The organism is Campylobacter sp. IFREMER_LSEM_CL908 (assembly GCF_025771545.1).
Taxonomy (GTDB): Bacteria; Campylobacterota; Campylobacteria; order Campylobacterales; family Campylobacteraceae; genus Campylobacter_D; species Campylobacter_D lari_D.
Genome location: NZ_JAKMQK010000014.1, coordinates 1 through 57,284, shown reverse-complemented (window position 1 = coordinate 57,284; position 57,284 = coordinate 1). Strand labels below are relative to the sequence as shown.

55 protein-coding genes, 1 other RNA gene and 1 pseudogene are annotated in these 57,284 nt (G+C 29.6%); 42 read left to right on the top strand and 15 right to left on the bottom strand.

The genetic code is table 11. The features are described from left to right. The 10 genes from L8U04_RS06880 to L8U04_RS06835 form a co-directional block, all read left to right on the top strand. A partial coding sequence (locus L8U04_RS06880; RefSeq protein WP_263709715.1) for an AsmA-like C-terminal domain-containing protein occupies nucleotides 1-2,294 on the top strand: 2,294 nt, incomplete at its 5' end. 18 nt (nucleotides 2,295-2,312) lie between these two features. Then, on the top strand, nucleotides 2,313-3,209 hold the full coding sequence (locus L8U04_RS06875; RefSeq protein WP_263662470.1) for a malate dehydrogenase: 897 nt from the start codon (nucleotides 2,313-2,315) through the stop codon (nucleotides 3,207-3,209). Nucleotides 3,210-3,382: 173 nt separating this feature from the next. Then, a complete protein-coding gene (locus L8U04_RS06870; protein ID WP_133318853.1) occupies nucleotides 3,383-3,697 on the top strand; it encodes a 4Fe-4S binding protein in 315 nt (104 codons plus the stop codon). Between the two features lie 9 nt (nucleotides 3,698-3,706). Next, nucleotides 3,707-4,831: a 2-oxoglutarate synthase subunit alpha gene (locus L8U04_RS06865; protein ID WP_263709713.1), complete on the top strand. Its 1,125-nt coding sequence runs from the start codon at nucleotides 3,707-3,709 to the stop codon at nucleotides 4,829-4,831. A 1-nt stretch (nucleotide 4,832) separates the two neighbouring features. Continuing rightward, nucleotides 4,833-5,678, top strand: coding sequence for a 2-oxoglutarate ferredoxin oxidoreductase subunit beta (locus L8U04_RS06860; protein WP_263709711.1), 846 nt, complete (start codon nucleotides 4,833-4,835; stop codon nucleotides 5,676-5,678). Beyond that, a complete protein-coding gene (locus L8U04_RS06855; protein WP_263660781.1) occupies nucleotides 5,675-6,232 on the top strand; it encodes a 2-oxoacid:acceptor oxidoreductase family protein in 558 nt (185 codons plus the stop codon). The genes L8U04_RS06860 and L8U04_RS06855 overlap by 4 nt, the downstream gene beginning before the upstream one ends. Nucleotides 6,233-6,315: 83 nt before the next feature. After that, a complete protein-coding gene (locus tag L8U04_RS06850; protein ID WP_263709709.1) occupies nucleotides 6,316-8,025 on the top strand; it encodes an acetolactate synthase large subunit in 1,710 nt (569 codons plus the stop codon). Continuing rightward, nucleotides 8,022-8,489: an acetolactate synthase small subunit gene (gene ilvN / locus L8U04_RS06845; RefSeq protein ID WP_039626144.1), complete on the top strand. Its 468-nt coding sequence runs from the start codon at nucleotides 8,022-8,024 to the stop codon at nucleotides 8,487-8,489. The genes L8U04_RS06850 and ilvN overlap by 4 nt, the downstream gene beginning before the upstream one ends. Continuing rightward, nucleotides 8,486-9,445 carry a UDP-3-O-(3-hydroxymyristoyl)glucosamine N-acyltransferase gene (gene lpxD / locus L8U04_RS06840; protein WP_263660779.1) on the top strand — a complete coding sequence of 320 codons (960 nt, stop codon included), beginning with the start codon at nucleotides 8,486-8,488 and terminating at the stop codon, nucleotides 9,443-9,445. Before ilvN ends, lpxD begins: the two co-directional genes overlap by 4 nt. After that, entirely contained in the window at nucleotides 9,438-9,662 is a 225-nt protein-coding gene (locus tag L8U04_RS06835; RefSeq protein ID WP_263659874.1) for a hypothetical protein, read from the top strand. The genes lpxD and L8U04_RS06835 overlap by 8 nt, the downstream gene beginning before the upstream one ends. 1 nt (nucleotide 9,663) lies before the next feature. Here L8U04_RS06835 and ccsA read toward each other — a convergent pair whose 3' ends face one another. The 8 genes from ccsA to L8U04_RS06795 all read right to left on the bottom strand — a co-directional run bounded on the left by ccsA (nucleotide 9,664) and on the right by L8U04_RS06795 (nucleotide 20,523). Further along, nucleotides 9,664-12,363 carry a cytochrome c biogenesis protein gene (gene ccsA, locus L8U04_RS06830; RefSeq protein ID WP_263709705.1) on the bottom strand — a complete coding sequence of 900 codons (2,700 nt, stop codon included), beginning with the start codon at nucleotides 12,361-12,363 and terminating at the stop codon, nucleotides 9,664-9,666. Nucleotides 12,364-12,372: 9 nt separating this feature from the next. Continuing rightward, the gene (locus L8U04_RS06825) at nucleotides 12,373-12,972 is read right to left on the bottom strand and encodes a SoxW family protein (RefSeq protein WP_263709702.1); all 600 of its coding nucleotides are present in this window, start codon (nucleotides 12,970-12,972) and stop codon (nucleotides 12,373-12,375) included. Nucleotides 12,973-13,028: 56 nt separating this feature from the next. Further along, nucleotides 13,029-15,047 carry a rhodanese-like domain-containing protein gene (locus tag L8U04_RS06820; protein WP_412175297.1) on the bottom strand — a complete coding sequence of 673 codons (2,019 nt, stop codon included), beginning with the start codon at nucleotides 15,045-15,047 and terminating at the stop codon, nucleotides 13,029-13,031. A gap of 95 nt (nucleotides 15,048-15,142) precedes the next feature. Beyond that, entirely contained in the window at nucleotides 15,143-17,080 is a 1,938-nt protein-coding gene (locus L8U04_RS06815) for a cytochrome c family protein (RefSeq protein ID WP_263709698.1), read from the bottom strand. 182 nt (nucleotides 17,081-17,262) lie between these two features. After that, a complete protein-coding gene (locus tag L8U04_RS06810; RefSeq protein WP_220566402.1) occupies nucleotides 17,263-17,898 on the bottom strand; it encodes a helix-turn-helix transcriptional regulator in 636 nt (211 codons plus the stop codon). Between the two features lie 105 nt (nucleotides 17,899-18,003). Next, a complete protein-coding gene (gene ftnA / locus L8U04_RS06805; RefSeq protein ID WP_220566403.1) occupies nucleotides 18,004-18,498 on the bottom strand; it encodes a non-heme ferritin in 495 nt (164 codons plus the stop codon). A gap of 73 nt (nucleotides 18,499-18,571) precedes the next feature. Next, complete coding sequence (locus L8U04_RS06800) at nucleotides 18,572-19,735, bottom strand: sensor histidine kinase (RefSeq protein ID WP_263709695.1); 1,164 nt, start codon at nucleotides 19,733-19,735, stop codon at nucleotides 18,572-18,574. A gap of 128 nt (nucleotides 19,736-19,863) precedes the next feature. Continuing rightward, the gene (locus L8U04_RS06795; protein ID WP_043019788.1) at nucleotides 19,864-20,523 is read right to left on the bottom strand and encodes a response regulator transcription factor; all 660 of its coding nucleotides are present in this window, start codon (nucleotides 20,521-20,523) and stop codon (nucleotides 19,864-19,866) included. 87 nt (nucleotides 20,524-20,610) lie between these two features. Between L8U04_RS06795 and L8U04_RS06790 the strand changes: the two genes are divergently transcribed. The 15 genes and pseudogenes from L8U04_RS06790 to msrA all read left to right on the top strand — a co-directional run bounded on the left by L8U04_RS06790 (nucleotide 20,611) and on the right by msrA (nucleotide 35,401). Further along, nucleotides 20,611-21,594 carry a substrate-binding domain-containing protein gene (locus tag L8U04_RS06790; protein ID WP_263709694.1) on the top strand — a complete coding sequence of 328 codons (984 nt, stop codon included), beginning with the start codon at nucleotides 20,611-20,613 and terminating at the stop codon, nucleotides 21,592-21,594. A 16-nt stretch (nucleotides 21,595-21,610) separates the two neighbouring features. Beyond that, on the top strand, nucleotides 21,611-22,525 hold the full coding sequence (pstC, locus tag L8U04_RS06785; RefSeq protein WP_047208303.1) for a phosphate ABC transporter permease subunit PstC: 915 nt from the start codon (nucleotides 21,611-21,613) through the stop codon (nucleotides 22,523-22,525). Continuing rightward, a complete protein-coding gene (pstA, locus tag L8U04_RS06780) occupies nucleotides 22,522-23,610 on the top strand; it encodes a phosphate ABC transporter permease PstA (RefSeq protein WP_133318866.1) in 1,089 nt (362 codons plus the stop codon). Before pstC ends, pstA begins: the two co-directional genes overlap by 4 nt. Continuing rightward, nucleotides 23,607-24,347: a phosphate ABC transporter ATP-binding protein PstB gene (gene pstB, locus L8U04_RS06775; RefSeq protein WP_087700725.1), complete on the top strand. Its 741-nt coding sequence runs from the start codon at nucleotides 23,607-23,609 to the stop codon at nucleotides 24,345-24,347. Before pstA ends, pstB begins: the two co-directional genes overlap by 4 nt. 59 nt (nucleotides 24,348-24,406) lie before the next feature. Then, nucleotides 24,407-25,617, top strand: a pseudogene (locus tag L8U04_RS06770) (DUF2920 family protein). Nucleotides 25,618-25,688: 71 nt separating this feature from the next. After that, a complete protein-coding gene (locus tag L8U04_RS06765) occupies nucleotides 25,689-27,005 on the top strand; it encodes an MATE family efflux transporter (protein WP_263709693.1) in 1,317 nt (438 codons plus the stop codon). Continuing rightward, the gene (locus tag L8U04_RS06760; RefSeq protein WP_263709691.1) at nucleotides 26,981-27,646 is read left to right on the top strand and encodes a M48 family metallopeptidase; all 666 of its coding nucleotides are present in this window, start codon (nucleotides 26,981-26,983) and stop codon (nucleotides 27,644-27,646) included. The genes L8U04_RS06765 and L8U04_RS06760 overlap by 25 nt, the downstream gene beginning before the upstream one ends. Before the next feature lie 76 nt (nucleotides 27,647-27,722). Beyond that, on the top strand, nucleotides 27,723-29,237 hold the full coding sequence (locus L8U04_RS06755) for a hypothetical protein (RefSeq protein WP_263709689.1): 1,515 nt from the start codon (nucleotides 27,723-27,725) through the stop codon (nucleotides 29,235-29,237). Next, entirely contained in the window at nucleotides 29,218-31,416 is a 2,199-nt protein-coding gene (gene hypF, locus L8U04_RS06750) for a carbamoyltransferase HypF (RefSeq protein WP_263709688.1), read from the top strand. Before L8U04_RS06755 ends, hypF begins: the two co-directional genes overlap by 20 nt. 63 nt (nucleotides 31,417-31,479) lie before the next feature. Further along, on the top strand, nucleotides 31,480-32,214 hold the full coding sequence (gene hypB, locus L8U04_RS06745; RefSeq protein ID WP_039628341.1) for a hydrogenase nickel incorporation protein HypB: 735 nt from the start codon (nucleotides 31,480-31,482) through the stop codon (nucleotides 32,212-32,214). Continuing rightward, complete coding sequence (locus L8U04_RS06740) at nucleotides 32,214-32,495, top strand: HypC/HybG/HupF family hydrogenase formation chaperone (protein ID WP_012661500.1); 282 nt, start codon at nucleotides 32,214-32,216, stop codon at nucleotides 32,493-32,495. The genes hypB and L8U04_RS06740 overlap by 1 nt, the downstream gene beginning before the upstream one ends. Continuing rightward, nucleotides 32,482-33,573, top strand: a complete 1,092-nt coding sequence (hypD, locus tag L8U04_RS06735; RefSeq protein WP_220567192.1) for a hydrogenase formation protein HypD — start codon at nucleotides 32,482-32,484, stop codon at nucleotides 33,571-33,573. The genes L8U04_RS06740 and hypD overlap by 14 nt, the downstream gene beginning before the upstream one ends. Nucleotide 33,574: 1 nt before the next feature. After that, entirely contained in the window at nucleotides 33,575-34,546 is a 972-nt protein-coding gene (gene hypE / locus L8U04_RS06730; RefSeq protein ID WP_220567193.1) for a hydrogenase expression/formation protein HypE, read from the top strand. After that, a complete protein-coding gene (locus L8U04_RS06725; RefSeq protein WP_133318875.1) occupies nucleotides 34,546-34,911 on the top strand; it encodes a hydrogenase maturation nickel metallochaperone HypA in 366 nt (121 codons plus the stop codon). Before hypE ends, L8U04_RS06725 begins: the two co-directional genes overlap by 1 nt. Further along, a complete protein-coding gene (msrA, locus tag L8U04_RS06720) occupies nucleotides 34,901-35,401 on the top strand; it encodes a peptide-methionine (S)-S-oxide reductase MsrA (RefSeq protein ID WP_263709684.1) in 501 nt (166 codons plus the stop codon). The genes L8U04_RS06725 and msrA overlap by 11 nt, the downstream gene beginning before the upstream one ends. Before the next feature lie 58 nt (nucleotides 35,402-35,459). Here the strand turns inward: msrA and tpx are convergent, their stop codons facing one another. The 5 genes from tpx to L8U04_RS06695 form a co-directional block, all read right to left on the bottom strand. Then, on the bottom strand, nucleotides 35,460-35,984 hold the full coding sequence (gene tpx / locus L8U04_RS06715) for a thiol peroxidase (protein ID WP_258107330.1): 525 nt from the start codon (nucleotides 35,982-35,984) through the stop codon (nucleotides 35,460-35,462). A gap of 61 nt (nucleotides 35,985-36,045) precedes the next feature. Beyond that, entirely contained in the window at nucleotides 36,046-38,067 is a 2,022-nt protein-coding gene (locus tag L8U04_RS06710; protein ID WP_263670245.1) for an ATP-dependent helicase, read from the bottom strand. A gap of 7 nt (nucleotides 38,068-38,074) precedes the next feature. Next, nucleotides 38,075-39,316 carry an ArsS family sensor histidine kinase gene (locus L8U04_RS06705; protein ID WP_263670243.1) on the bottom strand — a complete coding sequence of 414 codons (1,242 nt, stop codon included), beginning with the start codon at nucleotides 39,314-39,316 and terminating at the stop codon, nucleotides 38,075-38,077. Continuing rightward, nucleotides 39,313-39,987, bottom strand: coding sequence for a response regulator transcription factor (locus tag L8U04_RS06700; protein ID WP_039626094.1), 675 nt, complete (start codon nucleotides 39,985-39,987; stop codon nucleotides 39,313-39,315). The genes L8U04_RS06705 and L8U04_RS06700 overlap by 4 nt, the downstream gene beginning before the upstream one ends. 12 nt (nucleotides 39,988-39,999) lie before the next feature. Continuing rightward, nucleotides 40,000-41,415 carry a DegQ family serine endoprotease gene (locus L8U04_RS06695; protein ID WP_133318880.1) on the bottom strand — a complete coding sequence of 472 codons (1,416 nt, stop codon included), beginning with the start codon at nucleotides 41,413-41,415 and terminating at the stop codon, nucleotides 40,000-40,002. Nucleotides 41,416-41,567: 152 nt separating this feature from the next. Here L8U04_RS06695 and L8U04_RS06690 point away from each other — a divergent pair, with 152 nt between their 5' ends. The 17 genes from L8U04_RS06690 to L8U04_RS06610 all read left to right on the top strand — a co-directional run bounded on the left by L8U04_RS06690 (nucleotide 41,568) and on the right by L8U04_RS06610 (nucleotide 56,537). Next, complete coding sequence (locus tag L8U04_RS06690; protein ID WP_263659850.1) at nucleotides 41,568-42,440, top strand: J domain-containing protein; 873 nt, start codon at nucleotides 41,568-41,570, stop codon at nucleotides 42,438-42,440. Nucleotides 42,441-42,452: 12 nt separating this feature from the next. After that, nucleotides 42,453-42,827: a heat shock protein transcriptional repressor HspR gene (locus L8U04_RS06685; RefSeq protein ID WP_039668403.1), complete on the top strand. Its 375-nt coding sequence runs from the start codon at nucleotides 42,453-42,455 to the stop codon at nucleotides 42,825-42,827. 25 nt (nucleotides 42,828-42,852) lie between these two features. Further along, the gene (locus L8U04_RS06680) at nucleotides 42,853-44,478 is read left to right on the top strand and encodes a cation:proton antiporter (RefSeq protein ID WP_133318882.1); all 1,626 of its coding nucleotides are present in this window, start codon (nucleotides 42,853-42,855) and stop codon (nucleotides 44,476-44,478) included. Then, nucleotides 44,475-44,807, top strand: a complete 333-nt coding sequence (locus tag L8U04_RS06675; protein ID WP_258107332.1) for a hypothetical protein — start codon at nucleotides 44,475-44,477, stop codon at nucleotides 44,805-44,807. The genes L8U04_RS06680 and L8U04_RS06675 overlap by 4 nt, the downstream gene beginning before the upstream one ends. Beyond that, the gene (locus L8U04_RS06670) at nucleotides 44,804-45,430 is read left to right on the top strand and encodes an HAD family hydrolase (RefSeq protein ID WP_263659848.1); all 627 of its coding nucleotides are present in this window, start codon (nucleotides 44,804-44,806) and stop codon (nucleotides 45,428-45,430) included. The genes L8U04_RS06675 and L8U04_RS06670 overlap by 4 nt, the downstream gene beginning before the upstream one ends. A 2-nt stretch (nucleotides 45,431-45,432) precedes the next feature. Beyond that, entirely contained in the window at nucleotides 45,433-45,696 is a 264-nt protein-coding gene (locus tag L8U04_RS06665; RefSeq protein ID WP_258107334.1) for a DUF2018 family protein, read from the top strand. A gap of 29 nt (nucleotides 45,697-45,725) precedes the next feature. Further along, on the top strand, nucleotides 45,726-46,133 hold the full coding sequence (locus tag L8U04_RS06660; RefSeq protein ID WP_263709717.1) for an exporting protein: 408 nt from the start codon (nucleotides 45,726-45,728) through the stop codon (nucleotides 46,131-46,133). 47 nt (nucleotides 46,134-46,180) lie between these two features. Further along, complete coding sequence (locus L8U04_RS06655; protein ID WP_258107335.1) at nucleotides 46,181-47,074, top strand: polyprenyl synthetase family protein; 894 nt, start codon at nucleotides 46,181-46,183, stop codon at nucleotides 47,072-47,074. Beyond that, nucleotides 47,074-48,381: a glutamyl-tRNA reductase gene (gene hemA, locus L8U04_RS06650; protein WP_263709680.1), complete on the top strand. Its 1,308-nt coding sequence runs from the start codon at nucleotides 47,074-47,076 to the stop codon at nucleotides 48,379-48,381. Before L8U04_RS06655 ends, hemA begins: the two co-directional genes overlap by 1 nt. Further along, nucleotides 48,368-50,068 carry a proline--tRNA ligase gene (locus tag L8U04_RS06645; protein WP_263670256.1) on the top strand — a complete coding sequence of 567 codons (1,701 nt, stop codon included), beginning with the start codon at nucleotides 48,368-48,370 and terminating at the stop codon, nucleotides 50,066-50,068. The genes hemA and L8U04_RS06645 overlap by 14 nt, the downstream gene beginning before the upstream one ends. Then, nucleotides 50,065-50,460 (top strand): FxsA family protein, encoded by a 396-nt coding sequence (locus L8U04_RS06640; protein ID WP_133318888.1) that lies wholly within the window; start codon nucleotides 50,065-50,067, stop codon nucleotides 50,458-50,460. Before L8U04_RS06645 ends, L8U04_RS06640 begins: the two co-directional genes overlap by 4 nt. Continuing rightward, nucleotides 50,451-51,377, top strand: a complete 927-nt coding sequence (hemC, locus tag L8U04_RS06635) for a hydroxymethylbilane synthase (RefSeq protein WP_263709678.1) — start codon at nucleotides 50,451-50,453, stop codon at nucleotides 51,375-51,377. Before L8U04_RS06640 ends, hemC begins: the two co-directional genes overlap by 10 nt. Next, nucleotides 51,378-53,171, top strand: a complete 1,794-nt coding sequence (locus L8U04_RS06630) for a menaquinone biosynthesis decarboxylase (protein WP_263709677.1) — start codon at nucleotides 51,378-51,380, stop codon at nucleotides 53,169-53,171. A gap of 119 nt (nucleotides 53,172-53,290) precedes the next feature. Beyond that, entirely contained in the window at nucleotides 53,291-53,632 is a 342-nt protein-coding gene (locus L8U04_RS06625; protein WP_133318891.1) for a FlaG family protein, read from the top strand. 2 nt (nucleotides 53,633-53,634) lie between these two features. After that, nucleotides 53,635-55,935: a flagellar filament capping protein FliD gene (gene fliD, locus L8U04_RS06620; RefSeq protein ID WP_263709675.1), complete on the top strand. Its 2,301-nt coding sequence runs from the start codon at nucleotides 53,635-53,637 to the stop codon at nucleotides 55,933-55,935. An 18-nt stretch (nucleotides 55,936-55,953) separates the two neighbouring features. Next, nucleotides 55,954-56,325 carry a flagellar export chaperone FliS gene (gene fliS, locus L8U04_RS06615; protein WP_133318893.1) on the top strand — a complete coding sequence of 124 codons (372 nt, stop codon included), beginning with the start codon at nucleotides 55,954-55,956 and terminating at the stop codon, nucleotides 56,323-56,325. Beyond that, on the top strand, nucleotides 56,322-56,537 hold the full coding sequence (locus L8U04_RS06610) for a hypothetical protein (protein WP_263659841.1): 216 nt from the start codon (nucleotides 56,322-56,324) through the stop codon (nucleotides 56,535-56,537). Before fliS ends, L8U04_RS06610 begins: the two co-directional genes overlap by 4 nt. On the opposite strand, the gene rnpB is transcribed toward L8U04_RS06610, so the two are convergent. Further along, an RNA gene (rnpB, locus tag L8U04_RS06605) (RNase P RNA component class A) lies at nucleotides 56,532-56,853 on the bottom strand. The genes L8U04_RS06610 and rnpB overlap by 6 nt on opposite strands. A gap of 26 nt (nucleotides 56,854-56,879) precedes the next feature. Further along, nucleotides 56,880-57,284, bottom strand: a 405-nt coding sequence (locus L8U04_RS06600; RefSeq protein ID WP_263709673.1) for a hypothetical protein, incomplete at its 5' end; no start/stop codon positions are given.

The following is a 57,284-nucleotide window of genomic DNA, read 5'->3' as shown; positions in this document are numbered from 1 at the left end:
TAAAATATATTTATTGGTTTTTTCAAGAAATCAATATAGATGAAATTTTTGTTAATAACTATCCCGTAGAATTAATTTATAAAAATAATCTATTTTTTGTAAACAGTAAAAATCTTTTAGTAAAAGTCAATTTGAAAATTAGTGATAAAAATATACAAGCTAATATTGATAATTTTCTTTTAAAAGATCATAACCTTAGTGTAGTTGGCTCTTTACTTATCAATCCTAAGACAAAATTTTATACTTTTAAAGGAGAAATTGATAGTGATTTTTTAAAAAGTGATGTCAAATTCTCACTTAAAAGAGAAGAGATTGCTTATGAATTAGAAAATATAAGCTCAAATAATATTTCAAAAATTTTTGATATTTTAGTGGAAAATGGAGTGCATTTGCCTTCTAATCTTGCTCTTTGGGTGGGCGGTAAGGTAAAGGCTGATTTTTATTTTATAGAGAAATTAAATGGCTTTGCAGATTTTGGAAAACATAGATATTATTTGAATGATATTAGTGCTAAAGGTTATGTAAATAATTTGAAAGTGGTTTTAGATAAAGGTATAGATCCTATCATTAGTCCTTTTGTAAGGCTTGAATTTAATAAACAAAAACTAGAATTTATCTATGATAAATTATATTTTAACAATTACAATCTTAATCAAAGTCAAATTTATATAGACAATATGCTAAATGAAAAAGCAGGAATTTATATACGCATAAAAAGTGACAATGCTAGAGCTGATTATAGAGTGAATAAAATTTTGCGTTTATATGATATAAAATTACCATTTTTACAAAACAATGGTATTGCAAAGACTGATTTAGTTTTGAAAATTCCTTTTGAACATCCTGAAAGAATTTCATATAAAGGAAATTTTGATATTGTAAATTCTAATATAAATATAAGTGACTTTAAAATCATACAAGCAAATATTGATTTACAAAAAGATAAATTAGAGATTAAAAATGCAAGTGTACAAAGTGAATTAATCAGCGGTGATTTTAATGCAAGTATTGATTTAAAGCAAAAAAAAGGTAATTTTAAGACCTTTATAACAAATTTAAAATTACCACAAGATAGCTTAAAAATGAAAAATAAATTTCTTGATTTAGATCTTAACTATGATAAAAATATCAGTTTATATAATAAAGAGCTTACTACGACTTTAAATTTTGACCAAGGTATGTCTGTTTATGTTGCTAAGCTTGCAAAGTATAAGACTTATTCTAAATTAATGCAAAAAAATAATGTGCATGATGGAGAGTTGTCATTAGATACTTTAAATTTTAAAGATTTTGATGTAGATATAAATAATACCACTTTTGAATCATTTTTACTCTATAAGGATAATAATCCTTATGAGTATGATAGTTTTAGTATAAAAATAAAAGGAGAAGATTTTAATTTAACTAGCGCAAGTGGTAGTGTTTTTGCACAAAAAGACAATGATGATATTAACATTACTTTAAATAATGTTAATTTATTATTTTCAGAACAAGATACAGAAAACACACTAGATAATCTTGAAAATTCAAATTATAATATCAGTGCTAAAAATATAGATTTGATCTTAAAAGATTTTAACAAAACTTTAGATTTTGATCAATTTAATGCTAAAATCAAAAAAGACTATATAAAAGCTTGGGCTAATAGAAATGAGTCTAAATTTGAGCTTTTGCTTAAAGAAAATCAAATGCAAATTAGAGCTTTAAAAATGGATGATGATTTTCTAAATACTTTTATGCGTCAAAATGTTTTTGAAAAAGGCGAGTTTAATCTTTATGTAGATGGTAATAGTACTGATTTTTTTAAAGGCAAATTTTTATTTAAAGATACTTATTTAAAAGATTTAAAATTTCATCAGCAACTCTTAAGTTTTATTGATACCATACCTAGTTTGATTTTATTTAAAGCCCCAACTTTTAATGAAAAAGGTTTTAGTGTAGAAAATGCTGGTATAAGTTTTAATCGCAAAAAAGATCTTTTTGAAATAGATGCGCTAAATTTTAATGGTGATAGTGCAGATATTTTAGGTCAAGCTAAAATCAATTTAAGAAGTAGTCAAGTGGATGGTTTATTAGAGCTTAGAACGCTAAAATCAGCTAGTTCGGTTATTTCTAAAGTTCCAATTATCAATCAAATTATATTAGGCAAAGACAGGCAAATTAGCACACAAATTAAACTAGGTGGAACAATTGATAATCCCGAGTTTAAAACTCAACTTATCGCACAAAGTTTGCAACTTCCTTATCATTTGATAAAAAATATTTTTGAATTACCGACAAATTTAGTTAAATAATACCACAAAGGAGCTAAGATGAAAATTACCATCATAGGAGCAGGAAATGTCGGTGCAAGCATTGCTTATGCTTTAATTTTAAGAGAATTAATAGATGAGATTATATTGATTGATATTAATAAAGACTTGCTTTTTGCTAGAGAATTAGAACTAAGTCAAAGTATAGCCGCTTTTAATTTTGATATTAAAATAACTTGTACGGATGATTATACATACTCAAAAGATTCTCAAGTGGTTATTTTTAGTGCAGGTGTAGCTAGAAAAGAAGGTCAGAGTAGAGATGAGCTTTTTGCTATTAATTCTAAAATTATGCTTGAGTGTGCAAAAAATATTAAAAAATTTAACAACGATCCTTTGTTTATCATAGTAAGCAATCCTGTAGATTTTTTACTCAACGCTCTTTATGAAAGCAAATTATTTTCATTAAAAAAAATCATTGCTATGGCAGGTGTTTTAGATAATGCTAGATTTAAATACGAAGTGAGCAAAAAATTAGATATAAAAACTTCTTATATAGATACTAAGCTTATAGGTTTTCACAATGATAGTATGGTTTTGGTAAAATCTCAAAGTAAAGTGCAAAATAAAGCTTTAAGTGAAGTCTTAAATAAGCAAGATATTGTTCAAATTGAACAAGAGGTTAAAACCGGTGGTGCTAAAATTATAAAATATTTAAAAACTTCAGCCTATTTAGCTCCTGCTAGTGCTTGCGTGAGAATGATAGAGGCTTTAAAAAGTGGAGAATTTTTACCAGTATGTGTGATTTTAGATGGAGAATATGGCATAAGAGAAAAAGCTTTTGGAGTTATGGCAAGGATTAGTCTTGATGGGGTGCTTGAAACTTTAGAATTAAAATTAGACAATCAAGAACAAATTACATTGGAAAATTCTTTTATTCAGTATAATTATAAATAATTTTTTAGGAGTTTTTTACTCCTAATGTTACTTTGTGTTATAAAATCTTATTAGTTTTATTTTATCTTTTAAATAATATTTAATCATGCTATAAATTCGCTATAATAAAAAGTTTGTTTTAAAAATAATTTTTAATAAAAAATCATTAGAAAATTACAAAAAACTAGAAAGGAATATTAATGATTGCTCCAGAGAATACACCAGTTTGGGTTGATGAAGCAAGATGTAAGGCTTGTAATATCTGTGTTAGCTATTGTCCAGCCGGAGTTTTAGCAATGAGAGATGAAATCAGTGCAGTTTTAGGACAGATGATAGAAGTGGTTCATCCTGATTCTTGTATAGGCTGTAGTGAATGTGAAAGTCACTGTCCTGATTTTGCGATTTTTGTTGCCAAAAGAGATGAATTTAAATTTGCAAAGCTTACACCAGAAGCTAAAGAAAGAGCACAAGCTGTCAAAGAAAATAAATACAAAAAACTAAATGCATAGGAAAACAAAATGAGAGAAGTTATATCAACAGGTAATGTTTTAGTAGCCAAAGCTGCGATTGATTGTGGCTGTAAATTTTTTGGTGGTTATCCAATTACCCCAAGTTCTGAAATAGCACATGAACTAAGCCATATGTTACCAAAAAATGATGGTACTTTTATACAGATGGAAGATGAAATTTCGGGTATTAGTGTGGCTTTGGGTGCTTCTATGAGTGGAGTAAAATCCATGACAGCAAGTAGCGGACCGGGAATTTCTTTAAAAGCTGAACAAATTGGTTTGGGCTTTATAGCTGAAATTCCACTAGTAATTGTAAATGTTATGAGAGGTGGTCCTTCAACTGGTCTTCCAACAAGGGTTGCGCAAGGTGATTTATTTCAAGCAAAAGCTCCAACGCATGGAGATTATGCAAGTATAGCTTTAGCTCCTGCTTCATTAGAGGAAGCTTACACTGAAACTATTAGAGCTTTTAATTTAGCTGAAAAATACATGACTCCAGTATTTTTGCTTTTAGATGAAACCATAGGACACATGAATGGTAAGGCAAAATTACCTGATTTAGAAGAATTAGAAATTATCAACCGAAAAAAATTTACGGGTGATAAAAAAGATTACAAACCTTATGCAGCAGGTGAAAATGAAGCTGCCATACTAAATCCTTTCTTTGAAGGTTATCGTTATCATATCACAGGACTTCATCATGGAGACATAGGCTTTCCAACAGAAGATGGAGCAATAGTAGATAAAAATATCAAAAGATTATTTGGTAAGATTAAAAATAATACCGATGAAATTTGTACTTATGAAGAGTTTATGTGTGATGATGCGCAGTTTTTAATCATCGCCTATGGTAGCGTTGCAAGATCTGCCAAAGAAGCTATTTTAAGACTTAGAGAAGAGGGTTTAAAAGTAGGGCTTTTTAGACCTATTACCCTTTATCCAGTAGCTGAGAAAAAAATAGCTCAAGTAGTATCTAAATTTGAAAAAGTTATGGTAAGTGAGCTTAATATGGGGCAATATTTAGAAGAAATTCAAAGAGTAAGTAAAAGAGATGATTTTATTAGCTTGCACCGTGCAAATGGTCGCCCTATAACCCCAAGTGAAATTATTGCTAAAGTAAAGGAGAATATATAAAATGGCTTTTAATTATGATGAATATTTAAGAGTAGATAAACTTCCAACACAATGGTGCTGGGGTTGTGGGGATGGTGTTGTTTTAAAAGCTATTATTAGAGCTATTCAAAAACTTAGCTGGAATATGGATGATGTTTGTTTAGTTTCTGGTATAGGTTGTAGTGGTAGAATGAGTTCTTATGTAAATTGCAATACAGTCCATACTACTCATGGTCGAGCTATTGCTTATGCAACAGGGATTAAACTAGCAAACCCTAAAAAACATGTAATCGTAGTAAGCGGAGATGGCGATACTTTAGCAATTGGTGGAAATCATACCATCCATGGATGTAGAAGAAATATAGATTTAACTCATATTTTAATCAATAATTTTATTTATGGTCTTACAAATTCACAAACTTCACCAACTACCCCACAAGGCTTTTACACTGTTACAGCTCAAGCAGGTAATATAGACCCAAATTTTGATGCTTGTGAGCTTACTAAAGCCGCTGGGGCTTCTTTTGTAGCAAGAACAAATGTTATAGAGGCAAATAAGCTTGAAAATATCATTTTTAAAGCTTTATCTCACAAAGGTTATAGTTTTGTAGATGTATTTTCAAACTGCCATATTAACCTAGGTAGAAAAAACAAAATGGGCGAAGCTGTAAGCATGCTTGATTGGATTAAAAATCGTTGTGTTGAAAAGTCTAAATTTGAACAATTAGACTATGAACAAAGAGCGGATAAATTCCCTACAGGAATTTTACACCAAGATGAAAGCAAAGCAGAATATTGTGAAGCTTATGAGGAAGTTAGAAGAGCCTTGAGAGAAAAAAGAATGGTTGATTTGGGAGTATTAAAATGAAATATCAATTAAGATTTTGTGGTGAAGGTGGACAAGGGGTTATCACTGCAGGTGAAATTCTAGCTAAAGCCGCCATTAAAGAAGGGCGTAATGCTTTTAAAGCTTCTACTTATACTTCTCAAGTTAGAGGTGGGCCAACTAAGGTTGATATTATCGTTGATGAAAATGAAATCTTTTTTCCTTATGCAGTAGAAGGTGAAGTTAGTTTTATGCTTTCAACTGCTGATAAAGGTTACCATAGTTTCAAAGATGGTGTTTGTGATGGTGGTGTTATAGTTATAGAGCCAAATTTAGTTCATCCAAGTAAAGAAGATTATACAAGATGGAAAATCTTTGAAATTCCTATTATTACTATAGCTAAAGAAGAAGTAGGGAATGTAGCTACTCAATCAGTCGTTGCTTTAGCTATAGCTGCTTATATGAGTAAATGTATTGATATTGATGCATTAAAACAAACTATGCTTGATATGGTACCTGCAAAAACTAAAGAGGCAAATGCAAAAGCTTTTGATTTAGGTATAGAATACGCTAAAAAAGCACAAGTAGTTTCTTGATTTTCAAGAAACTCTTTCTTGTAAAATAATATTTATTAAATTATCGTTATAATATTTTCCATTTTAAGCAAAAAGGTAAAATAATGAAAGAGCTAAATGGCTCGCAAATGATTTGTGAAGCATTAAAAGAAGAAAATGTTAAAGTAGTTTTTGGTTATCCTGGTGGTGCGGCTTTAAATATTTATGATGAAATTTACAAACAAACTCATTTTAAACACATTTTAGTCAGACACGAGCAAGCGGCCTTACATAGCGCTGATGCTTATGCTAGAATGAGTGGTAAAGTTGGTGTGGCAGTAGTTACAAGTGGACCTGGTTTTACTAATACAGTTACAGGTTTAGCTACCGCTTATAGTGATTCTATACCTTTGGTTTTAATTTCAGCTCAAGTTGCAAATTCTTTAATAGGAACAGATGCTTTTCAAGAAATCGATGCTATAGGTATTTCAAGACCTTGTGTAAAGCATAATTATTTAGTAAAAAATATCGAAGAATTACCTAAAATTTTAAAAGAAGCTTTTTATATTGCTACAACAGGTAGAAAAGGGCCTGTGCATATTGATATACCTAAAGATGTTACTGCTGCTATGGGTGTATGGCATTATCCTAAAGAAATTTCTATGAAAACTTACAAGCCAACCTATAAAGGAAATATCAAGCAAATTAAAAAATTAGTAAGTTTGATTAAAAATGCTCAAAAACCTTTATTTTACCTAGGTGGAGGTTGCATAGCTTCTAATGCTAGTGACGAATTAAGAAACTTGATTCATTTTTGCCAAATTCCTGCAGTTGAAACTTTGATGGCTCTAGGGATTTTAAGAAGTGATGATGAGCTTAATTTAAAAATGGCAGGTATGCATGGAAGCTATTGTGCAAATATCGCTTTAAGTGAGTGTGATTTGCTTATTGCTGTGGGTGCTAGGTTTGATGATAGGATTACTGGTAAAACAAGTGAGTTTGCTAAGGGTGCAAAAATCGTTCATATTGATATAGATCCAAGCTCTATTTCTAAAATCATCGAAGCGCATTTTCCTATAGTTGGGGATATTAAAAGTGTTATTTTAGATACCTTAGAAGAATTAAAAAAAGAAAGTTTTGACAACACAAAATACCAAGAATGGTTTAAAACTTTACAAAACTATCAACAATTATATCCTTTAATCTATGAAGATAATGATGAGGTTTTAAAACCTCAATGGGTTATAGAAGAATGCGCTAGATTAGCTCCTGATGCAAGGATAATTACTGATGTGGGACAGCATCAAATGTGGGTAGCGCAATTTTATCCTTTTAATTATGCAAGACAACTTGCAACAAGCGGTGGGCAAGGAACTATGGGGTATTCTTTACCGGCTGCACTTGGGGCTAAATTAGCTGCAGATGAAGAAGTTGTAATAAATTTTGTAGGCGATGGTTCTTTTTTAATGAATATACAAGAGCTAATGACAGCAAGTGCTTATGGAATTAAAGTGATTAATATCATTTTAAATAATTCTTTTTTAGGCATGGTAAGACAATGGCAAAGTATGTTTTATAAAGAAAGATTTTCTAATACAGATCTAACAAGTCAACCTGATTTTGTTACTATTGCTAAAGGTTTTCATTGTGAGGGTTATAATGTTTTTAATAAAGAAGAATTTCAAAAAGCTTTTAAAGCAGCCTTAGAATCTAAAAAAACTTGTGTTTTAAATGTAGCTATAGATCGTTATGAAGATGTATTACCTATGGTACCTGCGGGCGGAGCTATTTATAATATGATTTTACCTAGCTATAAAAACAAGGATAAAAAATGAAAAGAAGAGTAATTTCTGTCATTGTATTAAATGAGCATGGGGTATTATCACGCGTTGTCGGGCTTTTTTCAGGACGCGGTTATAATATAGAATCTCTTACGGTTGCTCCGCTTGATGATAAAGAATTCTCAAGGATAAATATCGTTACTTTAGGCGATGAAAAAGTTTTTGAGCAAATCATAAAGCAACTTCATAAACTCATACCTACTTATAAGGTAATTGATTCTAGTGATTTTATAGAAAAAGAAACAGCTTTGGTAAAGATTGCTTTAAATGAAAATTTTGCAGGCTTAGATGCTATATTAAAAGCTTATAATGGCAGTGTAACTTATAGTGATGATGAGTTTATTATAGTAATGGCAAGTGATGATGCAAAAAATATTGATAACTTTTTAAAAACTATGAAAAAGTATAATCCTATTAGTGTAGTTAGAAGTGGTTCTATTTTAATGGAGGTAAAATGAAAATTAGTGAAATTGCTAAATTTTTAGGCATAGAATATTACGGAGATGATATAGAAATTACAGCTTTAAATTCATTAAATAATGCAAGTTTTACTGAACTTAGTTATTGCGATGGAGAAAAAAACTCTAAAAAAATTGCAAGCAGTGGAGCTGGGGCTATATTAGTCTCAAAAGAATTTGAAAATTTAGTTTCAAAAGATTGTGTTAAATTAGTTGTTGATAATCCACATTTATCTTTTGCGCTTTTAAGTAAGCTTTTTGCTAAACCTTTAATTTCTAGTGAAAAGAAAAATTCTAAAATCGCTAAAAGTGCCAAGATTATGCCAAATGTTTATATTGGAGAAAATGTCCAAATAGCTGATCATGTAGTGATAATGGCAGGAGCTTATATAGGCGATAATGTAAGTATAGGTGAATATACTACAATCCATCCAAATGTTGTGATTTATAATGACACTAAAATAGGTAAAAAATGCCATTTGCTAGCAAATTGTGTTATAGGTAGTGATGGTTTTGGCTATGCGCATACAAAAAATGGCGAGCATTATAAGATTTATCACAATGGAAATGTTATTTTAGAAGATTTTGTGGAAGTTGGAGCTTGCACGACTATTGATAGAGCAGTTTTTGAAAGTACTATCATAAAGCAAGGCACAAAGATTGATAATCTTGTTCAAGTAGGGCATAATTGTGAAGTAGGGGAGAATTGTCTTATAGTAGCTCAAAGTGGAATTTCAGGTTCAAGTATTTTGGGTAAAAATGTTACTATGGGTGGACAAAGTGCTACAAGTGGGCATTTAGAAATAGGAGATTTTGCTACCATAGCCGCAAGAGGTGGGGTCACTAAAAATTTAGAAGGTGCTAGGGTTTATGGTGGTTTTCCTATTATGCTTCAAAAAGATTGGTTAAAATTTCAAGCAAAAATTATCACAGCTTTTAGGGATAAACATGAGTAAAAAAATATTTAAAACTATAGAATTACATGGTAGTAAAAGTGGAGAAATAAGCCTTTGTAATCTTTCTAATCCTTATGGTATAGGAAGTAATGATGTCTTAAGTATAGGTGTGGCTTTGAAAAAAGAAAATGGAATAGATTGGAAAATTCATATTCCATATGAAAATTTAAAAGATCTTATCCATGCACTTCAAGAAATAGAAAAAAGCAAAGCCTAGTTTAAAAACTAGGCGTATTTAAATCCCTTTTTCTTCCTGCGCTAATAATTAAAATAAAATTAAGCATAATCAAAACATACACAAAAGTTGGTATAGGAAAAGCATCGCCATTTGCATAAGAATGAAGCCCAGAAAGGTAAAAATTTACTCCAAAATAAGTCATTAGTATGCTATAAAAGGCTAAAACACTAGCACTTGCAAAAACAAAAATAAAATAAGTTTTAAAAATAAATCTTAAGTGCAATACCATAGTATAAACTACAATAGAAATCAAAGCCCAAGTTTCTTTTGGATCCCAACCCCAATATCTTCCCCAACTTTCATTAGCCCAAACTCCGCCTAAAAAATTTCCTATTGTAAGCATTGCAAGTCCTATTATCATAGACATTTCATTAATGCAGTGTAATTTAATGATGTTTAAATCTATATTTTTATTTTTACCCCTTAAAGCAAAAAGAATTAAACTCAAAATCCCTATAATAAAACAAAGTGCTAAAAATCCATAACTTGCTGTTATAATAGAAACATGAATATTAAGCCAATATGATTTTAAAACAGGTACTAAATTCCCAATTTGAGGATCCATAAAGCCAAGATGAGCTACAAAAAGTGAAATGCCTGCTAAAAAACTCGCACCACATAAAGCCAAGAGTGATTTTCTAAAAAATATCACAGCACTCATCACACAAGCAAAAGCTATATAAATCATGCTTTCATAAGCATTACTCCAAGGAGCATGCCCACCTACATACCAACGAATGATTAAAGCTAGTGCATGTATGATTACACATATACTTAAAATGATGTAAAAAAATCTATATACAAAGGTAGATAAAGAAATATTTTTTAATATAGTATAAAAACTTAAAAAGAAAAACACTAACGCAAAGCTAATATAAACAAAAGTTAGATTATCAAAGATATTGTAATGATTAAGCAGTATTTCAAGATCTAATCTTTCTTTTGGCGGTAAAACACTACTTCCATAGTGATTTTGAAAATCTTTTAAAGATTGCAAAAATTCATTTGCATCTTGCCATTGATTATTTTCAACACCATTGCGAACTTGTAAAAAATAGCTAACTAAAAGCATTTGTAAACGCTCTACATCTTCTTTTGCAAAAGGTAAAATTTGCACCGGAGAATACCACTTTAAACTTTGCTCATTAATATCAGGAAAAATAGTTAAAGCTTGACCGCTATAAATATAATATGCATGATTTATTTTTTCATCTAAGGCTAGCAAATCTTTATCAAAGCTAGTTCTTAATGAAGGCTTTTTGCGGTTAACTTCCTCAACATAATTACTAAGTTTATATACCCCATTATCAAACACATCATCAAATGCTATGTATTTTTCATTTATATCTGCACCTATTAATTCTCTTAGTTTGCTTGTTTTGGTAGCTATCATTTTGATTTTTCTAAATTCTTTAGGATAAATCATCATTGCTAGAAAAATTTGATCATAGTGAAGATTTAAAAAATTTTCTTTTTGAATGATTTTATAAATAAATTCCATTGCCAAAGTATCTAAAGGTTTGATTCTACCATTATGATCTTGCACAAGTAATCTTGCAAAATTTAAAGAATGCTCATAGGAATTTTTTTGTAAATTTGAGATTAAATTTAAAATTTCATTTTTATTTTCTTGTGCAAAAAGCGGAGTTTGTAAATTTGCAAAAAGCAAAATAAACAATATAAAACTTTGACCTTTTTTTAAATAAATGCTTAAACGATGAAATCTTGAGTTTTTATCAAATAAAACCCATAAAAATCCCAAAATCAATAAAGTATAACCTATATAAGTAGGGATTTTACCAGGATCTTTATTGACTGAAAGTATAGTGCCTTGCTCATCTTGATCATAAGAACTTTGAAAAAATCTATACCCGCCATAATCAAGAACATTATTCATAAAAATATCATAATCTAGATTAATATTATTTTGCTTATCTATGATTTGAATTTTTGAAGTGTAAGAAGATGGACTCATAGAGCCTAAATAACGCTCTAGTATAAAATCTTTTAAGTGTAATGCAAAAGGAAGCTTAATTTCTCTTGGTCCCCAATTGATAGTAAAATTTTTTCCCTGTAAGTTAAAATGCACTGCTTGTTTGTTTGTAAAATTTGGATTTAAAATTATTTGCGTATTTGCTTTTTGATAATTAATATTTAATTTTAAGCTAGCAGGTGTAATAGAGTCTTTTTGTGGAGTGTATTTGATGGAGCTTATGATTAATTTTTTGCCATTTAAGTCAATAGTTTTTTCAAAATGCTTTTGAGTTAGCGGGGTAAAGCTAATAGGAAATTCAAAACTGGCATTAGTATCAAAATCAGTAATTTTTATAAATTCTTCTCTAGTAACTATGGTACTCGAGCTTTGATTTTCTCTTATATGCATTCCACCTTCTAAGCCAAAATATCTAGTAAGTCCAGCACCGATTAAAATCACTATAAAAGATAAATGCAAAAGCAAGATAGAGTATTTTTTCTTTTGAAAAAGCTTGTTATAAAATATCACTCCGATTAAATTTAAACCTAGTAATAAATGCAACATATCAAACCAAGCATTATTATAAATTAAAGCTTTAGCTGCACTAATACCAAAATCATTTTCTATAAAGGTTGCCACAGCACAAGCTATGGCATATATACTCATTAGTAAAAAACTCATTGCAAAAGAAAAAAAATACTGCATTTTTAACCTTTAAATATTATTTTCTTTATAAAAATGTATGAGTTTTTGTGCTATGGTTGCTTCGTCTAAATTTTGATTTTCTTTTTGATTTAAAAACTCCATTGTAGCACTTAGTCTTTTTGCGCTAATAAAACCAGGATAATTTAGCAAAGTTTGGCTGTTTTTGTTTAAAATTACAATAGTAGGGGTGGCTACTATATCATAAATACTAGAAAGTTCAGCTGTACTTAAGTCACTTTTATGGTTTTTATAAAATGTATGAATTTTTTTATAGCTTATATTTATATAATATGAGCTGTATTTGTCTTTTATAAGTTCTTGTATTTTTTTATCATTTTTAATTTCTTCTTTTAATTTATCACAATAAAGGCAGTGATTTGCGCTGAAAATGATTAAAATGTTTTTATCATCACTTTTTATATTTGCATTATCTTTAAATAAATGAGCTATTTCTTCATAAGATTTTTTATCTAAATCATTTGCTTTTTGTAAATTTTCTTTAGAAAATTGTGTACCGCTTGAGATTAAATTAAAATCAAGTTTTTCTTCATTAGAACAAGCTATAAAAAAAATACTTAAAAAACTAAGTGAGAGTATTGTTTTAAACATTTAAAATCCTTGAAAAAATTAGAAAAAGTCCTTATTCGCTATTATAGCGAATAAGGTTATAAGATAGTGTTAAAGAAAGTATAAAGCATTAAAAATAAAAATACCAAACCAGTGATTAGCATTGCAAATCCTGCAAGTTTAGCTAGCCATTGATATGCTTTGAAGTTACTTTTATTTTCATATAAAGTGCTTAATTTTCCACTTTCTTTTAAGCGTTTATACCATACATTTCTTTCTTGTTTAATCTCTTCTTCGCTAATACTTCCTGAAAAAATCACCATATCCATAGGGAAGCGATCTGCTCTAAAATGCGTATTAAAGAAGTGAATTGCAAAAATAAATCCTGTAGCAAGTAAAGCTTCATCAGAGTGAAGTAGGGTTGCTAAGTTGATTGCTTCACCTGGTAAAAATTTACCAAAGAAAGCAGGAAACCATAAAATAAGCCCTGAAATACCAATGATAAACATACCCCAAAATACTGCTAGATAGTCAAATTTTTCCCAATAAGTCCAGCGGTCAAATTGCGGTCTTGGTCCAAAACCAAAGAACCATTTAAAATGATCTTTCATATCTTTAAAATCTTGCCAATTTGGCATTAAAGAATCAGGCCCAAAAGTAGCTTTTAAAACTTTCATAAAGCTTATTTTGCCAGTTATTGGATCCCTTGCTACATCACGGCGTTTCCAATTTACGATGATGATTTCTCCAATGTGAGAGAAAAATACTGCAAACATTACTATGGCTGAAATATGATGTATAGTTGCAGCGTTAATGATATCTCCACCCATTAAATCAATCATAGGTTTAGCCCATGCTGAATCATAGAATTTTTGCGGTAAGCCTGAGAATGCAAGACCCAAAAAGCTAGCTGCCATAAAAAAATGCTGAATTCTATGGAAAGTGCTAAATCTTCTTACTCTTACTTTATCTTCATGTGCCGCTTTTCTTGCTTCTTTCCATTCTTTAGGATATTTTATACGCATAGTAATTAAACGCAAGCACCAAAGTATAGTATGGGCTCCAAAGAAAACAAATACAGAAATGACCAAAATAGTCATGAATATATAAGCACCATGTAATCCAGGATATTTTTCACCATCGCTATGATCAGCATGTGCCATCCAATTTACGAAATTTTCATTTGCATTTGGATGGCATGATTTACAAGTTTGAACACGGTTAATTGGCGAGAGGGTTGAGCTTCTTTCACTTGATTTTAAAATATTGTGTTTGCCATGACAATCAGAACAAGTAGCAACACTTGGAGTTTCACCCGGTGTACTTAATATCATGCCTTTACCATGGAAAGTCATATGAAAAGTTGCACTTTTTTGTTTATGGCATTGTGCGCATTTTTGATCGACTAATTGTTTTTGTGAATAAATTCCTGAATGTTTTGGGGTAATATGAATAGAGTGACAAGTCGCACAAGATGGTTTTTCTTTTTTCTTTTGCATATCTTGAGCGGGTAAGAACTTTTCTACTCCATGAGCGCTTTTTGCTAAAGCATTGCTTGCTTTTTCATGACAAGTTGCACATTTTTGATTGATTAAGTTTTTATTTGCTGCAATATCAGCTCTAATGCCTTTACCTTTTTGAGCATGACAATCACGACAAGATGGGGTATTGCTAAATTTAAATCTTGAGTGGATAGTGTCTTTAAATTCGATAATTTCTTTAGCTTTTTCCCATTTAACTGTGTCTATTTTTTCAACTTTTCTACCTGAAGTTACCCATGATTCTATACCATCAAGCATTACAACAGAGTTTTTATAGCCAAGTTCTATAGCAACTGCAGCTGCTTGAGAAGCTTCAAATCTAAAACGATTTAAACCATAAAATACTAAATTTGCATTTTTATCATTAGGTAATAAATTTTGCCAATTTTCCACATAGGTTGATATGGAATTAGGTATATAACCATTAGCTTGTCTATCTTGCTCTGAATTGACATCAAAAAAATAAGTATTGTTTTGATCTAGCATTTCTTGAGCTTGTGCTAAGCTAATGCTTTTTACACCTTCTATTGAGCCTATTTCTCCATTAGCCTCAGCAAAAATAAATCCTGATGGCATAAAAAGAGTAAAAAGCACAATAAAAAGTCGAGTAATTAAATTTTTCAAGACTAGCTCCTTATTTTAAGGAAGAATTTTTCATTCTTCCTTTGTTTTTATTTACCATTTAGGATATTTTGTGCTTCTTGGATATAAATTAAAGCTTCTTCTATGATTTTCTTAGAATAAGCAGGTCCATGAACACCCCAAGAACCATCTTTTTCTAGTCTATCAGCTATGGCTTGAGCTTGATTAGTTAGGCTTAATACTTTTGATTTTTGCTCTATTGAAAGTTTATTTTTTTCAGCAAAAGTTTTATCAATATTTGCTATGCCTTTTCTAATTTTCTCATAGCCTTCTTTAACAGGGTTTTGCCACTGCATTACTTTATCATAAATCATTTCTTGATTGCTAAAGTGAAGTTTTTCAGGTAAGGTTGATTGCACAGGACTATGACAACCACTTGCACCAGGACCCATTAGGTTAATATCACTAAAACTAGTTCTACCACAACTCCACATTAAATCAAGGAAAAATCTACCTTCATCATCTCTAGCTATGGTCCAGCCACCAACTTTAGGCGATCTTTCTTTGCCTTCTGGTGGATTAAGTGTTTTTGCGGTTTTATCTACTTTGATATTCCAAATATGTGAAGCTCTAACATTATCAAATCCACCTTTATCAGGGTTTTGAACTGCTCCAAAGTTTTCACAACTCATCATGTTTGGCATGTGACAAGCTGTACAGTTATCTTTTGCGTGAATTCCACCTTTTTTGAAAAAGCTTGCTTGAGTTTCATGACAATCTTTGCAAGTTTTTTTAAGTTTTGTTTTAGTATAACCGCTTTTCCAATCATTAAAAGTTACTTCATGCGGATCATGACAAGTATTACATCTCATACCCTTATCGTAGTGTGCTGAAGAATACATTTGAGCACCTTCTGTTCCACACGCAGGGCAACTTGATTTAAAATATGCGTTGAAAGGTTTTCTAGGATTGATTTTAGCATCGGTTTCATTATATGAAAATCTTTGATGACATCTTTCACAATTTGATGGCATGCCTGCACCTCTTGCTCCATAAAGATGTGCTCCAGCCCCATGGCATTCCTCGCAAGTAATACCTTTTGAGATGGTATGTTTTTGAAGTTCTTTTGGATTACCCAGTGCTTTGTAAAATTCTTCCTTGCTTTTAAAGTCAAATTTAAAAGTATGACAGGTTTCACAATACGCAGTAGCAGGTTGGAAAACCGCTTTTTCTTTATAAGTTGCAGCATAAGAGTTTGTTCCCCATACTTGAGAGCCATTTCCTCTAAAATCTTCCATTTTAGTAGGAAAACCAGGTGCAAATGCAGCTATTTTTTGTGCCATTTCAGGAGTTAAAAACTCACTCCAAAGTCTTGAAAATTGATTGCCTCCAGCGGTTAATTTACCACTTAAATCACTCAAATTTCCATCTTCAACATGGTAAGTTCCACGCACAAGCCATCTATCTATAAAACCATATTTTGTTCTTGGTGTTCCAATGAGAGCATAAACATCATTTGGATAAATTCCATCGGGTAAAATAGTAGCTTGAGAGTTATACATAGGTTTTTTCAAACCTTCAGCTCCACCAACTTCTTCCATTTCATGTGGAAAACGCACGGTTTTTGCATGACGAGAGCGCTCCCAAGAAGCATATTGAGCAGGGTGACACTCACCGCATTTTTTTGGACCCACAAATTTGTTTGGAAAATCCAAAAAAGATTCATAAGGCAAACGATAGGTAATAGAGGCTTGCTTTAAATCATGCTCGGCAGCAAATTTAGCTCCATTTTGATTTACAACCCAATTTTCAGTTCTATCACTATGGGTAAATTTACCCACTAAACGCCCTTCTTTTTCATATTTAAAAATAGGGTGATTTTTATAAAGATAATCAAAAAATGCATCTTCTTGAGCCACATAACCATCAAGGGTTCTAGGCTCTGAAGAAGCAAAAGCTTGTGTAGTCAAACTAATGCCCAATGCTAAACAAGCATAAGTGGCGACTTTAGCTAGTTTATGTTTCATAACTTCCCTTTCATGTAGTTTTGTTAAAAGATAAAAACACTCTTATTTATTATCTATTAACTTTTAAAACATAATTTTGACTATTTTTTAATAAAAATTAACTTAAAAATATAATTTATTAACTTTTTATTAATTTAAATAATAAAAATTATCATATAGAAAAAGAAGTTACTTGCTAAATATTAAATTCTACTAATAGTCCCTACTACCTTACCTACAATTAAAAAGTCTCCATTTTGATAATGAACATCCGCATAACTTAGGTTAAAAGAGTGTAAATAAACTCCGCCTTTATTGCTTTTAAAAATTTGTTTGATAAATAAACCATCTCTGGTATTTACTGCAAAAACTCCACCTTCTTTAAAGCTTTTGCTTTTATCTACTAAACACAAAGAATCATCTTTGATTTCAGGCTCCATGCTATCGCCTATACATGGGATGATATCACAATCTTTAGAGCCAAAAAAATCACTTAGTTTTTCATCTATAATCACTTCTGAAAAACTTACATTATCATTTAAAGCTCCACCTCCCATAGAAGCATTAACATCATAATATTTTAAGACATTATAGTTTAGATCATGCGTTAGAGTATTACTCTCAAGGGAATCTTCATAAAAAAACGCATTGATATTAATATTTCTCTCATTTAAAAAATGAAGTATTTGTTTATAAGGTATGGAATTTCTAAATTTCATACTATAAAAGGTATCAGGATTGATATTTAGCATTTTGGCTACATCAGAATCTTTGGCATTTTTTATGCCTTCTTTTTGGAGTATAAATTTAAGTTTATCAGTAATTTCATTCATTTGCATAAAAATCCTTTTAAATAAAAAGTATTTTAGCAAATTTACTTTTATTTTGCAAGAATTCTTTTAAATTAAAAGATATTTAGCTTCCAAATTTATGGAAGCTAAAAATTATTTATTAGTCAGACTTTTGATGTATTGATCTACCATATATAAGCCATTGCCATTATCGCTTATGAGTTTGATTTTATCTACTATACCTCTAAAAAGCGCTTCCTCTTCGTGTTGTTCGCTTACATACCATTGTAGAAAATTAAATGTAGAATAATCTTTACTTGAAAGCATAAAATCTACAAGATTATTAATAGAAGCAGTGATACTTTGCTCATGCTCAAAAGTTTTTTCAAATACATCAAGTAATGATTTAAAATCACTATCAGGTTTTTTAACTTCTTTTAATTCTACTTTAGAATCAGTTTCATTCAAATAAGTGATGAGTTTTCTAGCATGATCACTTTCTTCTCTTGCATGCTCGAACAAAAACGCCCCTGCACCATCAAAACTATGCTCATAGCACCATGAACTCATACTCAAATACAAATTTGCTGCATACATTTCTTTATTAATTTGCTCATTTAATAAAGCTACTACTTCTTTTGAAAGCATTTTCTCTCCTTTAAGTGTTATTGCTTTATTATATTAATATAGTTTTATTAAAAAGATATTAATAATAAAAAAATTATTTTGTATTTTTTATACTAAAAGAAAAAACACTACCTTTTTGTGGGTTAGATTGAATTTTTAAAGAACTTTTGTGTAAAGTGAGTATTTTTTTAACTAAAAACAATCCTAGTCCAAAAGAATTGTTTTGGCTAGTATTGATTTTATAAAATTTTTTTGTGATTAATTTTAAGTATTTTTCCTCTATGCCTATGCCTTGATCTTGTATAGTAAATTCTTGGTTTTTAACTTCAATAAAAATATCTTTTTGACTATATTTTAGTGCATTGCTAATGAGATTAATAATAACTTGCTCAATGAGAAAAGAATCTGCTTTTATGAAAGTTTGCTCTCCTTGAATTTTAATCCTGCTTTCATTAAAATTTTCAACAATATTTTTACTTAAAGCATATAAATCAAAATTTTCTTTATTTAAAGATGTGATATTTAAATTAAAAACAAAATTTAGTTTGTGTGTTAGTTGGTTGATTTTTACGCTTTGCTTGTGAATTTTTTCAAGCATAAATTTTTTCATAGTTTCATCATTATGTTCTTTTTCTAAAGATTGCAAACTTAAATTTATAACACTTAAAGGATTTTTTAACTCATGTGAAATAGCACTGATTAAATTTGAAAGTTGAGTGTTTTTCATTTTAATTTTTTTGGCTTGTTTTTTATTTTGTAATTCTTTCTCATAAAATAACTTTTTTATTTTTAATAATCTTAAATTTAAAGAATTTAAATCATAAAAAAAGTTCTTTGTAAAATGAAATTCTGATTGACTCTTTATATTTTTAATAAACAAAAGTAATTCTTGAAAGTATTTTTTAAAAAAGTTAAATATAAAAATATATATTGCAGTTAATACTGCTAAAAAAAGTAAAAAAATCAAAATATTTTTTATCCAAAAATCTTGTATTTTTGCGTTTATTTTTGGATAAACAATGATGATGTATTTATATCCTTCATATTGATAAGCTTTATAATAAATTTCTTTATTATTAAAAAATTCATGTGTAAAATCTGCGTTAAATTGATTTTTAAAAAAATCAAAATCATCTAAAGATGAGATGGTTTTTCCATCTTTTTTGATGATAAAATCTGCTCTTGTTTGTTGAGAAAATTCTTGAATGTTGTTTGTATTGAGTGTTTTTATAATGCTAAATTTTAATGTATCATTCAAGGTTTTTAATTTTTGCTCATAAGTGCTTTTTATAGTGTTGTTTATATATTGCTCATTAACAAAATAAAACAATCCTATAAAAAATATACAAAAACATATAAAAAATAAAGCAAAAAAATTTCTGATTTTTAACACAATTTATAACCCACCGAGCGCACTGAAATGATATTTTCTTTAATTTGTGGAATTTTTTGTTTTAATCTTAAAATAGCCGTATTGATTGTCTTATCGCTTGTTGTGTCATTTTTCCATACCTGCTCACTTAAAAATTGACGGCTTAGAAGTTGATTTTTGTGATTAAAAAAACACTTGAGTAATTCTACATCTAGGGTTGATAAATTTTCAAATGTATTTGTTTGATAAATTAATTTCCTTTCTTCTATATATAAAGTAAAATCTTGATAAGAAATTTGTTCTTTTGGAGTTTTATTTCTTTTAGTTACGGCTTTGATTCTAAATAAAAGTTCATTAAAATCAAAAGGTTTGCATATATAATCATCACAGCCTTGCTCAAAACCTTCTAAAATATCTTTTTGTAAAGTCTTTGCACTAAGAAAAATCACAGGCTCCATATAACCTTTTTTTCTTAATTGTTTTATCATCTCTACACTATCGCCACTTGGTAAATTTCTATCCATGATGATTAAGTCTATTTCATTTGTATCTAGAAAGGTTTCTAAGTCAAAAAAATCAAAATAATTATAAATTTTTATATTTTCTTGACTAAGTCTTAAACTAATTAACTCATTTAAATCTTTATCATCTTCTATCAAAATAACATTTAGCATATAAAATTATATCAAAAAATACATGTATCCAAAATGTTTCCAAGTTTTTTTAAATTTTCATTACTTTTTTTAAAACAAGGAGAAAAAATGAAAAAACTTTTGACTTTAAGTGTGGCTACCTTTGTTAATTTAAACGCAGCAGAATTAAAAATAGCAGGTTCATCTACTGTCTATCCTTTTACTTCTTTTGTTGCTGAAGAGTATGCTTCTATAAAAAATACAAAAACACCTATAGTTGAAAGTCTTGGCACAGGCGGTGGTTTTAAAGTGTTTTGCGAGGGAATTACTGATATTTCTAATGCTTCAAGAGCAATCAAGCCAAGTGAATTTGAAACTTGTAAAAAATCAGGTGTGAGTGATATAGTCGGGATTATGATAGGTTATGATGGCATAGTTTTAGCTCAAAATAAAATCAATGCTCCATTAAATATAAGCTTACATGAGTTATTTTTAGCTTTGGCCAAAGAAATTCCACAAGATGGAAAATTAGTCCCAAATCCTTATACAAATTGGCAACAAATCAATAAAAATCTACCAAATAGAAAAATTACAATCTATGGCCCTCCATCAAGTTCAGGAACAAGAGATAGTATAGAAGAACTTGTAATGGTAGATATTTCTAAAAAAATTCCTGAATATAAAGGTGCATATAAAACTATACGCCAAGATGGAGCATTTATACCAAGTGGAGAAAACGATAATTTAATTGTTTCAAAACTTTCTGTTGATAAAGAAGCTTTTGGGCTTTTTGGATACGGATTTTTAGCTAGCAATGATGATAAGATTAATGCAGTTGATATTGATGGTGTAAAAGCTGATGAGAAAAATATTTCCGAAGGAAAATATAAACTAGCTCGTTCTTTGTTTATATATATGAATGCTAAGAAAAATCCAGAAGTATTTGAATTTGCAAAAATTTATATGAGTGATGATTTAGCTAAAAGCGGAGCAGAATTAGAAAAAATAGGATTGGTTCCTTTGGATGAAAAAACTTTAAAACAAACCCAAAAACATATAGAAGAAAAAGGTTTATTAACTGATGAGCTTGTTAAAGCAGGGAAAGTTTTTTAATTTTTAGGATGAAAAATTGATAAAAGAAAAAATAATAAAATTAACGCTTTTTCTTTGTGCTTTTGTTAGCGTAGTAGTAAGCTTTGCTATTATGCTAACTATTTTAATAGAGGCATTAAAATTTTTTCAAAAAGAAAGCGTATTTACTTTTTTATTCTCAAGTCAGTGGGCAGCAGATGCTGCATTTGTAGGTGCTGATGGAAGTAGCAAGCATGGGGTTTTTGGTGCCTTGAGTTTATTTTGGGGAACTTTTTATATTTCATTAATAGCAATGCTAACAGCCTTACCTTTAGGTGTAATGTGTGCTATTTATCTTGGAGTATTTGCAGGTAAAAAATCTAAAAACTATTTAAAACCTATTTTAGAAATCATAGCAGGAATTCCTACTGTAGTTTTTGGATTTTTCGCAGCCATAGTTGTAGCTCCTTTTATAGTGTGGTTTTTTTCTCTTTTTGGTATAGAAGCTAGTTTTCAAAGTGCCCTAGGTGCAGGTTTTATCATGGGTATTATGATAGTTCCTATAGTGGCTTCACTCTCACAAGATTGCATTGAAGCTGTAAGTTTAAAAAGGATAAACGGAGCTTATGCTTTAGGTATGACTAAAAAAGAAGTTGTTTTTGCAGTAATTTTACCAGAAGCAATGCCAGGTATAGTTGCAGCTTGTCTTTTAGGACTTTCAAGAGCTTTAGGTGAAACAATGATTGTTGTTATGGCTGCTTCATTGCGTCCAAATTTAACAATGAATTTTTTAGAAGATATGACAACAGTGACTGTAAAAATAGTAGAAGCATTAAGCGGTGATCAAGCTTTTGATAGTTCTTTAGCTTTAAGTGCATTTTCTTTAGGGCTTGTGCTTTTTATTATTACATTAATCATTAATATTTTTAGCGTTTATTTGATAAATCGCTTCCATAAAAGGAAAAATTTATGAAAAAACTTTTTAAACAAAGAAAAAAAGCTTCAAAAAATTTCAAAAGATTCTGTAAAATGGGGCTTTATATAAACCTTATTTTTCTTTGTATTTTTTTATCAAGCGTAGGGTATCTTGGGATAGGAGCTTTTAAGCAAACTTACATTTATGCCCAGGCTGATAGAAATAGCCCTTCATATGAGCTTTTATCGCGTGCTGAACAAAGGAAAATAAGAACAGGTCAAATCAAAGAAAAATCTTGGCTTTTAGCAAATTCTGAAGTTGATCAATATATGAAAAAAAACTACAATAAACTAAGCGATGAACAAAAAACTTTAGTTGATGAATTAGTTCAAAAGCAAGAAATCAAACTAAGTTTTAACACAAATTTTTTCCTTAATGGAGATTCTAAATCACCTGAAAATTCAGGAATCTTTGCTTCTGTGGTTGGAACTTTACTTGTGATGATAGTATGTATGGTTGTAAGTATCCCAATAGGAGTTGGAGCAGCTATTTATTTAGAAGAATTTGCTCCGCAAAATGTATTTACGCATTTTATAGAAGTGTGTATTAATAACCTTGCAAGTATTCCTAGTATTTTATTTGGACTTTTAGGACTTGGGGTGTTTATTAATCTTTTTGGGATGCCTCGTTCTAGTGCTTTAGTTGGAGGATTAACTTTGGCTATTATGAGCTTACCTATTATTATTGTTTCAACTAAAGCTGCCTTAAAAAGTGTGGATATTAATATGAAAAATGCAGCATATGCTTTAGGCATGACTAAAATTCAAATGATAAAAGGTATTATGCTACCTTTGGCAATGCCTATGATTTTAACAGGTTCTATTTTAACTTTAGCTCAAGCTATTGGTGAAACCGCACCTTTGATGATTATAGGTATGATAGCTTTTATACCTGATGTGGCAAATAGTGTTTTTGCACCAACAAGTGTTTTACCTGCTCAAATTTTTTCATGGTCAGCTATGCCAGAGCGTGCATTTTTAGAAAGAACAGCAGCAGGGATTATAGTGCTTTTATCTCTTTTGGTGATTTTAAATTTAGCAGCAATACTTTTAAGAAGATATTTTCAAGGAAAATTAAAATGATAGCAAAAACAACAAATCTAAATTTATTTTATGGTAAAAAACAAGCTTTATTTGATATTAATATGGAAATTCAAAAAAATAAAATCACAGCTTTAATAGGTGCTTCAGGCTGTGGAAAATCCACATTTTTGCGTTGTTTTAATAGGATGAATGACAAAATAGCAAAAATCGATGGTCTTGTTGAGATTGATGGAAAAGATGTTAAAAATCAAGATTTAGTCGTGCTTAGAAAAAAAGTCGGAATGGTATTTCAACAACCTAATGTTTTTGTAAAAAGCATTTATGATAATATTTCTTATGCACCAAAACTCCATGGGATGATCAAAAACAAAGATGAAGAAGATGCTTTGGTGGAAGATTGTCTTAAAAAAGTAGGGCTTTTTGAGGAGGTAAAGGATAAACTAAAACAAAATGCTCTAGCACTTTCAGGTGGTCAGCAACAACGCCTTTGTATTGCAAGAGCTTTGGCTATAAAGCCAAAATTATTACTTTTAGATGAACCAACTTCTGCACTTGATCCTATATCTTCAAGTGTTATAGAAGAGCTTATTAAAGAATTAAGCCATAATCTTTCCATGATTATGGTAACACATAACATGCAACAAGGTAAGCGCGTGGCTGATTATACTGCGTTTTTTCATCTAGGTGAACTTGTAGAATTTGGAGAGAGTAAGGAATTTTTTGAAAATCCAAAAGAAGAAAAAACAAAAGCTTATTTAAATGGAGCTTTTGGATAATTTTTATTTATTTAGAAATTTTGATGATATAATTAATCAAAATTTCTAAAAGGCTTAACATGCTCATAAATCAAACTTATTTTATAGACTCTTGTGATGATGTAGAATTAAATATAAAAAGAGAAAGTAAATTAGAATATAGAATCACTTATGATGATAGCAAGCAAATGAAAGCTATTGTTTTTATCATAGGTGGGTATGGAGCTAATGCAAATATACATTTTCTAGAAAGTTATAGAAATTTTATAGCTAAAAAATTTGATGTAGTAGCTGTAAATGTATTTTATCATTGTTTTTGCCAAAGAGTTTCTGATGTGGACAAATATAGTGCAACTACTACTTTTATGGAAGATGATTTACCTTTTTTGAAAGAAGTTTTAGAAAATTTCAAAATTCAAACAAGTAAATTAGATTGTTCAACAGCATCAATTCATTATGAGTTTTTGCATCAAACTATTAGTAGCTTAAAAGAAAAAAAGTTATTAGATATAGATTATAAAGTTAGTCTTTCACGCTCTTTTATCCCGCCTAATAATGAATATAATAATTATGGAATTATGCCTGCTATTGATCATATCAATGCCTTAAAAGATATAATGAAAAATTATCCTCAATTTAAATCTTTACCTAAAATTTACGGGGGGGGTCATACGGTGGCTTAGTGGCATTAATGTGTGCTAAAATAGCTCCTTGGTATGTAGATGGAGTAATAGATAATTCAGGTGCTGCATTGCCTCCGTTAAATTATGTAATCGGAAAAGAAGTAAAAAGTTATGATTGTAAAGTTGGTAATGAAAATATAATAATTTATAGCACTATAAAAACTCATTGGACACGCAAAAACCCAAACTCACCTTATTATTTTGCTGATGAAAATTATTTAATAAGAGCTTTACTTAATAAAGATCATTTGATTTTGCAAGCTCAAAAGAATAAAAATATTATTTATACAAGTTATCATAGCGCTAAAGATGACTTAACTCCAGCTGATCATAAAATTTCTATGATAGAAATTTTAAAAGCCTTAAACTATGAAGTAGATTTTCATCTAATAGATGAAAAAGATATAGATGGCAAATTTATTAAAAATTTAACTCATGGGTGTGGAATTCCTGATAAGGCATTATTTAATAAAGAATTACCTATTATGCTTGAAAAATTAAAAGATAAAACATTTAGTATGAAAAAAGATAGTATATCTTATCCTTGTAAAAATAAAGTTTTTACCTTTAAAGATGAAAATGATAAATTTGTTTTAGAAATATTATAAAGCTTGTAAAAAGTAATTTTTAAGTAAAATTACTTTTTACTTTCAAAAGATTATTATCAAAAAGAGTATTTATGGCAAGCAAACAACTTTCACTTAAACATCTTAGTATGCCTATATTGCTAGAAATGTTTTTAAGATATTTTTCTTTGATTATCAACACCGTTATGGTTTCGCAATATTCTAACTTTTTAGTTGGAGCTATGGGTGCGGGTAATCAAGTAGCAGATTTATTTATCATTATTTTTAGTTTTTTAAGTGTGGGTTGTAGCGTAGTGATTGCTCAAGCTTTAGGAGCTAAAGATTACACTCTAGCAAGAAAGGCAATTCATCAAAGTTTATTTTTAAATGCTTTGCTTGGTTTTGTGTGCGGAAGTTTGATTTTATGGCATGGAGAGTTTTTGCTTTATCTTTTACAAATTCCAAATGAGCTTTTAAAAGATAGTGCTATTTACTTACACATGCTTGGAATTTGCTTGTTTTTTGACGCTATGGGTATAGTTTTGGCTGCTATTATTAGGGTATATAATATGGCTTATTGGGTTATGTTTACTACCTTATTGATGAATGTTGTGATATTTATAGGAAATTTTTATGTATTACATTTTACCAAACTAGAGCTTTTTGGAGTAGGGCTTAGTAATATACTTGGGCGTTTGGTAGCCTTTAGCATGCTTGTAGCAATACTTAGTTTTAAACTCAAAATTCATCTTAAAATCAAAGAGATGATAAGCCTTGAAAAAGCTGTGCTTAAAAAGATTTTTAACATCGGTGGTTTTGCAGCAGGAGAGCATTTGATATGGTTTATACAATATACCATAGCTTTTGCTTTTGTAGCAAGTTTGGGTAAAGAAAATTTAAGCGTTCAAACGATTTATTTTCAAATTTCTTTGCTCATCATGCTAGTAGGGCAAGCTATAAGCGTAGCAAATGAAATTATCATAGGTAAATTAGTCGGTGCAAAATACTTAAATGTGGCCTACAAACATACTTGGATAGCTTTGTATTTTAGCGTGGTTGCAAGTGCTTTTGTGGCTTTACTTAATTATGTTTTGCAAGATTTTACCATGGGTGTAGTAAAGCTTGAAGAGAGTTTAAAAGAGCTTATGATACCACTTTTTACTCTTTCAATCTTCTTAGAAATCTCAAGAACTTTTAATATAGTCATGGTAAATTCACTAAGAGCAAGTGGTGATGCGAGGTTTCCGTTTTTAAGTGGAGTGATATTTATGCTTGGAGTTTCTTTACCGGTTGGCTATGTGCTTTGTTTTTATGCTGGACTTGGAATTTTAGGAGTTTGGATAGGTTTTTGTGCAGATGAGTTTTTGCGCGGTATAGTAAATTCATATAGATGGAAAAGTAAAAAATGGCAAGGCAAAGCACTAGTATAAAAGGAATTTTAGAATTTAAAGAATTTCGTTTTGCTTTTGAAAAGAAAAAACTTAAATACTTAAGACTTAGGGTAGATAGGGATTTAACTTTCAAGCTTAGCATACCGCTATATTATGAACAAAGAGATGTTTTAAGATTTTTAGAAAAAAATGAAAGCTGGATTAGAGCCAAAGAAAAAGAACTTTCTTTAAAAAGAGTAGTTTTAGCAAGTGATGAATTGTATTTTTTAGGTAAAAAATACAAGCTAGTTTTTAACGAAAATCATAAAAAAGTTCTTATAAAAAAAGATAAAATTTTTGCAAAAAATCAAAAGTCCTTAGATCTTTTCTTAAGGCGTAGTGCTAGAGTGATTTTTGAGTATTTTATAAAAAAATGGCAATTTGTCCACAAGAGAAAAGTGCAAAGAATTTGCATTAAAGAAATGATTTCAAGATGGGGTTCTTGTAATCATCAAAAAGCATACATAAACTTAAATTTAAAACTTATGCAAAAACCTATAAAAGCTATAGAATATGTGATTTTACATGAACTTACACATTTAATCTACCCACATCATCAAAAAGAATTTTATGATTTTTTATATAAATTTATGCCTGATTATAAAGCAAGGGAAATTTTTCTAAAAAGTCTTATTTTTTAAGTATATTTTTAAGCTTTCCTTAGAATTAAAATTGTTATATTTATATTTTTAAAAATTTAATTTTAAGGTTTTAAACTTGCTTTTAGAAATTACTTTTGATTATAAATCTAAAAATGATATTTTTGAGTATTTGTTAGCTTATTATGCTAAAGATTATGTGTATGATTATGAGCAAAAAGATGAAAAAATCATCATTAAGATTAAAGGCGAAAAAGATGAAATTCAAGCCTTTTGTTCTAATTTAGAAAATATCAGCCATAGTGTTTTTTTAAACAAATTTGACTTAAAAGTTATAGAAGAAGATTTTACACCTATAAAAAAAGAAAAAACCTTTACCAAAAGAAGTTTTTTAACAAGACTTAATGCAAATGCTTATACTAATGGCGAGCTTTTAGAAAATGAATGGGGTATTTTTGTAGAAGAAGAATTTAAAATAGAAGAAGAATTTATAAAAATCACTAAAGAAAATTTCTACGATAATTTAAAAAAAGCCTTGGAAAAATTAAAAAACAAAGAAAAAATGCATTTTAAAAGTCCAAAAGGAATATATGCTTTTGAAATTTTTAATGAAGCATTGGATGATTTTTTAATACCTTGTGACCCAAAACATATCAATGCATTTTTTTCTTGTAATAACGAGCAATTTAAAATCTTAGCAGGGGTTGAAAAGCCTCTAATGAAGCTTAAATTTAATGCTATTTTTAGACAAAATCATCAATTAAATCATGAATATTTTAAAATAAAAATATATGATAATCTTTTCTTGTTTGCCTTGTGTTTTGAGCTTGAAAAAGAAGGAATTAAGTTTTTAAATTTTAAAAAGCTAGAACATTTTGAAGATGATTTTGAAGTAGCTTTAATCGAAAATGAGCTAGTAGTTTGCAGGGGTTATGATTATATTTTACCTGAGTTTAAAAATTTGATTTTTCAAAAAGAAGATAAAAATTTTGCAAGAATTTCTTGTATATTGTCTGATTTTAAAGACAAAAAGCCTTTGCTTTTAGAACTTAGTAAAAGAAATGATGATATTATCTTACTTGATAAAGAGCTAAATCTTTTAAAACTTTGCTTACCAAAAAGCTTTGATGAGTTTTATGAAACTATAAGTCAAGATGATGTTGCTAAGAGATTATTAGCTAATTATGAAAAAGAATTTACCCTAGTGCGAAAAGAACTAAATATGGCTAATAATTTTTTTAATCTTTTTGGCATGGTAGGGATGATTTTAGAGCTTGGTAAAGACGAGAAAAAAGCAGCATTAGCACTTTTGGCCTTAGCAGATGAGAGTAAAATGGCAAAAGGTGTTAGGATAGATTTTAAGCTTAATGAGCAAAAAGAATTTGATTACACTAAGACCTTAAGAAGTGTGATGAGTTTTAAGCTTGCTGGAGTAGAAAATCAAATCATAGCCTTAGGTGTTGTTGAGAGTTTGGCGTATTTTTTAAGGGATTTATTTGATGATTTAAGGACTAAAGAACAAGTTGATTGTGCCGTGCTTAGTGGGAGTTTGTTTGAGCATAAAAGCCTTAGTAAAAATGTATTTAAACACATACCATTTTTTAAGTTAAGTGATGTCCCACTTTGGATATGAAATTCATATTAAAGGACTAGTGCAAGGCGTTGGCTTTCGTCCTTTTGTTTTTAACATAGCTAAAGAGCTTAATTTAAAAGGTGAAGTTTATAATAATAGCTTAGGTGTTGTTATAATCCTTGAGTGTGGCAATGATGATTTAAAAATTTTTAAAGAAAAACTTTTTACTAATTTACCACCTTTAGCCAGGATAGATGATTTTAGCTTTTCTTGTAAAAAACTTCAAAAAACTTATAATGAATTTAGCATAAGTACTTCACAAGATAGTGAAAAATTTAGCCCTATTTTAAGTGATTTTGCTCTTTGTGAGGATTGTTATAATGAATTTTATGATGCAAAAAATCCGCGTTTTAAATACCCTTTCATCACTTGCACAAATTGTGGGCCAAGATTTTCAATTATAAAAAAACTCCCATATGATAGAGTTAATACGACTATGGATGAGTTTAAAATGTGTTCTTTTTGTCAAAGCGAGTATGAAGATCCTACTAATCGTCGCTTTCATGCTCAACCACTCTCATGCCCAAAATGCAAAATTACTATTTTTTTAAAAGACAAAAATCAAAATATTTTAGCCAAAGATGAAAAAGCTTTTATCTTGCTTGCAAAGCTTTTAGAAGAAGGTAAAATCATAGCTTTTAAAGGTATGGGTGGGTTTCATTTAATTTGTGATAGCACAAATAAAAATGCTATAAATGAACTTAGAATACGCAAAAATCGCCCTAAAAAGCCTTTTGCTATCATGGTAAAAGATCTTAAAATGGCTCAAGAATTAGCTTTTATTAATGAAGCTGAAGCAAAACTTTTAACTTCAAATTTAAAACCCATAGTTATTTTAAATAGCAAAAATATCCATAAAAGCTTAGCACCAGATACCAATAAAATAGGTATTATGTTAGCTTATATGGGAACGCATTTAATGCTTTTTGAACATTTTAAAAAACCTATCATTGCAACAAGTGCTAATTTAAGTTCACAAAGCATTATTTATGAAGAAACAAAACTTTTAGAGCAACTTAGTGATGTATTTGATTTTTATCTTGATTATGATAGAACAATACACAACTCAAGCGATGATAGCATTGCTCAAGTTATTAGCGAAAAAACTATGTTTTTAAGGACTTCAAGAGGCCTTAACCCACTTTATATCAATACAGCAAGTATTTTTAATACAAAAGAAAATATTCTAGCTCTAGGAAGTGAGTTAAAAAACGAATTTGCTTGTTTTTTTAAAAATCAAATTTTCATTTCTCCTTATATAGGCGATATGAAAAGTTTAGACATACAAGAGAGATTTTTTAAAATTTTAACTTTCTTTCAAAACTCTTATAGGTTAAATTTTGATCAGATTTTAAGCGATAAGCACCCACAATTTAACTATGTAAAAGAATTTAGAGATTATAAAAATTTTCGCGTGCAACATCACTATGCACATTTGTGTGCTTGTTTATTTGAACACAAAATTTACAAAAATAATGTTTTAGCCTTTGTTTTTGATGGAACAGGCTATGGAGATGATGGAAAAATTTGGGGTGGGGAGATTTTTAGAGCGAGTTTAAAAAGTTATGAAAGACTAAATCATTTTAAAAATTTCAAACTAATTAATGCAGATATTAAAAATATCGCAAATTTAGCTTTGGCTTTGATTTTTGATTTTAATTTAGAAAGCAAAGCTAGCGAGTTTTTAGCTAAATTTTCTCAAGTAAAATTAAATAATCTTAAAAAAATTCACACTCAAAGCTCTTTATATACGAGTTCTCTTGGTAGGATTATTGATGCTTTTGGCGCTTTTGCTTTTGATATACAAAAGCTTGATTATGAAGCACAAATTGGGCTTTTGATGGAAAAATATTATGATAAAAATCTTGATTATAGTTACAAATTTAACATCAAAGAAAAAGAAATTTGTTTTAAAAATGCTTTTTTGCAAGCTTTAGAAGATAAAGATAAAGTTAAAATTAGCACAGGTTTGCTTAATGGCATTGCAAATTTAATTATAGAATATTCAAAAAAATTTAAAGAAGAAGTGCTTTTATGTGGTGGGGTATTTCAAAATAAAACCTTGCTTGAAATTTTAGATCGAAAAAATTTTGCTTATAAAACTTCTTTACAATTTCCTTGTAATGATAGTTCTATTGCACTTGGGCAACTTGTGCATTATTTATCTTTAAAAACTTAATAAAACTCATATTTTTTTAATACTTTTTTATATACAATAAAATAAAAATATAAAGGAAAGATTATGTGTAAAGATTGCGGCTGTTCTATTAATGGACATGAACATCATCATGATCACCATCATGAAAATCCAGCATTAAAAGATGAAAAAACTATTAATGTTATTAGTAAAATTTTATCAAAAAATGATCATCAAGCAGCTCATAATAGAGAGCATTTTAATGAGTATAATACTCTTTGTATTAATCTAATGAGTTCCCCAGGAAGCGGTAAAACAACGCTTTTAGAAGAAACTATAAAAACTTTAAAAGATGATTTAAAAATAGCTGTGGTTGAAGGAGATTTAGAAACTAATAATGATGCAAATCGCATTATTAAAGCAGGAGGCTTAGCTCATCAAATTACTACAGGACAAACTTGTCATTTAGATGCTTTTATGGTGCATGAAGCTTTACATCATTTTAAACTTAGCGAACTTGATATAGTTTTTGTTGAAAATGTGGGAAATTTGGTATGTCCTGCAAGTTATGATTTGGGTGAACATTTAAATGTAGTTTTACTTTCAGTAACAGAAGGTAGCGATAAGGTGGAAAAATATCCAGTGATGTTTAGAAAGGCTGATTTATTAGTCATTACTAAAGCCGATTTGGCTCAACATTTTGACTTTGATTTCAAAGCAGCTTCTATGGCAGCTAAAAGATTAAATCCTAAAATAGATATTATGATTTTAGATAGTAAAACAAAAACAGGATTTGATCTTTGGATAAATTATCTAAAAATGAAAAAGGAGCTTAACTAATGTGTCTTTCTATACCTTCTAAAATTTTAGAAATTGATGAGCTAAATTCAGCCATAGTAGAAACTTTAGGGGTTAAAAGAAGAGTAAGTTTGGATTTAATAAGCGAGCCTTTAAAAGTAGGCGATTATGTGCTTATACATGTGGGTTTTGCTATGGAAAAAATCGACACTCAAGCCGCACAAGAGAGTTTAAAAATTTATGCTGATATAGCAGAGAAAATGCAAAATGGACAAATCGATGAAAATGAAGGCGATATGGGGCTAAAAAATGGATTTAATTAATGATTTTAGAGATAAAGAAAGAATTTTAGCCCTAAAAGAACTTATTGCTTCTAAAATTACTAAGCCTATTAATATCATGGAAATTTGCGGTGGACATACGCATAGTATTATGAAATTTGGTTTGCCTGATTTATTGCCAAAAGAAATTAATTTTGTTCATGGCCCAGGCTGTCCTGTGTGTGTTATGCCAAGAGAGCGTATTGATGTGGCTTTAAAGCTTGCAAGTATGCCAAATACTATCTTTTGCGTATTAGGCGATATGCTTAAAGTACCAGGAAGTTATGAAAGCTTAATTGATCTTAGAGCTAAAGGGGCTGATATTAGAGCACTTTATACACCTTTGGATGTGATAGATATAGCTTTAAAAAACCCTGAAAAAAATATAATCTTTTTTACCATAGGTTTTGAGACAACTACACCTATGAGTGGGGTGATTATAGAAAAAGGTATAGCTTTAAATTTAAAAAATTTATTTTTTCATATCAATCATGTGTTGGTTCCACCCGCGGTAGAAGCTATCATGCAAGATGAAAATGTAAAAATTGACGCCTTTTTAGGGCCTTCCCATGTAAGCGTTATCACAGGATCAAATATTTATGAACCTATTGCTAAAAAATACAAAACTCCTATAGCAGTGAGTGGTTTTGAGCCAGTTGATATAATGCTTAGTGTGTTGAATATAGTAGAGCAAATGAATGCAAATACTTTTGAAGTTTATAATGAATATCACAGAGTAGTTAGCAAAGAAGGAAATTTAAAAGCTAAGGCTTTAGTGGAAAAATACTTTAAACCTTGTGATTTTGAATTTAGAGGTCTTGGAGTGATTGTAAATGGCGGGCTTTGTCTAAAAGATGAATTTGCACACTTAGATGCTAGCAAAGTGTTTGATTGTAAAGTACAAAGTAAAAACGAAAGCAAGGCTTGTATTTGTGGTCAAATTTTAAGAGGTTTAGCCAAGCCTTACGATTGTAAGGTGTTTGCAAAAGCTTGCACTCCAAAAAATCCCATAGGTAGCTGTATGGTTTCTAGTGAAGGAGCTTGCGCAGCTTATTATAAATACTATCAAGATAAGGCATAAAATGAAGCAAATTACTTTAGCCCATGGTGGCGGTGGCGAAGAAATGAATGCTTTGATAAGTGAAATTTTTTCTATTTTTGAAAATGATGTTTTAAAAGAAGCAAATGACGCTGCTATTTTAGATGATTTGGCTTTTAGTACTGATTCTTTTGTATTAAATCCTATCTTTTTAAAAGATATAAATATAGGAAAATTAGCAGTTTGTGGTAGCGTAAATGATGTATTAATGGTGGGAGCAAAACCACTATATTTATCATTAGCTTTAATTTTAGAAGAGGGTTTTGAGCTAGAAAAGTTAAAAATTATACTAAAATCTATAAAAGAAGAATGCGATAAAGCGGGAGTAAAGCTAGTTTGCGGGGATACTAAAGTTGTTCCTAAAAATAAAGGCGATGAAATATACATTAATACTTCATGTATAGGTAAAAATATACAAAAAATCAATACCAAAAACTTAAAAAGTGGTTGTAGTATCTTAGTTTCAAGGGATATTGGAGCTCATGGTTGTGCGGTTTTGGTTGAAAGAAATAATTTAGAGGCAAATATCCAAAGTGATTGTAAAAGCTTAAAAGATGAAGTTTTAACACTTTTAAATGCAAATATTTCCATAAAAGCAATGCGTGATGCTACGCGTGGTGGGCTTAGTGCAGTTTTAAATGAATGGACTAAATTAAGTAATTTAGAGCTTTTAATATTTGAAGAAAAAATCCCAGTTTGTGATGAAGTTTTAGGGGTTTGTGAGCTTTTTGGGTATGAGCCTTATGAGCTTGCAAATGAAGGAACTTTTATTATTTGTGTAGATAAAAAAGATGAACAAAAAGCATTAGAAATTTTAAAACAATTTAATACTAATGCAGCTATTATAGGTGAAATCACAGCTAATAAAAAAGCAAGAGTGGTTTTAGAAAATGCTTATGGAGCAAAACGCATTTTAGAAGCTCCAAAAGGCGAACTTTTACCAAGAATTTGCTAATGCATGAGTTAAGTATTACAGAATCTTTGCTAGAACTTTGTGAAGAATACGCTCAAGGAAAAGTTATTGAAGAAGTGCATGTTAAAATAGGGCGTTTAAGTGGGGTTGAACCTCCACTTTTGCAAAGAAGCTTTGAAACTTTTAAAGAAAATAGCCCCTTATGTAAAAATGCTAAATTTATTATGCATATTCAAGAAGTAGTAGTTGAGTGTCAAAAATGCCATTTTAGTGGAGTACTTAAAAATAATATCTTTTGGTGCCCAAAATGCGAAGATAAAGATTTAAAAATCATAGATGGGGAAGAGCTTTATCTTATGCAACTTGTTTTAAAAGAAAATGAGGATTTGGAAAATAATGACAAATAAGGAAATTATCTTAGGTGCGGGTTGTTTTTGGTGTACTCAAGCTGTGTTTGATGAAATCAAAGGCGTAGTTTATACAGAAGTAGGTTATAGCGGTGGTAAGCCAAATCCAAGTTATGAAAGCGTGGTAAATGGTGATGGGAATATAGAAGTAGCTAAGATAATTTATGATGAAAAACAAATTTCATTAGAAAAAATCTTAGAAATTTTTCTCAAAATGCACGATCCAACAAGCTTAGATAAACAAGGAGCTGATGAGGGGATACAATATAGATCAGTTATTTTTTATCAAACTAATGAGGAGTTAAAAATTATTAGCAATTTTTTACAAAAAGCACAAAAATATTACACTAAAGACATAGTTACACAAGTTTTAAAACTAGAAAAATTTTATAAGGCTGAAAACTATCATCAAAAATATTTTAAAAATAATCCTAGCCAAGCTTATTGTAGATTTGTTATTGCTCCAAAATTAGAAAAGCTTAATTGCTAATATTGTTTTTAAGTATTTTTGCAGTTAGATTTAAAAGCCTTTTGCAGGCTTTTAAAATTTAGTGGCAACCACAACCACCACATCCACAACTTTGACTAAAGAAATTTTCTAAAGCTTGCATATTAGGAAGTTCTGTTACTTCATTTACTAATTCTTTATAAGCAACTACGCCATCTTTAATTACAAACACTGCTCTAGCTAAAATTCCCTCAAGTGGACCATCAGCCATTAAAACACCATATTTTTCACCAAATTCTTTAGAAACAAAATCACTCGCAACAGTTAAATTATCTATACCTTCAGTTGAGCAAAAACGACCCATAGCAAATGGTAAGTCCATACTAACTACGATTACTTCTACACCACTTGCTGCTGCTTTTTTATTAAATTCCCTAGCTTCAGTTGCACATACTGGAGTATCAAGGCTTGGTACGCTGATAATAATTTGAGTTTTACCTTTTGGAGCAATTTCAACACCTGAAAGATCTTTGGCTTTTAAAGTGATATTTGGAGCCATGTCACCAACTTGGATGTTGTTTCCTTTTAAATTTACTTTATTTCCTTTGAATAATACACTATTCATTTTTTTCTCCTTGAATGATTTTTATTAATCATAATATAAAAAGATTAATAAAGTCTTATTTTTATTCTTCTTTACACATACCTGCTTCGATTAGAAAACACGAAGGTTGATAATTGCTTTTTTTAATCTTGTCATATTTTGCATAGCTTAAGTATAAAGTATCCTTAGCTCTAGTTACAGCTACATAAAAAAGTCTTCTTTCTTCTTCCAAACTTCCACCCATGCTCATGAGCTTTTGGTTGGGAAATCTTCCTTGTGCAAGATCAATTACAAATACAAGTTCAAACTCAAGCCCCTTACTTGCATGTATACTTAAAAGATTAACCCCACTACCACTACTCATTTCACTAGCACCAAGAGTAAGAAAGTTATAGTATTTATAATTATCACTATAATTTTTAGCAAGTTCTTTTAATACAAACATTTTCGCGTTGATTTTTTCTAAAATTTCATTTTTTTTATTTAAATCAACATTAGAGTTTTTATTAGTTGCTCTTTTAGTTGCTAAAATATCACAAATTTCTTTAAAATAATCATTTTCTAAGATCAAATTTACAAGTTGAGTTGAAACCTTACACTCGCTTGCTTTTTTAATAAAAAGATAAATTTTTTCAAGATTTTTTGCACAAAGCTCGTTGATTTTGGGTAAGCTTAAAATAGGGTGGGTGTTAAATTCGCTTTCTAAGTTAAATCTTGAAGGCGAGGCTAGCTCCTCAATATCATCAAAAAGTCCTAGTTGATAACTTTGTTTTTTGTATTTTTTTAAATTCACACTACTATCAGGATTTAAAAAGCCTTTAATTAAACTAGAATGTCCTAATTTTAATAAAGCATCAAAAATATCTTTTGCCAAAACCCCACCAACTCCTTTGGTGTATTCAAGTAAATGTATAAAAGCCATGATATCTTTTGGATTAAGCACGATTGCAAGCATAGAGCAAAAGTTTTTAACTTCCAAGCTTTCAAAAAAACTTCCTCCACCTTTTCTTTTGCTTGCTATGCCAAGTTCTCTTAAGGCTACTTCTACTCCATCTGCACTAGAATTGTTTCTAAAAATCACAGCAATTTCATCAAGATTAACCCCGCTTTGTAAGATTATTTTTGCTATGGTAGAGTATTGATCAAATAATTCATTAAAAGTTAGCAAACTTGGCGCTTTAAAATCTCCTTCTCTAGTTACAATTAATTCTTTAGGATATAATCTTTCATTGTTTAAAATAACCTTATTAGCTAACGCAAGTATATTTTTACTAGAACGATAGTTTTTATTTAAAGTAAAAATATTTGCATCGACAAATCTATCTTTAAAACTTCCTATAATAGAAATATCAGCCCCATTAAAAGCATAAATACTTTGATCATAATCACCCACACAAAACAAACTTTTACTTTTAAAAGCATCAATTAACGAGCCTTGCAAGGTGTTAGTATCTTGGTATTCATCTACTAAAATCTCATCAAATTCAAAATGATGTGAAGCTAAAACATGTTTTAATTTGATCAATAAATCATTAAAATCCACATAGTTAAAACGCATTTTTTCTTCTTCGTATTCTTTTAAAATATCTTCATAAATTTCAGCATAAACAGCTTGTTCATCATAATTTTGACAAAACCAATTATAAAATTCATCTAAGTTTGCATTAGTATTTTGAAATAAAGAATACACATCATACAAATAGCTTGGCATATAAGGTTTAGTATCGCTTAAATGATGAAAAGTGCGTTTTTCAAAAATAGAACGCAAAAGAATTTTAAGCTCACTCGCAGGTTTTAAAATAATATCGTGATTTAACTCTTTAAGTAGAGAATAAGCAGTACTATGAAAAGTTCCTGCTGTGATTTTTGAAGTAATGCTTTTATCAAAATACCTACTAAGTCTTTCTATCATCTCTTTACTAGCTTTGTTTGTAAAGGTTAGAAGCATAATTTTTTCAGGCTTTATACCATTTTGAAGTAAAAAGGCTATTCTTGCAACTATAGTTGAAGTTTTACCCGTGCCTGCGCTTGCTATAATTAGATTATGTCCAAAAGGAGCACTAGCGGCTTTATATTGTTCTTCATTTAAACGCGATAAGGGCATGAATTTCCTAGTTTAAAATTATATTTTGTATATCATTAAAATAAAAATGATTAATACCATCTTTATATTCATAATAAAGCGTGAGTTTATGAGAATCTAAAATAGTCTTAACAATGTATAATCCAAGTCCAAAACTATCTTTATTTTTCTTGCCTTGCGTAAAGGCTTGAGTATAGTATTTCAAGTCTTTATCTAAGGCTTTTCCTTTGTTTTTAAAGCAAAGATAATCTTTAGTTATTTCTATAGTAACGCAATTTTCATCAGAGTATTTTGTCGCATTATCTATCATATTTTTCATTGCAGTGGTAAAAAGTTTAAAATCTACATTGACACTAAAACTTTCTTTTATACTAATTTTTACCTTTTCATCATCACTCATAGCTATATCTTTAGCTTCATCTAAAAGATCTAAGATATTGTATTTTTTTAAATTAATCAAACCAGCACCCGAAGTAATTTGCTCAATGGCTGCAAATTCATTAATCAAAATCTCTAAACGATTAAAAGCACCCACTAATCTTTCTTTATATTTGCTATCTTCAAGCATTTCTAAAGTAATTAAACCTTTAGTAATGGGGGTTTTTAGCTCATGCATAATATTTCTTAAGAAAAACTGCCTTGAAGTGTTTAGTTTTTGAATTCTTAAAATAGACTCATAAAAGGCTGTTGCTACTTGAGAAATTTCATCATTTCCCTTGCTAACATTTTGAATTTCATTGAGTTTATTTTCGCCAAATTTATCAATTTGTCTTTTTAAAGCTCTAAGTGGTTTTAATTTTTTAATGATAAAAATATATAAAATCAATAAAACCATTACTACTATACTAGCAATAAGCTTGATCACAAAATAACGATAACCTTGATATTCTAAATCTTTATATAAATAAAGCTTACCATCAAAGATGATTTTTAAATACACATTATCTTCTAAAGTAATGATTTCAACTACACCTGTGCTAGTTTGAGCCCGTGCTATAGTTTCAGCTTTATAGATGATTTGTCTTATGGCTGATGGAGTTGTTAATTCTATCATTTTGTAATTTTTTGTTTGCTCATAAAATTCTCTTTCACTAATCACATGATTAAAATATAATAATCTTGCATTAGCTATAAAAGAATATTTTGCATTAAGCTCATTAGTGTAATTTTGTTGATCATATTTTATAAGCCATAAAAAAGCTAAAATTACACTAACGCTTGCAAGTAAAAAAACAAAGGTTATAGTATAAAAAATTGATGATTTATTCATTGAGTTAATTTATACCCTATGCCTCTGATTGAATGAATGTATTTTGGAGTTTTAGGATCATCTCCGATTTTTTGTCTGATTCTACTAATGATTACATCTATACTTTTATTACTAGAATCTTCACTAATAGAGCTACAATTATACACAAGCTCTTCGCGGCTTACCACTCCACCTTCTTTTTTAATTAAATAACTCAAAATATCAAATTCAGCATTAGTAAAGCTAATTTCTTGATCTTTCATAGTGATAGTATGTTTATATTTATCATATACAAGATCTTTTTTAACTTGAGCTTGAGCAGTTTTTGTGTTTGAAATTCTTCTTAAATGACTTTTAATTCTTGCTTGAAGTTCTTGAGGATTATATGGTTTTGGTAAATAATCATCTGCACCCAAATCAAGTGCTGCAACCTTATCGCTAATATCATGCCTTGCACTTGAAATGATAATAGGTGTATCATATTTTTTACGAATTTCCTCGCATACTTCAAGTCCATCAAGTCCAGGTAAGCTTAAATCCAAAATGATTAAATCATAAGGATTTAAAGCAAGTCTTGAAAGACCTATATAAGGCTCATGAGCAATATCTACTTTCATATCAAATTGCTCTAAATATTCAGCTATAATCTCTGCTAATTCTAAATCATCTTCTATCATTAAAATATTTGTCATTTTTTTCCTTTCTTAAAAAAGTAAAGCTCTTACAAATCCGCCTCTATTAATCCAAATTTTAACATACTCTTTACCTTTATTTAATTCTAAAGCCTTAGATAATTCTTTAAAATTTGAAATTTCATACTGATCAACACCTATAATAATATCACCTTGCTCAAAACCTATTTTTTCAGCTTTTGATTTTGGAGTAACTTCGGTAATTAAAATACCACTAATACTTTCAGGTATGCGGTATTGCTGTCTATTCTTAGAGTCAAGTTCCACTAATTTTAGACCATCAATATAACCTTTTTCATATTGTAGCGACTTTTCATCTGTTTTTAACATAAATTTAGCTGTTTTGACTTTATTATCTCTTTCATAAGTTACTTCTACTGCTTGTTTTGGATCAATACTTCCTATGTAGTTTTTTAAATCCATAGGGCTTTTAATCACAGTTTTATCTACTTTTATAATCAAATCTCCTCTTTTTAACCCTGCATTATAAGCTGCTGAATCTTTTTGTACTTCAGTAATTAAAGCACCTTCTTGATTAGTATAGGCTTTTTTAATATCTTGAGTTAAAGCTCCTATGACTACGCCTAAATATCCTCTTTCAATTTTTCCATGCTCAATAAGTTTTTGTGCAATAGATTTTGCCATATTAGAAGGGATTGCAAAACCTATGCCATTATTTCCACCACTTCTTGAAAGTATGGCTGAATTTATCCCAACTAAAGCTCCTCTACTATCTACCAAAGCTCCGCCTGAATTTCCAGGATTAATAGAAGCATCAGTTTGGATGAAATTTTCATATTGATTTAGACCTATATTGTTTTTATTTAAGGCCGAAATAATCCCACTTGTAACACTACTTCCAACACCAAAAGGATTACCCAAAGCAAACACTACATCACCTTCTAGTAATTTATCTGAATCAGCAAAAACTACTGCGGGTAAGTTTTTTGCTTCTATTTTTATCACTGCTAAATCTGTTTTAGGATCAGCACCGATTAATTTAGCTTTATATTCAGTGCTAGAATCAGGTAAATTTACAGTGATTTTTTCAGCATCTTCTATAACATGATTATTTGTTATAATATAACCATCGCTTGAAATAATTACACCAGAACCCAATGAACTTACAACTTCTTTATTTTTTTTATTTTTTGGAGCTTGTGGGAAATCAAAACCAAAAAATTGTCTAAAATAAGGGTCATTGAAAAAATCATCAATTCCAAATGAACTACTTTGAACAGTTTTAGAAGTTGAGATATTTACAACTGAATTTTTAACTTTTTGTATGGAATCATGATAAGAAAGTATAGTATTTTGATTATCAGTTGGTAAAGTTCTTTTTACATTATCATCTGCTTGTTTAAAATCAATACTAGCACTAAAAAGACTAGTTGCCAATGCCAAAGAAAGAATCATAGTTTTTTTCATGTTTTATCCTTTGTAAAATCATTTAATGCAAGTATAAAATTTTATTTTTACACAATTGTAAATAAAACCTTTAGTTTTAAAACTTATAAAAGTTGATTGACTAAGACTAAAGTTTTTGATATAATCTTATAAAAAATTAAGGAATAATAAAAATGAGTAATAGTTTATATGAAACACTAGGAGTTTCGCAAAACGCTAGCGCAGATGAGATAAAAAAAGCTTATAGAAAATTAGCAAGACAATATCATCCTGATATTAACAAAGAAAATGGTGCTGAGGAAAAATTTAAAGAAATTAACGCCGCTTATGAAATTTTAAGTGATGAGAAAAAAAGAGCTCAGTATGATAGATATGGCGATTCTATGTTTGGCGGGCAAAGTTTTCATGATTTTTCAAGAAATGCAGGTGGAGCTGACATCAATGATATTTTAAAAAATATTTTTGGCGGAGGCTTTGGAGGATTTAGTGGCGGTTTTAGTTCTAGTAATAATTTTAGAAGTGGCTTTGGGGGATTTGGAGGATTTGAAGAAGATTTAGATTTGCAAGCAAGTGTTAAAATTCCTTTTGAAAAAGGAATTTTAGGTGGTGAGCATTTGGTAAATATAAATAACGAGCAAGTTAAAATCAAAATTCCACATGGCATAAAAGATGGCGAAAAGCTACGCATACGAGGTAAAGGAAAAAGCTTTCAAGGGCAAAGAGGGGATTTGATTTTAAAAGTTGAACTTGAAAAAAGCGATGAATATGAAAGAGAAGATGATGATTTGTACAAAAAGGTTGAAATTAGCTTAAAAACAGCGCTTTTTGGAGATAAAATCAGTGTGCATACCCCAAGAAAAGAAGTTAAAATCACCATACCGCCAAATTCTAAAAACAATCAAAAAATTAGACTTAAAGGCTATGGAGTGCAAAATAGAAAAACAGATCTTTATGGGGATATGTATTTAATTTTGAATGTAAAAATACCTGATATTAATAGCCTTGATCCTGAATTTGTAAAAATTTTAGAAGAAAAATTACCTTGAAAGGAGTAAGTAATGGAGCATAGTTATGATGAACCGGTGTATCTTATAAGTGTTGTTGCAAAAGTTTTAAGTATACACCCACAAACTCTAAGACAATACGAAAAAGAAGGTTTAGTTGAGCCAAGTAGAACCGATGGTAAAATGAGACTTTATTCTCAAAAAGATATAGATAGAATCAAAATGATTTTACGCTTAACAAGAGATCTTGGGGTTAATTTAGCTGGTGTTGATGTGATTTTAAAACTAAAAACAAAAATTGATGAGTTTGAAAACACTATTGAAGAGTTAAGATTAGAACTTGATAGAAGAGATAATCCTTCAAAATCAAGAGCAGTAGTTAAACATAGAAGTAATTTTGATTTAATTTTTTTAGAAAAAATAAAATAATAAAAACATTACAAAAGGTTGGTGAGTGGATGCTTTTATAACTTTATTTTTAACTGCAGTAGCAGTTGCTGTCATACTTAATGTTATACTTAAAAAATTTGGTATTCCAACTATTATAGGTTATATAGCTACAGGTTTATTTGTGCGTGAATTTTATGGTTTTAGCACTAATGAATTTGTTATACATGTAGCTGAATTTGGCATAGTTTTTTTAATGTTTACTATAGGGCTTGAATTTTCATTTAAACATCTTTTGGCAATGAAAAAAGAAGTATTTTTAAATGGAAGTTTGCAAATGCTAACTTGTGGTTTGGTTTGTACTTTACTTGTAACTTATATTTTAGGTATAGCAAGCCATATCGCAATGATAGCAGGTTTTGCTCTAGCCTTATCTTCCACTGCTATAGTTTTAAAAATACTTAATGATAATGGCGATATCAACGAAGAATATGGCCGAAAAGCTTTAGGAATTTTACTTTTTCAAGATATTGCTGTGATACCACTGCTATTAATGATTGATATATTTAGTTCTCAAAATGCTGATATTTCAAAACTTTTACTTACAACTTTAGTCAGTGCTGTGATTTTACTTGTTTTGCTTTATTTTATAGGCAAATACCTTTTTACTTATGTTTTAAAATTCATCATTAAAACTAACGCAAATGAAATTTTCATCGCCACCATACTTTTTACTGTAATAGGAGCAAGTTTTTTGGCTCATTCTTTTGGCTTTTCATACTCACTTGGAGCATTCATAGCTGGAGCTTTGATAGCTGAAACTAAATATAAACATAAAATAGAAGCAGATTTGGTTCCTTTTAGAGATTTGCTTTTAGGATTTTTCTTTATCAGTGTTGGTTTGCAAATTGATTTTCATATAGTTTTTGAAAATTGGTTTTTGATTTTTGTTTTTGTAAGCTTGGTTTTATTGATAAAATTTGTAGTAATCTACGGTCTTTTAATCCTTTATACAAGAAAAAGAGTAGCGTTAAAAACTGCTTTGAGTATTTCTCAAATTGGAGAATTTGCGCTAGCAGTATTTTCATTAATGCAAGTAAATTCACTTATAGATGAAAAAACAGCACAAATTTTTATTATAGTTTCTATCGTCACTATGGTTGCAACGCCTTTTATTTTAAATAATCTTAGAAAAATAGCCAACGCAGCCGAAGGTGAGCAAAATGATATGGCTAAATTTTATTTATGTGATCAAAAAATGAAAGATCATTTTATCATTTTTGGTTATACAAGATTAGGTCAAGAAGTGGTGCAAAAGATCAAAAAAACAGGTATTCCATATTTGGTTTTAGAAAGTGATTTAAATTTAGTTGAACTTGGCCGCAGTAGAAATGAAAATATCTTTTTTGCAAATGTAGCCCAAGTAGAAACATTAAAAGTAGCAAATATAGAAGAATGCTCAGTTGCTATTATAACTATAAGTAATGAAGCTAAGCTTGACATGCTCTATCAAGTGCTTTCTAGCTTTAACAAACCCATACAAACGGTTTTAAAAACAAGTGGTACAGGTGCTAAGATCATTTTCCCACATACTGATAAACATTTACACATTGTAGATGCTGAAGCTTCAATAGCAAGAAATTTAGTACAAGAAGCATTACAATGTAGAATCAATACAAGTGCAGCAGAATGAAAAATGATGAAAAAGCTTTAAGGGTAAAATATGTAAGAGCTTTAGAAAAATTTACTAATTCTGCTGTGAGTGCTTTAAAAAGAGAAGATTTTGATTTAACTCTTTTTAGAGAAAGAATGCAAAAAAATGCTAAAATCTTTGAGAAAATTCAAGCGGTGTTTTTAGATTCTACTTATACTAAGGCTTTGGAGATTTTTGTAAATGAGTGTTTAGATGAAAGTTTAGACCAAAAAACCTTAGCTTCAAAAGCCAATGCCTTATATAAGCTAAAAAATAATCAAAGTTATAAAAAAGACAAACATAAAATTAAATTTAAGGATGAATATTGATAAATGTAATTTTTGATATGGATGGCACGCTTATAGATAGTGCTAATGCTATAGTATGTGCGGTAAATGAAATAAGAGCGGATTTAAATTTAGAACCTTTAAAAAGAGAGTTTATTTTAGATACTATCAATACTCCTGGACAAAATTATGCTAAGATTTTTTACGGGGTTGATACTTACTCACATACTAGCTTTAAAGAAGGTTATGAGAAGTATTTTATTAAGCATTATGATCAAAGCGTGGTGCTTTTTGATGGTGTGCTTGAGGTTTTGGAATTTTGTAAAAAAAATGATTGCTATTTAGCTATAGCTACAAATGCACCTCAAGAAAGCTTGGTGCCTATTTTAAAAAAACAAAACATTCTTTCATATTTTGATAAAATACTAGGTGTTAGTTATGGTATAGAAGCTAAGCCTGATCCTATGATGCTAAGATTAATCGCAGATGAAGCAAAATATGAAAAAAGTATTTTCATAGGCGATAGCTTAAAAGACAGACTTTGTGCTAAAAATGCTAAGATGGATTATATACATATTTCTTGGCAAAAAGAAATTAAAGACTTAGATGAAGCTAACGATAAAACTACTTTAATAGAAAAAATTCAAACTTATATAAAAGGTTAAAAATGGATATTTTTGATGAAATGTTTGCAAAAAGCCCTAAAGAAAAATTTATTGAAACAATAAAATATGCAAATTTAGGTGCATTAGAAAATGTTTTAGAAAAATTATTAGCCGATCATATCGCTATGATAGAGCTTTTAGAAAAAAATAATTTAAATGAAAATGATGTAGCACAATTTCAAATGGAAAATTCACTCTTAATAGATGAGAGAAAAAATGATTTTTATATAGGCTTAAGTGCTGAAATTTTAGGGCATGAGGGTTGATTTTGCGTTTATTTTTATCTTTATTTTTGATGTTTAATTTTTTAAAAGCTGAAGTATTTTTTGATTATACTTATAAATTTACCTTAAGTAAAGATGAAAAAGCAAGTGTAAAAATAAAAGAAATTGATTATCCTGATGAGACTTATTATTTTGACTTTTCATGGACTTTATTTGATCAAACTAATATCATCGTTCATTCAAGGTATAAAAAATACCCTAGGCAATTTGTGATGTCTTTAAGAAGAAATTTAAATTGGGTAGATCAAACTTTAGTGCCTGATTATAAAAATCCACACATAGATAGAGCAAGATTAATACTTGAATTTAGTGATTTTAAAAAAGGTGAGGCTATTTTCACTATCTACATAGAAGATAGAGATAAAAGATTAGAAGTGGAATTTTTAGATCCTAGAAAAGTCACTCTTAATCAAAACTAAAGTAAAATTTAATAAAATATAATTATAAGAAAATTAAGGAAAGCATGGTGCAAAAGATAGATCAATATATGCATGAATTTTTATCTGAATTAAATTACAAGCCTATTTTAACAATGAGTTCAAAACTTCAAGGCGGTAAAAAATTACGCTCAAAATTACTTTTAAAAATAGCTAGCGAAAACGATATTAGTTATAAAATTTGTGCCATTATAGAATTAATCCATGCTGCAAGCTTATTGCATGATGATGTGATTGATGAAGCAAAATTAAGAAGAGGTGTAAAATCTATCAATGAACAATTTGGAGCCAAAAATGCTATCATGCTTGGAGATATTTTATACTCAAAAGCCTTCTATGAACTTTCTTTAATAGATTTAAAATTAGCAAAAATCATCTCCAATGCTGTTGTAAAGCTTTCCATTGGTGAATTAATGGATGTAAATTTAAGCGAAACTTTCAATACCGATAAAAACGCTTATTTACAAATGATATATAACAAAACAGCTGTTTTAATCGAAGCTAGTGCAAGATGTGGGGCTATACTTGCTAATTTAAATGAAGATGATTTTGCAGAATATGGTAAAAACTTGGGCTTGGCTTTTCAAATTGTAGATGATATTTTAGATATCAAAGGCGATGAACAAACCTTAGGCAAACCCGCCATGAATGATTTTAAAGAAGGTAAAACTACCCTTGCTTATATGTATTTATATGAAAAATTAAATCCACAAGATCAAGAAATACTTAAGTCTTATTACAAGAAAGATTTAAACATAGATGAACTTACTTGGATTAAAAATAAAATGCAAGAGCATGAAATTTTTAATCAAATTGGTCAAGAATTAAACACCTATGCAAATAATGCCTTAAAAGCCATAGAAAAATACAATATAAAAGATTTAGAAGATATTATTAAAAGTATGATAGAAAGGGAATTTTAATGCATTATTATTATATCAGTTTTACGCACAAAAATACAGATATTGCTACTAGAGAAAAACTTTCCTTTTCCAATGAAGATAAAAAAAGAGAACTATTAAGATTAATCCATACTAATAATAAAATTCTAGAAAGTTTAGTGCTTAGCACTTGCAATAGGGTTGAAATTTTTCTTTTTATCGGAGAAATTGAAAGTATCAATGAACATATTTTAAAAACACTTAGTTTACTTTGTGGGGTTGATAAAGAAAATTTAAGCACAAAAGCTGATTTTTATGAAGATAGTGGGGCTATCCATCATTTATTTTCTGTGGCAAGCTCACTTGATAGTTTAGTTATTGGAGAAACACAAATTGCTGGACAATTAAAAGATGCTTATAAATTTGCTCTACAAGAACAAAGATGTGGTGTGCATTTAACTAGAGCAGTCCATTATGCTTTTAAATGTGCAGCAAATATTAGAAATCAAACTGAAATTTCCAAAAATCCTATTTCAGTTGCTTCAGTAGCGGTAGCAAAAGCTAAAGAGCTTATAAATTTAGAAAATAAAACTGCAGTTGTAGTAGGTGCAGGGGAAATGAGCGAGTTAGCCTGTAAACATTTATTAAATGCTAAAGCTAAAGTGTTGATTTTAAATAGAGATATACAAAATGCCCAAAAGCTTTGTGAGGATTTGGGTGAAAATGCAAGTTGTGAAAGTATCGCAAATTTAAAAGAAGCATTAAATAAATATGAGATATTTTTTAGCGCCACAAATGCTCCACATGCTATCATAACTAATGACATATTAGAAGAAAAAGATTATAAAAGATATTTTTTTGATATAGCAGTGCCTAGGGATATTGATGTAAAAGCAAATGAAAAAAATATAGTTTATGCTGTTGATGATTTAGAAGAAGTTGTAAGAAAAAATTTAACACTAAGAGAACATCAAGCCCAGATTGCTTATTCTATAGTAGGCACTATGACAAATGAGTTTTTCCAACATCTAAGCAAACTAGCAACCTTACCTTTGGTTAAGCAATTACGCTTGCAAGCTGATGAAATCGCTAAAGAACAATTACAAAAGGCCATAGATAAAGGATATTTAAAACACTCAAATCATGAAGAAGCAAGAAAGCTTATAAGACAGGTGATGAATGCATTTTTACATCATCCTAGTGTAAATTTAAAAAAACTAAGTGGAACTATGCAAAATGACTCTGTTGTAAATGCCATGCGTTATGTGTTTGATTTAAAAAATGAAAGCATGGAAGGTTTAAACTTCTATAAATGTGAATTTAATTTGGAGAATAATCATGAAATTTAGTAAATTTTATGCCATAAGCACAAAAGAAAATCCAAAAGATGCTACCCTGCCAAGTCATATATTTTTAGTTAAGGGTGCTTTTGTAGAACAAATTGGAAGTGGTTTGTATAATTTTTTACCTTTAGGAAAAAGAGTTTTAGATAAGATTAAAAATATCATCAAAGAAGAAATGGATAAAGTGGGAGCTTTAGAAGTAAATTTAAGTTTTAATACCCCAGCTGAACTTTGGAAAGAAAGTGGGAGATTTAATGTTTTTGGTAAAGAGCTTTTACGCTTTAAAGATAGAAAAGAAAATGATTTTGTCTTAGGACCAACCCATGAAGAAGCCATAGTAGCTTTGGTTAGAAATAAAGTAAATTCTTACAAGCAACTTCCTTTGCATTTATATCAAATAGGACTTAAATTTAGAGATGAAGCTAGACCTAGATTTGGGCTTTTAAGATGTAGAGAATTTTTAATGAAAGATGGCTATAGTTTTCATAGCAATGAAGCTGATTTAGATAAAGAATTTAATCTTATGCATGAAACTTATAGTAAAATTCTTACAAGATTAGGGCTTGATTTTAGAGCTGTTGAAGCTGATAGCGGGGCTATTGGCGGAAGTGGTTCAAAAGAATTTATGGTTTTGGCTAAAAATGGCGAAGATGATATATTATTATGTGAGCATTGTGATTATGCTGCAAATATCGAAGCAGCAAAAAGAGCTAAAAAAAGTTGCGAAGATGAAAGACCAGAAGCTGACTTTGCTACACAATTTCACACTCCAAATGTAAAAACTATAGAAGAATTAGCAGAATTTTTTAAAATTAATCCTTACTATACTGTTAAAGCTATTGCTAAAAAAGCTATTTATGAAAATGAAGAAAAAATTGTAGTATTTTTTATACGCGGCGATGATGAACTGCAAGAAGTTAAAGCACTAAATGCAGCAAATGCATTAGAATTGGCCGATGTAAGTGAAGAAGAATTAGAAAAAGCAGGTTTAGTGCCAGGATTTATTGGCTTTGTAGGATTAAATGGAGTTGATTTTTATATTGATCATGAGCTTGAAAATGAAACAAATATGATTATTGGAGCAAATAAAAAAGATTATCATTTGGTTGGAATCAATGTTGTAAATTTAAATAAAGAACGCTTTAAAGATCTTGCCGCAGTTAAAGAGCATGATCTTTGTCCAAAATGTCAGCACAAGCTTAAGCAAAGCAAAGGTATTGAAGTAGGACATATTTTTAAACTTGGAAATAAATACTCAAAAGCAATGAATGCAAGCTATTTAGATGAAAATGGTAAAGCTCAATTTTTCACTATGGGTTGTTATGGTATGGGGGTGAGCCGTTTAGTAGCTGTTGCCATAGAAGCAAGCCATGATGAAAAAGGTTGTATTTGGAATAAAACTCTAGCTCCTTTTGTTTTAGATATTATCGTTTCTAATATAAAAGATACAAAAGCTATGGAATTTGCCGAGCAAATTTATACTCATTTTAAAGATAAAGAAATTTTGTTTGATGATAGAAATGAGCGTTTTGGTGTAAAGATTAATGATTTTGAATTAATGGGCTTTCCTTATGCTTTAGTTATAGGTAAGGGTTTAGAAAGCGATGAAGTAGAGTTAATCCATAGAAATACTCTAGAAAAACAAGTTTTAAAAACCCAAGAAGTAATTTCACACTTAGAGAAAATTTTATGATAGCAAAAACAAATTTAAGTGCTTTTTTGATTTTAGAATTGATTGCTAGTATTTTATTTATAGTCTTTTTTGGTTTTTTAAATTTTTTTATGATAGTTTTTGCAAGTATGTTTTTAGGAGCAATGTTTTTAGCAAAGACTTGGACAAATCTCATAACTATGCAAAATGCCAATACTAATTTATTTGGTATGATTAAATTATTTTCCTTAACTATAGTTGGAATTTTACTTTTAATACCAGGAATTTTAAGTACATTTTTGGGAATTTTACTCTTATTTTTTATGATGATATTAAAATTATTTACAAAACAAAAAAGAAAATATCATCAAACAAACAACGAAGAAGAAATCATAGATGTAGAAATCATACAGGAGCATAAAAAATGCAATTAATCATCGCAACAAGAAAAAGCCAACTTGCATTATGGCAAAGTGAGTATATAAAAAATAAATTATTACAAACACATTCTGATTTAGAAATTTCTTTAGAGGGTTTTAAAACTAAAGGTGATGTTTTACTTGATTCTCCTTTAGCTAAAATAGGTGGAAAAGGACTTTTTACAAAAGAACTTGAAGAAAGTATGTTAAGAGGTGATTCACACTTAGCTGTGCATAGCTTAAAAGATGTGCCAAGCTTCTTTCCTGATGGCTTAGTTTTAGCTGCTATTTCAAAAAGAGAAGTGGTAAATGATGCTTTTTTAAGTGAATATTATGAAAACTTAAATGCTCTTCCAAAAGGTGCAAAAGTAGGCACTACAAGTCTTAGAAGAAGAATGCAGCTTTTAGCGTTAAGACCTGATTTAAATATCATTTCTTTAAGAGGTAATATCAACTCACGCTTAGAAAAACTTAAAGCTAAGGAATTTGATGCTATTATTTTAGCTCTAGCTGGCATTAAACGCTTGGGTTTAGATAAAGAAATAAAATACATTAGGGCTTTTGAACTTGATGAGATGATACCTGCAGCTTCTCAAGGAGCTTTAGGTATAGAAAGCATTGATGATAAACAAATTTTAAAATACCTTGAATGCTTAAACGATAAAAATGCCTTTATAGAAACTCATATAGAAAGAGATTTTATAAAAACCTTAGAAGGTGGTTGTCAAGTACCTATAGGAATTAATGCAAAAATCATTGATGAAAAAATAGAAATTCGCGCCATAGTGGGCTTACCCGATGCAAGTAAAATTTTAAAAGAAAAAAGAGTAATTGATAAGCAAAATTACTCAAATACAGGCGAGCTTTTAGCCAAAGAAATGATAGCAAAAGGTGCAAAAGAAATTTTAAAAGAAGCAGAGAGTATGATATAAATGCAAAAATTCGTAGAGCTTTTAGAAAAAAATAATTTATTAAAAACCATCCATGAGCCAGTAGATGTAGAACTTGAAATGGCACATTTAGCTTATATAGAAGTTAAAAAAGAAGACTCTAAAGCCTTGCTTTTTACTAATGCAGTAAAAAATGGTAAAAAATACGATTATCCTGTATTATTAAATACTTTTTGCAGTAAAAAAGCTTTAAATTTAGCATTTGGAAAAGATTATGAAGATGTAGCTAAAGAAATTAGCTCTTTACTTAAAATGCACATACCGCAAAGCTTTGGTGCGAAATTAAATTTTTTCAAAACCTTGCTTGATTTAAAAAATATCCCACCAAAACGTATCAAAAAAGATGGAGAATTTAACTACAAAAGCTTAAATTCTTTATATGAAATACCTATTTTAAAAACTTGGGAAAAAGACGCTGCACCTTTTATCACTATGGGGCAAGTTTATACTCAAAGCATAGATGGAAAACAAAATAATCTTGGAATGTATCGCTTGCAAGTAGTTGATGAAAAAACCTTGCTTATGCATTGGCAAATTCACAAAGACGCGAGCCACTTTTTCCATGAGTATAAAAAAGCAAATCAAAAAATGCCAGTAAGTATAGCCATAGGTGGAGATCCTTTATATATTTGGTGTGCTCAAGCGCCTTTACCAAAAGGTATTTTTGAACTTTTACTTTATGGTTTTATTAAGAAAAAACCTGCTATTTTGGCAAAATGCAAAAGCAATCACCTCTATGTGCCTTATGATAGTGATTTTGTGATTGAAGGTTTTGTAGATCCAAATGAATTTACACCCGAGGGGCCTTTTGGAGATCATACAGGCTTTTATACTCCTGTTGAACTTTGTCCTGTCTTAAAAGTAGAAAAAATCTTTGCTAAAAAAAATGCGATTTATCAAGCTACGGTTGTAGGAAAACCGCCTTTAGAAGATAAATACATGGGGCTTGGCACAGAAAGAGTTTTTCTACCTTTACTTCAAACTAACGCACCTGATTTGATAGATTATAACATGCCTGAAAATGGAGTTTTTCATAATTTAATCTTAGCCAAAATAGAAGCAAAATATCCAGCTCATGCAAAACAAGTAATGCATACTTTTTGGGGAGTAGGGCAAATGAGTTTTGTAAAACATGCTATTTTTGTCGATGAAAATGCACCTTGCTTGCAAGATTATGACAAGCTCATACCTTATATACTTAATCGCTTTGATGAAGAAAAATTACTTATTAGTGAAGGAATTTGCGATCAACTCGATCATGCTTCAAGCACTTATTGTTACGGTGGTAAAGCAGGGCTTGATGCGTGTGGCGATGAGAAAAAAGTTGAACTTGAAATTCTAAGTGATGAAACTTTGTTTTCACTTTTTAAAGAAAAAGATCAAAATATTTTAAAATTAAAACAATTTTACACCCAAACCTTTGCTCCAATTTGTGTGATCTTAATTGATAAAAAAGAAAAAATTGCTCAAATTTTTGAAAAACTACAAATTTATAAAAAACATTTTAGAATTTTAGTTTTTTTAGATTCAGATGCTATTTTGGAAAATCCTTATATGTTGATTTGGCGTGTGGTAAATAATATCGATGCAAAAAGAGATATATTTATCAAAAAAGACTGCATTGCAATTGATGCAACAAATAAAGGATCATTAGAAGATTATCATAAAGAGTGGCCTTTAATGACAAATTGCTCCAGAGAAGTTATAGACAGACTTATTGCAAAAAAATTACTTGCAAATGATGAAAAATTCTTCAAAAAGTTTGAAATTTTTTAATTTTAAACTTTTTGAGAACACTTTTTGCTTATTAAATATATATATTTTTAATTTAAATATTAAGTTTTTTAAAATTGTGTCGATAGTGTGTTTTAGAGTCTTTTAAAAAGGAGTTTAAAATGGACATTAGCAATATTCAAAGGGATACAAATATCACTCATTTTAACACAAAAAGTGTTGAAAAGCCATCTCAAGAGAATAAGCAACAGGTTGATTTAAATGATCAAGATGAGAATTTAAATGAAAAATTAAAAAACGCAACAGAAAAACTTAATAGACAAATGGAAACATTGGAAACAAATGTGCGTTTTGCGTATAATGATAAAATAAACGAAATGTATGTAAATGTCACCGAAAAAGACACAGGTAGGTTAATACGCAAAATTCCTAGTGAAGAAGTTATGAAATTAATAGAACATTTTAAAGGTGTTATTGGCACCATTTTTGATAAGGAGAGTTAATCATGGCAGTAGGTAGTTTAGGAAGTTTAGGTATAGGTTCAGGAGTTTTAACAAGCGATACGCTTAATAAGCTTAAAGAAGCAGAAATGAATGCTCACTTAAAGCTTTATAACACGCAACTTGAAACTAACACTTCAAGACAAAAAGACTTAGCAGAGCTTGAAGCTAAACTACTTGCTTTTCAAACTGCTGTAAATAGTCTTGGCGATACTTCTCAATTTAACAAAAAGAAAGTTTCTCCTAGTGTAAGTGGCGATAGCGCTGCTGCTAGCTTGGTTGTAGGCTCTTTATCTAATCTTTCAAATATGAAAGTCATAGTCGATCAACTTGCTCAAAAAGATGTTTATCAAAGCAATGGCTTCCAAGATAAAACTGCCTCTGTAATGAAAAGTCTTGGTATAGAAGGAACAGATGGTAAAGCTTCTTTTACTATTACCCAAGATGGAAAAGACTATAAAATAGAAATTGATCAAAGCACAACCGTAGCTCAACTTGCTGAAAAAATCAATTCCGCCACAGGTGGTAAAATAGAAGCTAAGCTAGTAAATACCGGAGATAGAGATAATCCATACCGCTTAGTAGTACAAAGCACTGAAACAGGAACTAAAAACAATATCTCTTTTTCAGGCGATGATAAGCTTTTAAAGGCTATGGGTTGGGAGCTTGATAAAAATAGCATTAGTGCGGGTGGTTTATATGGTTTTAGACCTCAAGATGCTAAAGATAAAGATAAAATAACCGGAAGTATTCAAATTAATAATCAAGATGATAAAATTCTATCTTCACCAGATGAGAAAACTTCTTTTACTTTTGTTATTAAAAATGGTGAAAGATATGATAGATTTACTATAAATATTGATGAAAATACCACTTATAAAAGTTTAGCAGAGGATTTAAAAAAACAAACTAATGGAAAAGTGGAATTAAGCTTTGGAGAAGATGGTAAAACTCCAACTTTTAGAGCCACTAATGGTGGTGAATTAAGTCTTTTTGATGGTGGCTATGCAACTGATGCTGATGGCAATATAGATCAAGCAAATTATACTAGAGATGAAAAAGCCACAAAATTATTAAGTGAAAAATTTGGTATTAAATTAGATACAAGCACACCACAAGGCTACAATGTAAAAGCAGACAATGAAAATCATATCCAAAAAGGTATGGATGCTATCTTTAGTGTAGATGGTGTTAAAATGACTAGACCAACTAATACCATCACAGATATAGGACCTGATATTACCCTAGAGCTTAAACAAAAGGGTGAAATTAGTTTCAATGTTACTCAAGATACTGAAGCCATAGCACAATCTTTAGAAAGTTTAGCTACTGCTTATAATGATTTAATGATCAATCTTAATGCAGCGACAAAATACGATCCTGATGCAGGGACAAAAGGAAATTTCGTAGGTGTAAGCTCGATTTATAATATAAAATCACAAATTAACAATATTTTGCTTCAAACTATCACAGTAGATGGAACAATCACAGTTGGAGATAGTGATACTTCAGATGGTGTTAAAGTTTCTTCAAAAGTAAGTTTATCTTTAGCTGATTATGGTTTGACTTTAAATGATGGGGTTTTAACCTTTGACTCTGGAAAATTTAATGCTAAATTTAACGAAGATCCTGAAATGGCTGAGAAATTTTTCGTAGGACACAATGGCTTTGAAGACATTGATTTGGTAGGAGATAAGATTAGTAGTTTTGGTAAAGATGATATTAAATTTGAACAAGGTAAATTTACTATTACTTACAATGATGAAACTATAGATTTAGGTAAAACTGCCAATGGAGATCCTTTTACTTTAACTGGCGATACAGATGTGGAAAAAGCCCAAAATTTAGTTGATCATATAAATAGTTTTGGCTTAGAAGGCTTAGAGGCTAGTTTTCAAATTATCAACCAAGGCAGCAAAGATCAACAAATTCAATTTAAAATCAAAGGAACATCAGGAAGTAACCTAGAAATTCAAGGCGATAAAGACTTTTTGAAAAAATTTGGCTTAAGTCCAAAAACTATATATTCAGTTTATAAAGAAGAAACTGGAACCTTTGGGGTATTAAAAAACACTATGGGTGAGATGATGAGCTCTGATGGTTCTTTTGGGGGTTATAAAGACTCTTTAACTAAAGAATCAAAAAATCTAAACGAAACTATAGAAAATACTAAAAAATCCATAGAAAGCAGATATGACACAATGTGGTCAAGATGGGCAGCATATGATGGTATAATTGCAAAATTAAATAACCAAGCAAGTGTTATTACAAATATGATTAATGCAGCAAATAATCAAAATTCTTAAAAAATAGAGAGGATTTAAATGCTAAATAGTGCAGTATATAATGCGTATTCACAAAATCAAACTGGTGTAGAATCCCAAGAAAAACTTATAGAGATGTTATATAGCGGGATTTTACGCTTTGCAAGTAGGATAAAAATAGCTATTCAAAATGGAAATATAGAAGAAAGAGTGTATTATGTAAAAAGAGCTAGTGCTATTTTTATAGAATTGTTAAATTGCCTTGATTATGAAAAAGGCGGAGAAATAGCACACTACTTAAGTGGCCTATACACTAGAGAATTACAACTTCTTTCTTTGGCAAATATAGAAAATAGTGAAGCAAGAGTAGATGAAGTTATCAATGTAGTCAAAGGCTTGTTAGAGGCTTGGAGAGAAGTTCATCAAAAATGAGTGAAAAAAAATGGATAGATGAGTTTAAACTAGCTGTATATACTGAAGATGTGGAAAAAATAGTTAAACTCATAGAAAAACCTGACTTTAAAGATTGTCCCAATGAGGCTTTGGCTCTTACTAATGAGGCAATAGCTTTTATGAAAAAAAAGCAAGATGAAGTAGCAAAAAATTTACAAAAACTCAAAAAAGCATCTGCTTATATAAAATAAAACATGGCGATAAGCCGAGTTCTGTCAAGAGCGATCATTTATCTAGACTTGTTTTTGCAAACAAGTTCAAGCGAAGGGTTATATTATAAGACTAAAACCACCCCTTCTTGCTGCGGATTGGGTTTACATAGCTAGCTTTGTTACCAAAGCTACTGGTAGGCTCTTACTCTACCGTTTCACCTTTTCCATATAATATGGTAGTTTTCTTTCTGTTGCACTTTCCCTTAGGTTACCCTAGCCATCCATTAGATGGAATCCTTGTCTTATTGCAGCTCGGACTTTCCTCTTCAAAAGAAGCGATCGCTTGCCATGTTTAGATAAATTTTATCAAAAAAATCATTTTTATACTAGAGTAAAAATAAGATTTAATGTAATTTTTAATTCATTTTCATATTTTACAAGCTCTAAATTTTTGACTTTTATATAAGGATCTAGTTCTTGCAAAAATTGCATTAAGAAATAAAAATCACCATTAAAACTCAATCTTAAATCATAATAAGTAAAATACTGATCTTGACTTTCATGACTTTGGATTTGTAAAAACCTTACTTTAGTGAGATTTTTTTCTATATTTTTTAAAACACTTTGATAATCTTTATTTTCTTCTAAGGATATTTCATTATCAAAAGATTGCAATTTTTCATCTTTAAAATCAGAAATCAATTCTTGTTTTTGCTTATATTTTGCTTGTAAAATAAATAACTCATCTTTTGATAATTTCATTTGTTTTTCAAAATACTCAAAAAT

Bases quoted from the DNA above. Each gene is read 5' to 3' on its own strand.
- L8U04_RS06875 (WP_263662470.1), top strand. From the start codon at position 2,313: ATGAAAATTACCATCATAGGAGCAGGAAATGTCGGTGCAAGCATTGCT.
- L8U04_RS06865 (WP_263709713.1), top strand. From the start codon at position 3,707: ATGAGAGAAGTTATATCAACAGGTAATGTTTTAGTAGCCAAAGCTGCG.
- L8U04_RS06860 (WP_263709711.1), top strand. From the start codon at position 4,833: ATGGCTTTTAATTATGATGAATATTTAAGAGTAGATAAACTTCCAACA.
- L8U04_RS06855 (WP_263660781.1), top strand. From the start codon at position 5,675: ATGAAATATCAATTAAGATTTTGTGGTGAAGGTGGACAAGGGGTTATC.
- L8U04_RS06850 (WP_263709709.1), top strand. From the start codon at position 6,316: ATGAAAGAGCTAAATGGCTCGCAAATGATTTGTGAAGCATTAAAAGAA.
- ilvN (WP_039626144.1), top strand. From the start codon at position 8,022: ATGAAAAGAAGAGTAATTTCTGTCATTGTATTAAATGAGCATGGGGTA.
- lpxD (WP_263660779.1), top strand. From the start codon at position 8,486: ATGAAAATTAGTGAAATTGCTAAATTTTTAGGCATAGAATATTACGGA.
- L8U04_RS06835 (WP_263659874.1), top strand. From the start codon at position 9,438: ATGAGTAAAAAAATATTTAAAACTATAGAATTACATGGTAGTAAAAGT.
- ccsA (WP_263709705.1), bottom strand. From the start codon at position 12,363: ATGCAGTATTTTTTTTCTTTTGCAATGAGTTTTTTACTAATGAGTATA.
- L8U04_RS06825 (WP_263709702.1), bottom strand. From the start codon at position 12,972: ATGTTTAAAACAATACTCTCACTTAGTTTTTTAAGTATTTTTTTTATA.
- L8U04_RS06820 (WP_412175297.1), bottom strand. From the start codon at position 15,047: ATGCCATCAGGATTTATTTTTGCTGAGGCTAATGGAGAAATAGGCTCA.
- L8U04_RS06815 (WP_263709698.1), bottom strand. From the start codon at position 17,080: ATGAAACATAAACTAGCTAAAGTCGCCACTTATGCTTGTTTAGCATTG.
- L8U04_RS06810 (WP_220566402.1), bottom strand. From the start codon at position 17,898: ATGCAAATGAATGAAATTACTGATAAACTTAAATTTATACTCCAAAAA.
- ftnA (WP_220566403.1), bottom strand. From the start codon at position 18,498: ATGCTTTCAAAAGAAGTAGTAGCTTTATTAAATGAGCAAATTAATAAA.
- L8U04_RS06795 (WP_043019788.1), bottom strand. From the start codon at position 20,523: ATGCTAAATGTTATTTTGATAGAAGATGATAAAGATTTAAATGAGTTA.
- L8U04_RS06790 (WP_263709694.1), top strand. From the start codon at position 20,611: ATGAAAAAACTTTTGACTTTAAGTGTGGCTACCTTTGTTAATTTAAAC.
- pstA (WP_133318866.1), top strand. From the start codon at position 22,522: ATGAAAAAACTTTTTAAACAAAGAAAAAAAGCTTCAAAAAATTTCAAA.
- pstB (WP_087700725.1), top strand. From the start codon at position 23,607: ATGATAGCAAAAACAACAAATCTAAATTTATTTTATGGTAAAAAACAA.
- L8U04_RS06765 (WP_263709693.1), top strand. From the start codon at position 25,689: ATGGCAAGCAAACAACTTTCACTTAAACATCTTAGTATGCCTATATTG.
- L8U04_RS06760 (WP_263709691.1), top strand. From the start codon at position 26,981: ATGGCAAGGCAAAGCACTAGTATAAAAGGAATTTTAGAATTTAAAGAA.
- hypF (WP_263709688.1), top strand. From the start codon at position 29,218: ATGTCCCACTTTGGATATGAAATTCATATTAAAGGACTAGTGCAAGGC.
- hypB (WP_039628341.1), top strand. From the start codon at position 31,480: ATGTGTAAAGATTGCGGCTGTTCTATTAATGGACATGAACATCATCAT.
- L8U04_RS06740 (WP_012661500.1), top strand. From the start codon at position 32,214: ATGTGTCTTTCTATACCTTCTAAAATTTTAGAAATTGATGAGCTAAAT.
- hypD (WP_220567192.1), top strand. From the start codon at position 32,482: ATGGATTTAATTAATGATTTTAGAGATAAAGAAAGAATTTTAGCCCTA.
- hypE (WP_220567193.1), top strand. From the start codon at position 33,575: ATGAAGCAAATTACTTTAGCCCATGGTGGCGGTGGCGAAGAAATGAAT.
- L8U04_RS06725 (WP_133318875.1), top strand. From the start codon at position 34,546: ATGCATGAGTTAAGTATTACAGAATCTTTGCTAGAACTTTGTGAAGAA.
- msrA (WP_263709684.1), top strand. From the start codon at position 34,901: ATGACAAATAAGGAAATTATCTTAGGTGCGGGTTGTTTTTGGTGTACT.
- tpx (WP_258107330.1), bottom strand. From the start codon at position 35,984: ATGAATAGTGTATTATTCAAAGGAAATAAAGTAAATTTAAAAGGAAAC.
- L8U04_RS06710 (WP_263670245.1), bottom strand. From the start codon at position 38,067: ATGCCCTTATCGCGTTTAAATGAAGAACAATATAAAGCCGCTAGTGCT.
- L8U04_RS06705 (WP_263670243.1), bottom strand. From the start codon at position 39,316: ATGAATAAATCATCAATTTTTTATACTATAACCTTTGTTTTTTTACTT.
- L8U04_RS06700 (WP_039626094.1), bottom strand. From the start codon at position 39,987: ATGACAAATATTTTAATGATAGAAGATGATTTAGAATTAGCAGAGATT.
- L8U04_RS06695 (WP_133318880.1), bottom strand. From the start codon at position 41,415: ATGAAAAAAACTATGATTCTTTCTTTGGCATTGGCAACTAGTCTTTTT.
- L8U04_RS06690 (WP_263659850.1), top strand. From the start codon at position 41,568: ATGAGTAATAGTTTATATGAAACACTAGGAGTTTCGCAAAACGCTAGC.
- L8U04_RS06685 (WP_039668403.1), top strand. From the start codon at position 42,453: ATGGAGCATAGTTATGATGAACCGGTGTATCTTATAAGTGTTGTTGCA.
- L8U04_RS06675 (WP_258107332.1), top strand. From the start codon at position 44,475: ATGAAAAATGATGAAAAAGCTTTAAGGGTAAAATATGTAAGAGCTTTA.
- L8U04_RS06665 (WP_258107334.1), top strand. From the start codon at position 45,433: ATGGATATTTTTGATGAAATGTTTGCAAAAAGCCCTAAAGAAAAATTT.
- L8U04_RS06660 (WP_263709717.1), top strand. From the start codon at position 45,726: ATGTTTAATTTTTTAAAAGCTGAAGTATTTTTTGATTATACTTATAAA.
- hemA (WP_263709680.1), top strand. From the start codon at position 47,074: ATGCATTATTATTATATCAGTTTTACGCACAAAAATACAGATATTGCT.
- L8U04_RS06640 (WP_133318888.1), top strand. From the start codon at position 50,065: ATGATAGCAAAAACAAATTTAAGTGCTTTTTTGATTTTAGAATTGATT.
- hemC (WP_263709678.1), top strand. From the start codon at position 50,451: ATGCAATTAATCATCGCAACAAGAAAAAGCCAACTTGCATTATGGCAA.
- L8U04_RS06630 (WP_263709677.1), top strand. From the start codon at position 51,378: ATGCAAAAATTCGTAGAGCTTTTAGAAAAAAATAATTTATTAAAAACC.
- L8U04_RS06625 (WP_133318891.1), top strand. From the start codon at position 53,291: ATGGACATTAGCAATATTCAAAGGGATACAAATATCACTCATTTTAAC.
- fliD (WP_263709675.1), top strand. From the start codon at position 53,635: ATGGCAGTAGGTAGTTTAGGAAGTTTAGGTATAGGTTCAGGAGTTTTA.
- fliS (WP_133318893.1), top strand. From the start codon at position 55,954: ATGCTAAATAGTGCAGTATATAATGCGTATTCACAAAATCAAACTGGT.
- L8U04_RS06610 (WP_263659841.1), top strand. From the start codon at position 56,322: ATGAGTGAAAAAAAATGGATAGATGAGTTTAAACTAGCTGTATATACT.